The sequence below is a fragment of the Apibacter sp. ESL0432 genome (assembly GCF_019469225.1).
Taxonomy (GTDB): Bacteria; Bacteroidota; Bacteroidia; order Flavobacteriales; family Weeksellaceae; genus Apibacter.
Genome location: NZ_CP048266.1, coordinates 346,029 through 403,699, shown reverse-complemented (window position 1 = coordinate 403,699; position 57,671 = coordinate 346,029). Strand labels below are relative to the sequence as shown.

Here is a 57,671-nt window from a genome sequence, read left to right as displayed (position 1 = left end):
ATGTAAGGAATGTATATTTACATATAAGATGTCATTATTTTTATATACCAGTTTGATGGTTTCTTGTAACTTATCATCATTTTTAATTTTCACCAATCCCATAAATTTACCGATCCCGTGATCAATATGGGTTACATAATCTCCCACTTTCAAGTCTGTTAACTCTTTAAGTGTTAGAGATTCCGACTTAGAAAATGAATTTCGTAAATTATATCGGTGATATCTTTCGAAAATTTGATGATCCGTATAGATAAGAAATTTAGAATTATGATCTATAAATCCTTTACTTACATTAGCATGAAAACCTATAAAAGGCACTTCTTTTTCAATTTCTGAAAAAATATCTTGTAATCTGCTTTCCTGTTTTTCGGATTGAAACGCAATGTAATTCTTATAATGTGATTTTTCTTTTTCAAGCAAATCTTGCCCTAACAAGTCAAATTGTTTATGAAAACTCGGTTGCTCTGTTTGATCCAGCCGTACTGTTTTAAATTCATTAAAATAAGGGATTGAGGAGAATTCAATAAATGAATTCTGAACTATTTTAGAAATCAGCTCATGGGATTGTATATAAAGCTCTTTAGGCTCACTGCGTTTTATACTTTGCGATAAGGTAGCATAAACCTCTTCTGCCTTTGAAAATTTTTTTTCAATATTAGCTAAAGTCAAAGAAAAATCTTTACTTATAAATATAGTGTCCGAAGGCAGGTAATCTAAAAATGAAACTTTCATAGTTTCTCTGTGCGAATGATCTATATTGGGAACAATCATAAATTCATCAACCTTTTCTTCGGAAAGTTGAGTGTCAATATTAAATTTACGTATAGTTTCCACTTCGTTACCAAAAAAACCTATACGGTAGGGTTTTTCATCAGAATAAGAGAAAACATCTACAATCCCTCCTCTTACAGAAAATTCACCGGGTTGAGTTACAAAATCGGTTCGTTTAAAATGAAAACTGAAAAGCGTTTCATTAAGGAAATCTGCATCAATTTTTTCACCTGTTTTTATTTTAAAACTAATCGAATGTAATTCAGATTTAGTAATAATTTTTTCAGATAAAGCATCAGCATATGTAATAATAATTTTGGGATTTTGCATTTGCGTGATGCTGTTAATCACTTCCGTTCGTAAAACCACATTTGCGTTTTGGACTTCCTCAATCTGATAAGGAGTTAAATGTGAGGTAGGATAAAACAAAACTGTATCTTTCCCGAACATATCCTCGATTTCATTCAAAGCATACGCTGCTTCTTCTTTATCGGAAAAGAGTAACAATACCGTTTTTTTCAAAGAATTATATAAATAACTGCTGTAAATGTTAAGGTACGATCCTGCCGCACCTAATACAGATAGTTTTATGATACTTTTTTCTTCTAAAAAAATGGATACTTCCGAATCTAAAATACTCTTTTTTAAAAGCGGAAAAATTGAGTGTATAATGGAATTTGTTTTCAAAACAAAGTAAAGGTACGAATTTTGTTAATAATTTATTTAATCACTTATTTAACCAATCAACATATAATTTTTATATTTTATTTTTTATATTTAATTAATTAAAAATTTAATATGAATGAAAGATAAAAAAATAGTAATATTAATCCATGCTCATAAAAATATTGAATGTTTAAATAAATTGATAAAATCACTAGTTTATGATAATTTTGTTATCTATGTCAACTTAGATAAAAAATCCGACATTAATCCACAACAAATTGATTCTAGCGCTATTTTAGTAAAAAAAAGAGTAAATGTAATTTGGGGAGAATATTCCATAGTCAATCAAACGTTACATTCACTTCAACAAATTGTGGATGAACAAGAAGATTTTTCTCATGTTCTACTAATTTCCGGTCAAGATTATCCAATAAAAAGCAATCAATATATTGATGATTTTTTTAAAAAATATAAGGAGATTAGTTTTATTGAGTGCTTGTTAATTACTGAAAACAATAAATATAAACCTTATATATGGAGATATGATCGAAGGCATTATCCCGCGAATCGAATTTTAGAAAGAAAAATCCATACGGCATATAAATTAGCTTATAAATTTATTACGGGAAAAGAATATAAAATCAAAATGATTCACAATCTTACCCCCTATTGGGGTAGTCAATGGTGGAATCTATCCAAAGAAGCAGTATATTATTCACTTGAATTTGCAAAAAACAAAAAAATAACTACTTTTTTTACTACAACCTGGTGTTCAGACGAGGTTTTCTTTCAAGTTTTATTGATGAATTCAAATTTGAAAGATAAAATTATAAATAAGAATTTCAGGTATATAGATTGGACTAATTGCATTAATAGTCCGAGAGTATTAAGTGTAGATGATTTTAATAAAATTATTGACTCCGATAATTTATTTTGCAGAAAAATTGATAAAGATATATCCGATTCTTTAGTTGAAAAATTAGAAAATAGAAGATAATAAATGGTTATATATTTTCCCTATATATTTTATGGTGATTTTCAAGGAATTACTATATTCCCGTTTATTTTTATACGCTATAAACATTTAAAAAAGAATAAAATATTAATCAATCACGAAAGAATACACCTAAGACAGCAACTTGAAATGCTTTGGGTCTTTTTCTTTATTTTTTATATCGCTGAATTTATAGTAAATCTGGTAAAATATAAAAATGCGTCTATCGCTTACAGTGAAATCAGTTTTGAAAAGGAGGCATATGCCAATGAATTTAACTTAGAATACTTAAAAAAAAGGAAGTTTTGGGCTTTTATCAATTATATAAATTAACAAATATAAATACGTAAAAAGCAGATTCAATTAAATTGAATCTGCCTTTTTTTACAATTAATTTAAAAAAACTATTTATAAAGAGCAGTATAAAAGGTCGCTTTATTTAAATAGGGAACTAAAGCGATAATGTGATCTCCTTCAGTAGAAATGAAGGTTACATTACCTCCAAATTTTTTCTGTTGTACAGAGAAATCATAAGCATTTTGATAATATACAGATACATCAGAAACTCCATGCGTCATAATAAATCTACATTTATTTACCCAAGGGGTTACGCTGTTTTCATGAAGAATATCATTCATATAAGCTAAAGAAGGGTCTGTATCAAGATCTTTGATAAATTTTTCTGTATACATTTCTTTAGGATATTGTGAAAAATATGCATTTACTTCTATATCCCAATGAGTTCCGTCGAAATAAGACAAAGAGGTTGAAGCATACGGTTCTTTAAGAAAATCTCTAATATTTATATTAGGATACGCATTTTGTTTATACCCCCACAAACCATATGTTAAAAAATAAGTATGTTGAGTTTTTTCTGAATTTCTAACAATATCCGCAATTTGTTTTAAATTACATGGAGTACCTCCGGTTAACAATAAATTTACAGAAAGTCCTAGTGAAGGGGTAGTTTCAATTTTGCGCCCTATGGATGCCGCAACGAATCCTCCTAAAGAATAACCGGTAACGATTAAATCTGTTTTATATCTATATCCTTCTCCCGAAAGTGTAAGTTTAGCCGCATTCAATAAATCTAATGTTGAATTAACCATTGATTTTGAATCTAAATAGGGATGCTGACATTGTCTGTAAGATTCACCGAATCCAGGATAATCAGGCACAAATACTATAAATCCGTTACTTGCATGAAGAGTCCAATAAGCTAAGAAATCATTATCAGGTAAATTCACATCTTTAAATAAATTGGATGGAGCTGTTTTATTATTGGTATAAGTAGGTGGAGTAGCCACTATAATACGATATTTGGTTAAATCCGAAATAACAGTTCTTGGAGGAAGTAATAAAACCCCTGAAACATCTATTAAGCCTCCTAAACGATTCGGATGCGCTGTTTTAGTTGTAACTTTTATAACTTTTACACTAGGAACAATTTTAGATGTCGGTTCATTTGATGCTTTTAATTTTTCTAATTGAAAACTTGAAACATCTACCCCATATTTTTGTAATTTATTTTTTAAATTTAATAAAGCACTCGAATCAAAAGTAGCTATTACTTCTGATTTTACAGGAACATCAGCTGAAGAAGCTTTAGACAAGTTCTCTACTGAACTTGAAGAAGTATCAATGAAACTATCTTCATTATTACATGATTGGATTGTAAAAGTCACTCCCAATATGAAAGCGATTAAAATCCTTGAAAAAATTTTTTTCATGATTTATGTATATTTTATTTTTTTATAAACAAAAATAATAAATTTTATCTTATAAATTATATCATTAGTTATAATTTTTTCCCTAAAATATATACATATTTTTTTTATATATCTAATTACTATTAAAACAAAACATTTATTTACAATTAGAAAATTTTTAAAATACCAATATCATTCCTTATATAATCTGAAAAATGCAAAGCAATTATCGTTAATAGTTAACCTATCCATTTTATATAGCCCTATATGACTGTTCAAAAAAAGTTTATTTTATTCTTAATTTTCAAAAAGATTTTCTATTAAGTTACATTTAATAATTAACTACAATTGGAAACTAGGGGAGCATTATAAAAAAAGCTCTATAAAAAAAACAGGCCTCGTTTAAGGCCTGTTTTTTTATATTAATATATAAATGCTATTTGTATAGCAAGGTATAAAATGTAGCTTTGGTATAATAAGGAATCATACCAATAATATGATCACCTACAGTAGATATAAAGGTAACATTTCCCCCCGATTGATTCTGTTGTTTTGAAAAATCATATGCATTTTGATAATAGACAGAAATGTCTGAAGTTCCGTGAGTCATAATAAATCTACATTTATTTTTCCACGGCTTAACACTGTTTTCATAAAGAATATCATTCATATATGAAATACTCGGATCTGTATCTAGATTTTTAATAAATTTTTCGGTATATATATCCTTTGGTCTGTTTGAAAAATATAGATTTACAATTAATTCATAATGAGTTCCATCAAACCAAGAAAGAGATTTGGAAGCATACGGCTCTTTTAAAAAATCATTGATATTTATATACGGATATGCATTTTTTTTGTATCCCCATACACCATATGTTAGAAAAAAATGATGCTGAGTTTTTTCAGCACTTCTAACTAAATTCGTAATTTGCTTTAAGTTGCAAGGGGTTCCTCCTGTAAATAATAAACTAACGGATTGTCCATGTGAAGGGTTTGTTTCTATCTCCCGAGCTAAAGATGAAGCGACGAAACCACCTAAAGAATATCCGCTGATTATTAAATCCTTTTTATATTTATATCCTTTTTTAGTTAAAGTTCTTTGCGCTGATTTTAGAAGATCTAATGTTGAATTAACCATAGCTTTAGAATCTAAATAAGGATGTTGGCATTGTTTATATGAATCTCCAAATCCGGGATAATCCGGGAAGAAAACAATAAATCCATTCAAAGCTTGTAAGGTCCAAAATGCCAAATAATTAAAATGCAAATCGTTATCCATCCACTTAAATCCTTGAAAAACATTAGATGGCGCCATTTTATTGTAAGTATAAGTGGGTGGCGGAGCAACAATTATGCGGTGTTTAAAAATGGAATTAAAAATGGTTTTTGCCGGTAATAACAATACTCCTGACACATCAATAGTTCCTCCTAATCGATTGGGATGTGCGGTTTTTGCTTTTACTTTTAATATTTGAACTTCAAGTGGTGATTTTTGTGTTTTAGAAGGTTCATTTATCTTTAAATCAGAAACATGGATCCCTGATTTAATTAAATTTTCCCTTATTTCTAATAAGGTATTGGAATCTAAAGTACCTAAATCTTCATATTCGCCAGATCCCCAAGATAAAGATTTAGATAATGCTTGATCTGAGTCTACAGCGCTCGAAGATACTTCATCAAGGCTATCCTCATTTGAACACGATTGTAGGGTTAATAGTAAACCCAATAGAGAATAAATAATAAGTCTAAAGGTAAATTTTTTCATGATTTTAATCTATTAAATTTATTTTATTAAACAAATTTAATAGATTAAATTATATAATATACTCATAAAATAATGAATATTTAAAATAGTAAAATGAATTATTTAGACTGATACCACATTATATAACATAATAATAAATTTATCATAAAAGAATAAAAGTTAAAAGAAATCAAAAATTAAATTTATTGGGAAATACATATTTTAAACTCTTTTTAAATATTGAATTCAATTGTTGCTACTTAAATTTATAGATTTTATAGAATTCAATATTTTTATTAATATAAGGTATTAAGGAAATAAGATAAATTATTTAAGTCTTATAAAGGAGTAAATCACAATAACTATCAATATATGGGATATATCAAATAATATATTTTATATATTTAGGCATATTCTTAAAAAAGAATAAAAAGAAGCTATCAAAATTTTAGCCATAAGCTAATACATAAATATTGCGTAGAATTTAAAACGAATCGAATATGTAAAAGAAAAGTATAGAAAAATGCTTTAAAAATCTTATTGATAAATATTTTGTGTAAAAAAAAACTTTTAATATTAATACTAGTTCACAGCCAGATATTGATAAATTTATTTAAAATTTCACTTTTAATTGCCTAAACATTTCAATTAGACTAATATATTCAACACCAAAATGTTTACATGGTTCAGGAATCTTTATTCTCCTTTTTGTTAGAGGATCACTTTTTTCATATGTAACAATAATAACATCATTTTCTTTTGCATAAGCAATTAACCAAGGATCAGCTAAATCAATTTTTAAAAACTCTTCTATTGCATTTGAAGTGTAATGTGATGACTTTGAATAAGCCCAACTAATTATATCAAAATATCTATTAATATAAATAGATGTATCAACAAAAAAATCATCATTAAGATTAGTTGTACACCAATCACTTAATTCATCTTCATGAGAAGATTTATCACAAATTTCCTTTTTAACTTTATCTATACTTAAAATATTTCCATTCTTTGCTAATTCAATTATTTTTCCCCAGAAACTAGGAACTACATCTAAAGGGTAACTTTCACGATGTGCTTGTATGAAAATGTTAGTATCTAGCAAATATTGTTTCATACTAATACAAATGTTTAGATATAAATTTACTATAAGTATTACCTTTAAGATTAGTCAGTCTATATGCATCCCGATAAAGTAATTTATTTTCATTAACGGCATTATTTACAAAAGAAGCAAAACGTAAACTTACTCGTTTTTTTGCTGTGACATAAAAATTACCTCCACCTCCACTACTTTGAGTTTTTTTATTATTTATTTGATGAATATAGTTATTATAGAAACTAAAAAAAACTTTTTTTGTTATTAGATTCAAATCTAAAGCTCTTCTTCCAATAACTATTTGGCTCACTTTAAAAAATCTACTTAATTCTCTATAATCATTTGTGGTTTCCCATTTTTTCTTGAAAGGTAATTCAGGGACTAAAAATTCTGCGGCAACTTTATCACATAAAACTTCAATAGGATCATTTGATGGTATCATATTTTGATTATTAAAACCAGCACTTTCTCCCAGCCAAACATGAGCTAATTCATGTATTAAAGTAAACATTTGTGCGGCTTTTGCATCACTTGCATTTATAAATAAAAATGGAGCTTTTTTATTCACTAAAACAAATCCTCTACATTCAGAGACATCAATTTTTCGGGTTGTATTGTTTCCTACTATACCATTAAATGTTACAATTACTCCAGCATCTTCAATTTGATTAATTAATACGTTTAATGCTTCTTCCCAATCTTTCTGTTTGCTAGCCCAATTATCTTTTAAATTAAGTGTTAATCTTATATCATTTACTATTTCAAGATAGTCACTTTTAACATTAAATTTTCCTACAAATTTTAAATCTGGAAAATCATTTTCATTTAAATAGCCTGTTAGCCATTCTTGTCTATCTTGAATTATTTGTATTGTATGATATACATTTAAAGAAACTTTAGTTGCTTTATTTTTACCAGTCCTAAAAAAAGGCATGGGTAAATTTTCATTAGGGGGAAAATCTAAAAATAAATAACCAAAAGGCACATTTACTTTATGCGTGAAATTTTCTAATTGTTTTAAAGTAGGAAGTTTTTGACCTTTTATCCATTCTTTTACCTTAGGAAATTTTAAATAAAAATCTTCAGTACTATATCCACTTCGTTTTATAGCCCACTCAATCATATTTTTATTTATATTGTCTATTTTTTTTCCCACCTAGCAAATTTAATAAAATAATCAATTCTAATTATACAAACGAGTTAGTATCAATATTATTATAATTTTAAAAATTTATACACCACAATACTAATTTATAATTATTATTAAGTTTAACCTTACTAATATTGTGGCGCGAACTTTATTAGTTTGATTTTGACAAACCGTCAAGTTTAAATAATAAAATCCTAAAATATTGATTATCCACATTTAATATCTTAGTAAAATCTATGTGGTCTTTAATAGTCTGTTCCTAGGACCTGTTTATTAATCGATCTAACTTAAAATCAAGTTAAATATGAATTCAATTTGACATGATACTTTTATATAATAACTTTGTTAAAGAACTATATATCCTATATTCCTAATTTATATAAGTTAATTACAAATGTATTTACTTTTAATAAAATTTTATTTTAAAGATAATTAAAATAGATTTAGTATATAAATTAATATATTAAAAGTTTATTGAAACTCTCAACTACTTATATTAATCAATAGTTAAATTATTATTGTATTTATCTAAACTTAAAGTGGATTAGAGTAAACACTAACCAAACAAAAAAAATTCAACATTAAATGCATTTACGGTTTTGTATATATAACTATAGTTTGAATAATTTTTTTTGTTTTTTTTTAATGTAACTACCTAAAGAACGTTAAAAAGAATAAAGCCCTAAAGAATTCTTAGGGCTTTAATAAATATAGATACTGTTAATCTATCAATCGTAAATTATTCAAAATTTAGTATCAAGGTTTTTTTATAATTTTAAAAGATTGTTCACCTTTTTTAGTTATTAACTTAATATAGTAGATTCCCACTTGATTAGGAATTGGTATTTGAGTATCATCAAAATTTACAATATAATTTATCAAATTTCCTGAAATGTTATAAATATATATTGCTTTAATATCTCGTCCTTTAACATATACAAAATTTTCAGAAGTAACGGTTGGGTAAACCTTGTATTCTTCAGATTTAATTACTTCATCCATTAACAAATACCCCCAAGTATTTAAGGCTCTGGGCCCACCCCATATAAGAGTGGCAATATATGGATTATCAATAAATGGATTTCTATTTCCTTGAATGTTGTAAATAACTTCATTTCTAAGTTTTTCAAAAAGGGTCGGATCTTTTTCAGCATTCCATTTCAAATATAAATCGGGCATTTCAACGCTGTAAGTATACGTGCTTTCTGCTGTATTTTTTGCTTCGCATTGACCGGGATATCTAACATGCATATACATTATAATTCTTGCTACAGATCCCTTCCATTCATCCCCCGGATAAAATCCTGTGGATGAAACATTACCGGAATTACCGGTGCCTTCTGCAAAATTGCGATTACTTCGACGGATATTATATTGTTGATCTACGGCTCGTAAGTTATGTGCATCGGTACCGGGACCTCTAGACGAGGTAACCAATTTGGGATTAGCCAATGATTTGGCAAAAACATGCTCTCGAGTCCAAAGTCCTTTACAAGAAGATTTGTGACAAGAGGAATCAACACTTCTTATTCGATTATGCATTACATCTTGCGGATCGTCATTATAGCCATAAATTAATAAAACAGTATTTTGATCCGAATTTTCAGGATCAATATCCGACAATTTTAAGGTCTTCCAAACATCCGGATTTTTAGTGCTGCTGTAATACAACCAGGTAGTATGAGTAGAAGTAACTAAAGATGAGATATCTGATTTTAATTCCTCTCCGTCTTTTGAAAAATCAATAGAATCGTAATAATTAGGAATTTGAGCAACTAGCATTACATGGGCTATTGCCCATAATAAAAGGATAAAATTTTTCTTCATAAAAGTATACTTAGTGAGACTGGTATAAAAATAAAAATATTGGTTGAGATAAAAAAATAAATATGTCGTTCTTATTCAACTTTACTTGTTACATTCAATCTGACTACGTTTTTTTATGAAGATCATTGTCCACAAGACCTGGTAAACCACAATATTTCAAATAAATAAATGTAATTAAAAAATTTTGCCGGCATTTAAAATACCTTGCTTATTAAAATTTAATAGTTAAAAATATTTTTTAAAGAATAATCAAATAAGACAGCTGATTGTACCTTATAATATATCTCAAAAAATGAAATTAAATTATCGCTTATTAATCTTAATTTCACCTGATGGAGAGAAAACAAAATGATTATTAGGAAAGTCTGTATAGGTTAAATATTTAATATAATTATACGCTTTGTGATTAGTATCGATTTCAGGTCCTTTTTTTGATCCTTTACTTTGAATGACGGATATAACACGACAAGAAATAAAATTACCTTTAGTATCTGTTTTAATTTTCAAAATAGGAGCATTGCCATTGGGTCCGGTTAACGTAATCTTTCCATACGTGGCAAAATTACCTAAACTGTAAGCAATAAATTTATTATTATAAAGCTCAACGGCCCGGGCAACATGGGGTCCGCTTCCTAAAATAAGATCTGCTCCTGCATCAATGCAAACATGGGCAAATTCTACGACATTGCCTCGATTTTCCCCGGCATAAAATTCATTTTTAAAAGGTATATGCTGATAAGAAGCCCCCTCTCCTCCTCCATGAAACATAACAATAACTATATCAGCTTTAGGTCGTACTTCTTTAATGACTCTTTTAATATCTTCGTAATGAACCGAACTTATTAAACCCGGACTGTGTCCGGCTCCTATAAAAGCATATCGTATTCCATTTTTTTCTTTTATAGCATATTCACAATGATTCAATACACCGGCATATTGAATACCTAAATTCTTTAAATTTTTTTCGGTTGCATTTCTTCCAAAAGTACCAAAATCATTACTGTGATTATTTGCTATGCTTAAAAAATCAAACCCGGCTTCCTTTAAATAGTTTCCATACGCAAACGGAGATCTGAACACAAAGCAAAAATTCGGATTGGAACATTTTTTTGGTTTTCCTCCAGAATCAAATAAAGTACCTTCTAAGTTACCGACAATCAAATCTGTTTTTTCTTTAAGTACAGGAACTATTCCTTCTAATATATTGACACCCGGCAAGAAAGAGGCTGAAGGATAGTTACTTCCTAACATAATATCTCCCACTGCTGTAATGGTAACAGTATCGGAATTAGCGGATAGGAAATCTTTGGATTTAGTGACAGGATAAGATTTTTTTTCTGATTCTTTTACCTTATTTTTCTTACAGGCAACCGTAATCACCAAAAAGGTCAAGATAATTGAAAAAAATCTCATAAGAGCGTCTAAATGGATATGATACTAGTTTTTAAAGACAAAAATTATAAATGATCTCCATCATATTTATGATCTTTCTGTGTAAAACCAATAATTCTTTTACACCAATACAAAAGAAATAAACAAAGAATAGCCACATACAACCAATCAACAAAATGTCCAATGACAGGTAAAATTTTGTAAGACCATGTAAATAATTTGCCGATACCTAGTATTAATTCTGTCATGATTTAATAGGTTTTTATTTATATTTTTGTAACAAATATATAAAAAAATGTACTCGAACTCTCCTTCTATCAAATATTTTTTTCCCGTTTTTGGCCTGTGGATCATTTTTTTAGGAGTCTTTATTTATTATCTTAATTTACACGTTACATCTATTATAAAATTGTGGGAGATAGTTGTTGTTAGTTCATTATCATATATTTTGAATACCCTTACGATTTTATATTCAAAATTTAAGAAAAAAAGGAAAATTTGGGCGTTGGCCATTTATAATCTTTTATTTATTCCTTCTTGTGAAGAATTTATAAATTTACCTATAGGTCTTTCTTACTTACTGCTTTCTATGGCGCTTTTATTATTATTAGATATTTTCAGCAAATCTTCTCAATTGAAATATTTTAATATTGGAATGTTCGCTTCTATAGCAAGCTTATTATATTTTCCCACTATTTCTATAGTTTTTTTATTTTTATTCATGACTATTGTATACTATAAGGAAAAAATAAACATATCCCAGTATATCGCAGGTGTATTGGTAACCGTTATACTTACTCTTGAAATAACATTTATTACCGATTCTTTTTCATATATTACTAATTGGATAAATCAATTAACCATTCCAACATTTCATTTTGAATATCAAATCCCTATTTTATTAATACTTCTTGTAGTATTAATTTTAGGATGGATCAGTCAATATTCAAATAAAAATATTTCCGAAGATTTAAAGATTTCTTCGCAGCATACTATTTTAGTTTTTTATCTTTTGTTCTGGATTTTAATTTATGCTTTCTTCATGGGAGATAATTATGCCTTGTTGATATTCGTTAGCCTTCCGGTGAGCCTGATCACATCCAGATGTATTTAATATCAATTCCATTTTAATAAAATCTACGGAACGTATCAATAAATTTAAGAAGCATTAGCCTTTACGTTAATTTAGTCAAAAAAATTGAGAGTTAATTTGTTTTTTTTAGTCATTAGTTTATTTAAAAAATAATAAAGCTGCCCATGAACCAATCGAAGAAAAGGCTAAAAAATATATTGTTTTTATACAAGCTCTATAATTAAAAACTTAACTACTTAAATAACTTTCTTAATTTTATATTTTAATACATTTTTATGAAATTTTAGGATTGGATTTACAATTTAACAATTGAAAAGAGTAGATCCTAACAAAAAAATGAAATACGTAAACCCATTGAGCATTTTTAAAAACCATTAATAAGTACTAATTTAGCAAATTCATGTAAATTAATACCTACTATAACCTTCGAAAGCAATGGGTAAGACAAAAGAAACTCCTTTGATGAAGCAATACAACAGTATAAAAGCCCGATATCCGGATGCTATGTTGCTGTTTCGAGTTGGAGATTTTTATGAAACATTTGGTGAAGATGCGGTTAAAGCTTCCAAAATTTTAGGAATTGTACTTACAAAAAGAGCAAACGGACAAGCAAGTCATATTGAGTTGGCCGGTTTTCCTCATCATTCAATAGATGTTTATCTGCCCAAATTAGTACGTTCGGGTCTTAGAGTTGCTATTTGTGATCAATTAGAAGATCCTTCCATGGCAAAAGGTATTGTAAAACGTGGAGTTACGGAATTGGTTACCCCGGGAGTAACTTTTAATGATAAGGTCTTAGAAGCAAAAAGTAATAACTTTTTATTATCCGTTCATCAGGAAAAAAATTTATACGGTATGGCTTTATTGGACATTTCCACCGGAGAATTCCTGATTTCTGAAGGAGATGAGCACAAACTTAGACATCTTATCGATAATTTTAAGCCGACCGAAATAATCCATCAACGAAGACATCCTTTACCCTTTGATCATCAAGCCTATTCATTTCAATTAGAAGATTGGGCATTTCAATATGATTATTCGTACGATAAACTAACTTCACATTTTAAAACCAATTCTTTAAAAGGTTTTGGTATAGAATCAATGAAACTGGCGATCACTGCAGCAGGTGCGGTTTTTGCTTATTTAGTTGAAGATACTCATCATAAATTATTGGACCATATAACCAATATTCAGCGATTATCACAAGACACTTTTGTATGGATGGACGATTTTACCATCAAAAATTTAGAATTAATCCATACAACTGAATCCCAATCGGTTTCCCTGTTAAAAATATTAGATAAAACCCATACTAATATGGGAGGAAGAATGTTACGTCGATGGATTCTCACTCCTTTAAAAGAAATATCCGTAATTCAAAGGAGGTTGGAAGTAGTTAAGTTCTTCTTAGAATTTTCTGAAATAGCTTATGAGATCCGAGAATTGCTTAAAGGGATATCCGATGTAGAAAGACTTCTAGGCAAATTAGCCGGTGAACGTATATCACCTAAAGAATTAGGATATTTAAAGGATTCTTTGATTAATTACTTAAAAATCGAAAAAATCTTAAAAGAAAAAAATCATCCGACCTTTACTAATTTTGGAGAATTTAAAAATTTAGAAGAAGTTGTATCCTTATTGCAAAAGCAATTAAATGATGAGTTACCGGTTATTTTGTCAAAAGGAAACGTAATAAAAGAAGGAATTTCCGAAGAATTGGATGTATTGCGTAATTTAAAAAATCATGGCAAAGAATATTTAGACAATTTATGTATAAGAGAATCTGAAAAAACCGGTATTCCCAGCCTAAAAATTGATTTTAATAATGTGTTCGGGTATTATTTGGAAGTTAGAAACACCCATAAAGATAAAGTTCCTACCGATTGGATCAGAAAACAAACATTGGTTAATGCCGAAAGATATATTACAGAAGAATTAAAAGAATACGAAAGCCAAATTTTAGGCGCTGAAGAAAAAATAGGAATATTGGAATCTGAACTTTTCAAAAGTCTTTGTTTACAAATCAAAAACAGTCTTACGGATATCCAGCATAATACTTCCAAAATTGCTGCCATCGATACTTTGCTTTCTTTTGCGGAAACAGCGCAAGAAAACTCTTATACACATCCTAAATTAACAGATTCCAAAGTCATCGACATTAAAGACGGAAGACACCCCGTCATTGAAAAACAATTGCCTTTAGGAGCGTCCTATGTAGCGAATTCGGTTTATATGGATGACGAAAAGCAGCAAATACTCATGATTACAGGTCCTAACATGGCAGGAAAATCCGCATTGCTCAGACAAACGGCATTGATTGTTCTCATGGCTCAAATTGGAAGTTATGTTCCTGCCAAGGAGGCTACGTTGGGTATTGTGGATAAAATTTTTACTCGCGTAGGAGCTTCTGATAATTTATCAAAAGGGGAATCAACCTTCATGGTTGAAATGAATGAAACGGCGAGTATTCTAAATAATATTTCAGATCGCAGCTTAATATTGCTTGACGAAATAGGCCGAGGAACCAGTACATACGATGGGGTTTCCATAGCCTGGGCAATTGCAGAATATCTTCATGAACATCCCACACATCCTAAAACGCTTTTTGCTACACATTATCACGAACTAAACGAAATGACGGAGTCATTTCCAAGAATTAAAAATTTCAATGTAAGCATCAAAGAGGTTAATGGAACGATAGTATTTCTTAGAAAATTAATTCCGGGAGGAAGTGAGCACAGTTTCGGTATACATGTAGCTAAACTGGCAGGAATGCCCGAAATAGTAACTCAACGTGCCGAGCAAATTTTAAAAACTTTGGAAAATAACAGTTCTAAAAAAGAGCGGAAAGAAAATGCAAATACATCTACCGATGAAAATATGCAATTAAGCTTTTTTCAACTGGACGATCCAATTTTAGAAAATATTCGTGAAGAAATAGTAAAAACTGATATCAATGCGTTGACTCCTTTAGAAGCTTTAATGAAATTAAACCATATAAAGAAAATGATTGGCGGCTGATTGTTCATTTTTTAAAAATATATTAAGATTTTCAACCTATTTTTTTCTATATTTTTTACTGTATAAAATCATAGCTATGGGTCATAATTTTAAAAAATTCTTTTGTTAGAACGAATTGCTTTCGATTTGCATTTTAAACTATTGAATGTTATAAAAAAAGTTTCGTTTAACTCTTGCTTACTTTCGATTTAGTAAATATATTTGTTTGATTGACTTTCAATTAAACTAAAACCACAAAAAAAATTATAAACTATGGACACAAAAAAAGCAAAAGACGGTCCTTTAGTAATTGCCATTGACTCCTCAACCACTTCCTCCAAAGCAATTATTGTTGATGAAAACGGACACGTTTGGCAAACTGCAAAAAGAAATATACAACTTCATACTCCTGCCATGGATTTTTATGAACATAATCCGATTCGATGGTGGGAAACAACCAAAGAATGTGTAGGAGAAGTACTGTCAAAACTATCTTCTAAAGACAGAGAACGAATTTCGGCTATTGGAATAACTCATCAACGAGAAAGCTTTGCTCCTTTTGATGAAAACGGAATGCCTCTACGTAACGGAATTCTTTGGCTGGACGGTCGCGCAACGAAACAAATTAGAGCCTATGGCTCTCAACATATCCATGATCTCTCAGGTAAGCCGCCCGGCGTAACTCCCGGTATCTATAAAATTGCATGGTTAAAAGAAAATGAAACCGAAGTGCTGAAAAAAGCGTTTAAAGTTGTTGAAGTACACGGTTATATCACTTGGAACCTTACCGGTAAATGGATATCTTCAGTAGCCGCAACAGATTCTTTAGGATTATTGGACATCCGTAAATTTGATTACAGCGATGAACTTTTACAAATAGCCGGAGTAACCCGCAAACAAATGGCCGATTTAGTTCCTCCCGGAGAAATTATGGAAGAATTAAAACCGGAATTGGCTGCAGAATGGAAATTATCTAAGCCAATACCTGTAATTGCAGGTTTGGGAGATGGTCAGGCAGCAGGAATAGGTGCAGCAGCCGTATCTCCTGATATTGCCTTTCTAAATTTAGGAACAGCTGTAAATGCGGGAGTTGAAAGCTCTGATTACAGGTGCGATCCCGTATTCAGGACTCATGTTTCAGGAATTAAAGGAAATTTTGTTTTCGAAATTTTACAATCGTCGGGTTCTTATTTGGCGGGATGGTTCCGACAATCCTTAGGAGATCCTAAATTATTGGGAGAACCGGATCCTAAGTTGGATCACGAAGCTTCTCATATTCCCCCGGGATGTGAAGGACTCGTAACCTTGCCTTACTGGAATGCCGTACAAAGTCCCTATTGGGATTCGGTAGCAAGAGGCGCGGTAGTAGGCTGGAGAGGAACTCATTCCAAAGCGCATATGTATCGATCAATTTTAGAATCCATCGGCTTTGAGATGAAATTTAATTTAGAATCCATTGAAAAAGGAACCGGTGTTAAATTAAAATCGGTTCGAGCCATGGGAGGGGGAACTCGTTCTCAGTTATGGCGTCAAATAATGGCCGATTCTCTTGGATTACCCATTACCATTTGTTCAGAAGATGAAATTTCCGCCTTAGGAGCCTCCGTTGTTGCCATGGCAGGAATAGGCGCACATGGATCCAACAACGTAGCTCATGCTGCTAAACACATGGCACATTTTGGAGAAACTATTGAACCGGATGTAACGCAATCAGAAAGATATAGAGAAGTCGCCGAGATACAGCATAAACTATATCCGCAACTAAAAAATATTTTTGAACAACTTTATGAGTTGTCGGAAAAATACCCTTCAACAAAACCGGAATCACCAAAATCAGAATTATAAAAACTAAAATCACAAATCGTAAAATAAATAAAAATGGGAATAATCACCATATTAGGCGCCGGAGCCATGGGCTCCGGTTTATGTACACCGGTAAGTAAAGCCGGTTGGGTAGTTAGGTTATGGGGTACCTGGCTCGACGATCATTTATTGGATGCCTGTGAAGCAGGTAAACCTCATCCAAGAACTCAAATACCTTTAGCAAAAGGAGTTAAACTCTTTCGTTCCAATGATTTACAAAACGCTTTAGAAGGAGCAGATGTCGTGGTGATGTCGGTTGCCTCAGTAGGTGTTCCTAAAGTTACCGAAATGGCATTAGAAGGAATTTCCAAAGCAAAAGCACTTTGGTTGACCTCTAAAGGATTTTGTCCCGATGAAAAAGGAAAAATCCAACTTCTTCCCGAAGCTATTCGCACCCTAGCTAAACAAAAAGGAATACAAATCCCTCCTATCGTTGCAATTGCCGGACCGGTAAAAGCCAACGAGTGTGCAGACGGTAAACCCACGGCTACCATTTTCGGATGCAAGGATATTGAAGTCTCACGAAAATATGCCGGAGAAGCAAGAACAGAGGTTTACTGTATTGAAGCGACCGATGATGAAATTGGAGTAGAAATCTGTGCACCCATGAAAAATGTGTACGCCATAGCTCTGGGAATTGCTGACGGACTGGAAAAAGGCACCGGATTTCCTCATCATAATTTAAAAGCTGCTACTTTCAGTCGTGCTATAAAAGAGATGTCTTTGTTGGGTCAGGCTTTGGGTGCTCGTATGGAAACAGCCTTTGGACTTCCCGGAGTGGGTGACTTGGAAGTTACCGGATTATCAGGAAGAAATAAAGTATATGGGGTACGTATAGGAAGAGGAGAAAACGCAAAAGATGCTCTGAAAGAAATGGATCGTTTGGAGCAAACGGTGGAAGGAGTACCGGCAGCGGGTCTTGCGGCTAAATTAGTTGAGCAATCAGCACCTCAACTTAAAGAAGAACTGACTTTGCTGAAAGCTGTTAATGAGATTTTAGCCGGAACTACTCGACCTGTAGTCAATGTGCTATCAGAAGCAGTACTTCCTAAAAAGCCTTAAAGTTAATCTTTGAAAATTTCAATATACTTGTACTATTTAGTCAAAAAAGTTCCTGGTAATTCAGGAACTTTCTGTTTGCTATTCGTTTTGATTTTTAGTTATAGTTTTTAAGTTATATTAATTGTATAGGCTTATTAATTCATCAATTCTTTTTTATAAATTTAAAAATGATCGTTGATTTCTCGCTGAATTTTTTTCCATTCTGATACTGTGAAATTTTATATCGATTTTTTCTGAATAGGTAATTTTTTTATCCTCCGTGTAGATATTTATTGAGGCCGTTTTGGAAAGTAATTTACCGCTGTCTTTTTCCCAATGGGAAGTCACTTTGCATTCGGATTTTATGTTTTCCTTAGTTATATAGTCTCGGGTATATTTTTTTATGTCTAATAAATGATTAATATTTTCGATAAATTTATCCTCTAGTTGTTTCGGAAATCCATCATAACTACTAAAAATTTCATTTCCTTTTATTTCATTATGGACCGCTCCCAAAAAATACACAGTTCCTATCTTATGCAGACTCCAACGTAAGCTTTTCTCATTTTGATTTTCTGATACACCAAAAAAATACAGTCTCCAAAAAGCTTCTTCTTGTATTTTTTGTTTGAGTTTCTCTTCTGTTTCTATTGCTTGTTTATATTGGTCTCTTAGCTGTCTTGTTACCCCTTCTTGATAGTTAGTATTTAGTAAAGCACCTGATTTTTTTAGCCACTTTTCTTTCCAAAGATTATAAGATACTATTTGTACATAATTTTCATATTTATTTACCTCAACTGTTAATGGATACATTGCCAATTCTAAATTACATACCATATCAGTATTGGGATCATGGGAAGGTTTAGAACTTATTTTAAGATTTTCTTTAGTAAACATTCTTTGAAGTCTCTTTCCATTGGTAATATAACTTATAGCCATATCATAATTGATCTTGCTTTGCTTGTGTTGAGATCGTTCTTTTATATCCAATGTATGTTTTACTTTATATAGGCGCGTGTTTTTCGGATTATTTATCTGCATTTGTAGTTAGTTTTTCAATGCATTAAAATACAATTTTATTTTATCTTTTTGTTTGATTCATTCTAAATTATTACTGAATAATTCTTTTATAGCTCTTCTTATTATTTTTACTTGTTAATCATTAATCGGAATAAGAAACATAAAGAAAAGCCGGATATTCCTTAAATTAATGCATAATTAAAACCATAGGGATAAAAATATGAACAACTATAATATAATTGAGATTATAACAGGTTCAAAGTTTTCATTTAACGAATCTATAGTTAAAACTCAATAAAAGTAAACCGGTTGCAAACTCTTTTATTCCTTTTCCATTTAAATCATCCCAGTCTGCTCCGTACCAATCACCTATATACATTTTAGTTTTCACTAAAAATCTCCTCGGTTTATCTTCTTCAATTTCCAAGTCTACCTTAACCGTTTGTGTTCCTTCTACCAAAACCTTATAGTCATAATTTATAATATCTCCACTTCAAACCATGCTCCTTTATCGTGGTATTTTAATTTCATTTTTTCCTGATTATCTTTGTTGTATAAAATATAAGTATAATTTTCTGTTTCTTTTTTACTTTCGTCCTTTTCTGCATAGTCTAAAAAATTCTGCACCGTATTAACCGTTAATGTTTCAAAATCTGAACTTAAAAATGTTTGGTTAATTTCCTTATGTTTTTGAAAAATAATTTTTTCAGCTTTCAGAAAATTAACTCTTATATATGTATTTTCTAAATTATCATTAAGTCTTCTACTAAATGTAAACCTTTGTTTTGTTGTATCGATTTTACTTAATACATTATCATCAAATTCAAATGTATCTTTATCGGTAAGAACTTCTATTTTACCAGGATGATTTTTTATAAAATCAAATAGATATTTTATACATTTTTCATTATTTTGAAAATTATTAAACAGGTAATATTTTGCATAATCTGGGCTATACAGGTAATTTATTGAGGGATAATCCTTTTTTGATTTTGCATTATTACTTTTATGATCATTACAGCAAGTAAAACTAATACTAAATAATAAAATTAATAGGATATAGATGTGTTTTTTCATAATTGTATATAATTAGTATCTTGATAAATAATTTCGGTTTCGTATGGATAGCAACTATAATAATGTTGTAACCAGAAAAAGGCATTTAGACTAGGTACATTTCCTTTAAGTCTCATGTGTTTTTTTCCTGCCGTCTGAATGCGTTTTATCAAATCTGAAGGATTGCTTAAGTCTTTTATTGAATAAATTTTTTTTTCTTTAAAAAACTCAGATAAATTACCTCCATTAATATCTCCCCAATCAGCTCCATACCAATCGCCTATATACATTTTGGTTTTTACCTTATATTTATTTTTTCGATTTTACTGATTTATAGATTTCATTGTTTAGAATTTAATTCAAGATTAAATTCAGAAAATATACTAAATTTTATAATTATATTTTTATTTAAGGTATTCCTATAAATAATGAAATTATAAATATTATAGAATAGAATGCTATGTACCCTAAGGGAATAATTAATACTGAGTATAAAAATCTCAACTTAATTTTATACTTCATGGCTTTTCCTATAAAACTCAAAAAAAGTTCAAATAAAAGCCAGGTTAGTAATGAAGGAAGTATAAAAAACATGATTATATGAAAACAATTATCTAGAGAAAAAGAACTAAATATTATATAATTTATAAATTGAATATATATTAAGATTATTATTAGTTCTAATAAGCTTTTTTTACTAATTAATAAAGACATATACCTCATTCTTTTAAAATTTGCTTGTAAATGATATTTTGGTTATAAAAGGTTTATAACCTCTAAAATGTTGTAAAATAAACCAAGCAATAAAAATATTATAATCATATTTTTCAATGTCCGGATAATCTAAACATAATGATCAAACATTTCAAATATTAATTATTCATGAGGTTTCATACTAATTATTACCTATATAATTTCAACCTCAAACCATTCTCCTTTGTCATGATAAGTAATCACTACTTTTTTTTCTTTATCTTTATTATACAATTCATATATATAAGTGTCTATTTCTTTTTTTTCTTTATCCTGTTCTGCGAAATCAAACAGATTTTGCAAAATATTTAAGTTTAGAGTTCCAAAATTATAATATAAGGAAAGAGTTTTAGAATTAATTTTACTTGCTTCTTCTTCATAATCAGTTGCAGATACTTTTATTACAGGAGGCTCATATGGTTTTACTTCTTTTCCTTGTTCATTTTGAAATTGGATTGGAATATTTTTAAGAAAATTAACAATTATATACTCATTTTGAAATCCATTATCTTTTCTTGAAAAACTAAACCTTTGCTTAGTTGTATCTTTTATAAATTCAATTCCATCCTCAAATTCAAAAATATTTTTATTCGTTAATATTTGAAGATATCCATTATTCTTTTTTGAAAATGAAAAAACATATTTTATACATTGCTCATTATCTTTAAAATGTTCAATTACATAATATTTTGCTAAATAAGTATTTTGCAAATGATAAATTTTTGGCGGTTGATTGGAGCAGTTATTTAAATATAATAAACAAAGTAAGTAAAATAAGAAAAATTTTATTTTTTTCATAATGTTAAATAATCTAACGATTGGTAAATAATTTCAGTTTCAAAAGGCTGATAACCGTAATGGTGTTGTTACCAAAAAAATGCTGTAAGGCTATGAACGCTCCCTTTTATGACTCCATTAACGTCATCCCAATCTGCTCCGTAACAATCACCTATATAATTTCAACCTCAAACCATTCTCCTTTGTCATGATATGTAATCACTACTTTTTTTTCTTTATCTTTATTATACAATTCATATATATAAGTGTCTATTTCTTTTTTTCCTTTATCCTGTTCTGCGAAATCTAACAGATTTTGTAAAATATTTAAGTTTAGAGTTTCAAAATTATAATATAAGGAAAGAGTTTTAGAATTAATTTTACTTGCTTCTTCTTCATAATCAGTTGCAGATACTTTTATTACAGGAGGATCAAATGGTTTTACTTCTTTTCCTTGTTCATTTTGAAATTGAATAGGTACTCTTTTTTTTAATATGTTTATAATTATTGAATAATATTTATTCTTATCCTTGTGAAAGAAAAATCTATTTTTATTTTTTTTTCTTAAAAATTCTACTCCATCTTCAAAATCATAAATATTTTTATCAGTTAATATTTCAAAATAACCAAATTGTTTTTCAGCAAAAGAGAATATATATTTTATACATTGTTCATTATCATTAAAATTTTCAATTACAAAATATTTAGCAAAATAAGTATCTTGTAAATGGTATATCTTAAGTGAATTATTTGAACATTGTACAATAAATAAAAGATAAAATATAAGAAGTTTTAGAGAGTTTAATTTTTTCATATTATTATATAATCTAATGATTGGTAAATAATTTCAGTTTCAAAAGGCTGACAACCGTATTGGTGCTGTAACCAAAAAAATGCTGTAAGGCTATGAACGCTTCCTTTTACAACCCTATTTATGTCATCCCAGTCTGCCCCATACCAATCTCCTATATACATATTAGTTTTCACTAAAAATATCCCCGGTTTATCTTCTTCAATTTCCAAGTCTACCTTTATGGTTTGAGTTCCTCCCATCAACCCATAATAATCGTAATCTATAATATGCCAGGGCTGATTAAAATTTGGCAAAGACTTTGTTTCATATTTTCTAAATATTTCCACTATTTCTTTTCCATTTTTTGTTTGTATAGTACGTTCTTTAATCAAAAATTTAATTACTTCTAAATATTTATCAAAATATTCCCTAAAGGGTCCGTATTCTTTTAAGTCTTTGGAAATTTTAGAGTTTTCATCAAAGCTTAGTTTTTTTCCTTTGCCATTATAAAAGTTATTAATTACCTTATCCGCTACCTCTTTCGATAGAACCCTGCGGGTTCCTAATAATAAATTTTCATAACTTTCTTTTATACTTTTCAGAGACTTATTCCTTACACTATTTATATTCACCCAACCCAATCTATTTGCATGTTTTTTAATCTGTTCTTCTGTTATTTTTCCATACTCTGTAGCAAATCCGGATTGCAATTTACCCCAATTCTTTATTCCTTTATAATAAAATTTCTCTATTCCAATTTTTAGAGATGATTGTTCCAATCCCACATGACCTATATTATAGTAAGCATAAACTATTATGTATGAAGATTTAATATTTCGATCAACATTAATTATAATTTCTTCCTTTCCGTTGACTTGCGGATAATTCCAAAATATTGACTGATTTTCATACTGTGTTGCCCAACGGATTTGATGCCGTTCTATCGAAGTTGGAGAACGATTGTATTTTACTATTTTAAATTTATAATAAATTCCTTTTTTAATGCAAGAAACTTTTTGTCCCTTTTCATCAAACGGTCCGTCCAGTTTTACCACGCGTAAAGGTGGTGGAGGGGTATAATCATTTAGATATTCAACTCCGCCCTGCTCTCCTATCATTTCTACTTTTTTGGCGGAATATAAAGTCAAATTATCATGTGTTGCCTCTAATATAAGAGATTTTTTTGCCCTTTTTATACTCTCTCCCCCTATTTTGCGTACGATATTTCCTCCTTGCATAACTCTTTAGTATTAATGAATTAGAAGTATTTTAACTATAATGAATATAACTTTTATTTTCAGGTAAAATTTATTTTAACTCTAGCTATCTCTTACACTGATGAAATTTGTATGCATAAACGCATATTATTTTTTCTTTGTTTTTTTATATAAAATGAAAAATATACCGATACAAATAAGATCTCCAATTAAGTAAATTATACCTAACCCAAATAAAGCACCTACCATAGCTGAATCATCTCCCGGGATAGTTTTTTCCGGATGAAAATAATCATACCAATTAAAGCCAATTAATATAATAGATGCTAAACTTGTATATAAGATTGCAATAATTAAAATTATTTTAGCTATCTGTATAACTATTTTTTTATTCATGTAAAACTTCTTTTGGTTATAAAAGGTTTATAACCTCTAAAATGTTGTAAAATAAACCAAGCAATAAAAATATCATAATCATATTTTTCAATGTCCGGATAATCTAAGCCAAAATGATCAAACATTTCAAATATTAATTATTCATGAGGTTTCATACTAATTATTACCTATATAATTTCAACCTCAAACCATTCTCCTTTGTCATGATAAGTAATCACTACTTTTTTTTCTTTATCTTTATTATATAATTCATATATATAAGTGTCTATTTCTTTTTTTTCTTTATCCTGTTCTGCGAAATCTAACAGATTTTGCAAAATATTTAAGTTTAGAGTTTCAAAATTATAATATAAGGAAAGAGTTTTAGAATTAATTTTACTTGCTTCTTCTTCATAATCAGTTGCAGATACTTTTATTACAGGAGGCTCATATGGTTTTACTTCTTTTCCTTGTTCATTTTGAAGTTTTATGGGTATCTTTTTAAGATAATTAATAGTAATAGATGTATTTTTTAAATTTTCACCCATTCTAAAAAATAAAAATTGTTGTTTTGAATTATCTTCAAGAGAGTTAAATCCATCTTCAAATCTATATGTATTTTTATCTGTAACTATTACAAGCCGCCCTAATTGCTTTCGACTAAAATTAATAAGATATTTTATACTTTCTTCATTATCCTTAAAATTATTAATTATATAAAATTTCGCAAAATAATCTTCATTTAAAAAATCTATTTTAGGTGGATGATTTGAACAGCTTATTAGTAGTAAAATAAAAGTCGAAAGATGAAATAGAAATTTTATTTTTTTCATAATGTTAAATAATCTAACGATTGGTAAATAATTTCAGTTTCAAAAGGCTGATAACCGTAATGGTGTTGTAACCAAAAAAATGCTGATAGGCTATGCACGCTCCCTTTTATGACTCCATTAACGTCATCCCAATCTGCTCCATACCAATCACCTATATACATTTTAGTTTTTACTAAAAATTTCCTCGGCTTATCTTCTTCAATTTCCAAGTCTACCTTAACCGTTTGTGTTCTTTCTACCAAACCCTTATAGTCATAATTTATAATATCTCCACTTCAAACCATGATCCTTTATCGTGGTATTTTAATTTCATTTTTTTCTGATTATCTTTATTGTATAAAATATAAGTATAATTTTCTGTTTCTTTTTTACTTTCGTCCTTTTCTGCATAGTCTAAAAAATTCTGCACCGTATTTACTGTTAATGTTTTAAAATCTGCTGTTATATATGTTTGATAATTAATTACTTTGATGCTAAAATGAATAGGAGTATTTTCTAAAAAATTTAACCTAACACTTTTATAGTAATTTCCTACTCTTTTTTTATCAAAAATAAATTTTTGATATCTTTTTTTAAACCAATATACACCATCCTCAAAATAAACTTCTTTTTTATTAGTTAAAACAAAGAAATACCCTATATTTCTTTCTGAAAAATCAAATATATACTTAATACTTTCATAATCATCTCTATAACCATCAAATATATAAAATTGAGCATCATAAGTATCTTGTAAATGATATATTTTTTTATCCTGTGTGCTGCAAGAAAATAATTGTAGTGTGATTATAAATAAAAATGCAATTTTTATTAATTTCATAGTCCTATATAATCAATTGATTTATAAAATATTTCAGTTTCAAATGGTTGACATCCATAGTAATGCTGTAACATAAAGAAAGCCTTCAAACTGGGCGCAAATTCTTTTACTCCCTTTCCATTTAAATCGTCCCAGTCTGCTCCGTACCAATCACCTATATACATTTCAGTTTTTATCTTATACTTATTGCTTTCAATTTCAGTTATTTCCAAATCTACTTTTATAGTTTGCGTACCTCCCATGAGCCCATAAAAATCGTATTTGAGTATATCCACTATTTTACTAAAATTAGGTCGTGAATCAAAATCTTTATCGTTAAATATTTTTATTAATTCCTCTCCATCTTTATCCTGTATAGACTTTTCTTTGAGCATATATTTGATTACTTCCAAATAATTTTTAAAGTATTGTCTAAAATATGGATATTCTTCCAAATCAGATTGAAATTGTGGCCAATCCTTAAAACTTAATTTCTTTCCTCTTCCATAATAAAAATTATGGACTACCTTATCTGCAACATTATCGGACAACACTTTGCGTGTACCTGTAATACTACTTTCATAATAAAATTTTGCCATCTTTAAACCTGTTTCTTCCCCCCATTCTACAAACCTTTTATAAGCTTTTTTACCTTGACTATTAGCATTTGCTTCAATATCCTTATTTGTAATTCTATCAAATTTAGCAGAAAAATCTAGTTCTTCATCGGTTTTATACTTTTGAAGTTTACCCCATTGCTTAGTTCCTTTATAATAAAATTTATCATCCAGTCTACTTAGTATACTAACATCCTTACTAGGCTTTTCCAAGTAGGCATATACACTGAATTTAGAATTTTTAACATCTTTGGATACTAAAAATTTTGCTTCTTGTTTTCCGTTATTTTGAGGATATTTAGATATAATCTCTCCTTCATCAAGTTGAGTTGCCCACTTAATTCTTATTAGTTCATGTGGTTTAGGCTGCCTATTGAAATTTACTATTTTGTATTGGTATGATATACCTTTTTTAATACAAGAAACTTTCTGCCCCTTATCATCAAAAGGTCCGTCCAGTTTTACCACGCGCAATGGCGGTGGAGGGGTATAATCATTTAAATATTGAACACCGCCATTTCTTCCTACCATAGTAACCTTTTTTCTGGCATTAAAGGTTAAATTTCCACCATTGGCTGTAAGAGTTATGGATTCTTTTGCTCGTTTTATACTCTCTCCTCCTATTTTGCGTACTATATTTCCTCCTTCTATTCCCATAATTTCTAGTGTAATGTGGTATCTTCTGCACTATTGGATGTAACAGCTTTAACACTCTCAAATTTAATATTTTCATCTTCTGAACTATATTTGCCATCTTTAGAAGATGTTTCAGTAATATTCTTGGCATCTGAAGTTCTACTTTGTCCTGCAGCTTCATAAATATTAGCGGCGGTCAAACTATAATCTTCTCCCACCATCAGGGATACATTTTCTCCTGCATTCATGGTTATATTTTGAGAAGCATTTACCGATATATTCCCGGCATCCATATACAAGGTTTCAGGGGCATATACTTTGATATTCCCTTTTCCATCCAAAAAAATTCTATTTCCGCTTGGATCTTCCATTAGTATCGTTCCCTCGGAATCATTAAATATTATCTTAGTGCCGCTTCGGGTCTGTATCACTTTAATATCATTTCCTTCACTATAATAGGCGGCTATTTCTCCTCCATTATAAGCCGTTCCTAATACTACGGGTGCTTCGGCATTTCCTCCTTGAAAGGCACACAAAACGGTCTCTCCTTTCTCCGGATTCATATAGGTACCTTTTCCTCCTCCCGCATGAGGCTGTATTACCTGTATCCACGGGGTTTGACTGTTGCTTTCTTTCTGCCAACTAAACTGCACGCGCACTCTACCCATTTTCAACGGATCTTGATTATCTGTAACCGTAGCATGTTGTATTGAAGCTTTCGGATAGGCTCTTCCGTTGTAAAACGGTGGAACGGTCATGTCCTTAGGTATGCCTGTAAAGGTATTTTCATAGCCCTCTCCGTCTGCAAAGCGGTGTTCAATTTCGATGATCTTATATGATTCAATCGGTATTCGACCGTCTTTAAATATTTCATGTTCAGGCATCCACACCATCATCTTGGCTACATCTCCGATCCGCAATTGGGGATTGTTACTCACCCCTTCTACATAAACTAAATTTTGTCTTTTCTTTTTTTCAACCTCCATTGAATCTTCCATTTCCTTTGAACCGTTTGGTAATAAGCTTTGTTCATAATGGAATTGAGGTACTGTGTGATACAGGTTTTTTGAATAGGCTAAGGCATGTTGTTGAAAGGGATTGGTTGAACCGGGATGAGATTGAGGGTTAGCGGTTAAAATATGCTCTGTTTTTTGTTGGGCATCATAGGCCGTAAATTTAAAATTCTGAGGTCCGATTCCCAGTTTTAACTCATATTCAAATACGTCTTCTCCTTCCATTAATTCTATGACCCTTCCCCCCCATGAACTATAGCAATATTCTTCACCATTGTAATAAAAATATTCACCATAGCGTTCGCTAAGTTGTTGGATAAAGGCTAAATCCGAACAATTGTACTGTACGGTATAAGGTAATCGTTCTTTTTTATTGGGATTGAATTGAAAGTTTATTAAGTTTCGGGAATAGGGTTTTATTATTTCTTTTATAATTTCTTCCTGGGTTTGGTTTTCAAAACTTCTGCATTGTAATCCGCTTTCCATCAATACCTCGGGAGAGGTACCCCGAAATACCAGCTGACGTATGCCTTGTTTTTTGGGTAGAGATATTTGTGTAATCACACCCGTAAAAAGAGAGGCTGTTTTTCCATACTGGCGAAATTCAAAGGTTATTTTTTTTCCTAAGTATTCTTTGGTATTTTGGTAGATATACGTCTTTTTATTTTCTCCGAATTCGTCCGGATCACAATAGAGTGTAAAAGTGTGTAACTGATTGAGTTTTTGCTTTAGCTCTAATTTTATACTGGTTTTGGTAAAATATTCAATTTCGTTGATACGTATTTTCACGGATACTAAATGAGTTTTTCCATAGACCTCTTCTTTAGTTCCTCCGTATTTTGCATAATATCTAACCTCTTTTTGAGGCGGGTTTAATTGAAAGGAAGGCTCCGTACCTTCTTCATAATTTGGAGTGGTTTTCATATAATAAGTAGTTTGTTTTGTTATTAAACAATAATAAACAAAGATACTAAATATTTAGTTATTGAAATAAATATATTTGAAAAATAGAAATAAGTAGTGGTAAAAATGCCAATTATATGGTTTATGAGATAGCAATAAGATCATTTTATATGTATGTGTTTTTTAATCAAACAATCTAAAAAGTATAAAATTTAAGTATAGGATAGGATCAATATTAGTTATTCTTTAAACAAAAAGTGAATTTCAAATCTTACTTCTTTCGGAATTATAAAAAAGAACTTGATGAATATGAAAAAATCGTGAGTCTCATTGAATCTATTTAAAAATGTAAAAAATAATCAAGAATAATAGTATTCCCGAAGATGAAAAACTTACCTAAAAAACCATATAAAACGAAAAAACCCGCTATATAAGCGAGTTTAAAAAGTGGAGATGGAGGGATTCGAACCCTCGTCCAAACAAGCAATACGTAAGCTTTCTACATGCTTAGTGAATTATTAATTTTCGGCTGATTGCTGAGAATTCACACCCCACAAGCAGCTTATCATCTAAATTTTCGAACAGAACCCGATGCGTGTCCTGTTCTATCTCCGCATTCCCGTGCCTCTTAACCAAACGCCGCAGAGAAGGGCTTTTGAGAGACATTTAGCTTCCTTACCTGGTAAGGAGATCGCTTGGACTTACTGTAATTCGGTCGTATTAAGCAGCTAAAGCGTATTCTTCGTTGCCAGTTATAAGTTTGTAACGGAAGTTTAACGAGATTACCTTACGTGACTCGACATGCTTACTTACCCATTGATCTTGCTGTCAAAACCGGTCATCCCCAATGGATAATTCTTTAATTTAATTGGCAAATATAATCATTTTAACTTAATTATAAGTCAAAATGGACCCCGTATTCCTTTAAGCACTATATATATTCAATTATTATTTTTAAATAAAATCAAAGATTTGAAAACAAAATAAGATATAAAACCATACATCTAAGCTTTTACTAAATCAATTAAAAACAAGGAGATCGATTTAAAATTTCATCATAACAATATTGACAGTAAAAAATAATTTTCTAAATATTTTTAAAAATAGAAATTATCTTTTTATTATAATTATAAAAATTTAAATCCCTAAAAATAAAACAATATATCATAAAGAATTTATAATTTATATATATTTTAAAATAGATAATATGATTTTTTCAATAAAAAATAAAAAAAAAGAGTTTGATTTAGAATGAAAAAAACTAATTTTGTAACTATTAAGAAAAAATTCATATATGAAATTCATAGTTTCAAGCGGAGAATTATTAAAAGCATTACAATTAATAAGTGGAGTTACCGGAGGAAACTCATCTTTACCTGTATTGGAAAATTTTTTATTCGATCTGGATTCTGATAAATTAACCATCTATGGATCTGATGGTGAAACAACCATGAAAACCAGTATTGAAGTTCAAAGTACAGATAAAGGAAAAATTGCAGTTCCTTCAAAACTGCTTACCGATACAGTAAAAACTTTTTCCGAACAGCCGCTTTCCTTTTCACAAGAAGGAAATCAACTCGAAATTGTGGATGAAAAAGACAACTACTTCATAGCTTTGGATGATGTAGACCAGTATCCTACCCTACCCGAATTAGACACAGACAGGTCTATAACCATGAAAGCCTCCGTTTTAGGAGAAGCGGTCGCCAATACTATATTTTCAACCGGTAATGACGCCATGCGTCCCGTGATGACCGGGGTATTATTCCAATTTACCAATTCGGAATGTCGATTTGTAGCAACCGATGCTCATCGCTTGGTAAAATATACTCGTAAAGATGTATCGGCCAATGAAGATATAGAATTCATCATGCCTAAAAAACCGCTTACTCTATTGAAAAATGCCTTGATTGCATATGAAGATGAGGTTATTATTGAATTTAATGAAACCAATGCTCGGTTCACTCACAATGAAACTCAATGGGTTTGTAGGCTAATAGATGGTAAATATCCAAACTACGATGCCGTAATCCCTAAAGAGAATCCGAACGTATTGACTATAAACAGGCAATTATTTTTAAGCTCTCTAAAAAGAGCCGCCCTTTTCTCTAATAAATCAACTTCGCAAGTACGTTTAGCTTTAAATGGAAATTTACTTAAGCTAAGCGCTGAAGATGTTGATTTTTCAAATAAAGCGGATATGAGCCTTCCTTGTGATTACAATGGGGAAGAATTGAAAATAGGATTTAATTCCAAATTCTTAAATGAAATGCTTAACAACATTTCTTCGGAAGACATTACTCTTGAAATGTCTACGCCCAATCGTGCGGGAATTATTAAACCTGCAGACGGATTGGATGAGAACGAAGACATATTAATGTTGGTAATGCCTGTTATGCTTAATAACTAAATAAATTTTAAAATATAAACCACTTTTCTCGCTCTTATGTAAATAAATTATTTACATAAGATTTTTTTAATATAAATAGTTAAAATCAATGAAAATTTCTTATAATTGGTTATGTAAATATATTAAGACTGATTTATCTGTTGAAAAAATAGCTTCCATACTTACAGACACAGGTTTGGAAGTGGAAGATGTTGAAGAAATTGAATCTGTCAAAGGCAGTCTAAAAGGTGTAGTAGTCGGTGAAGTCATTGAATGTGAAAAGCACCCGAATGCAGACAAGCTGAAACTAACTAAAGTGAACTTAGGGGATCAAACCGTACAAATTGTTTGTGGGGCACCTAATGTTGAAAAAGGCCAAAAAGTACCTGTAGCCACTATTGGTACTTCTTTATATTCCGAAGACGGAAGCGAATTTAAAATCAAGAAAAGTAAAATACGAGGGGAAGAATCTTTCGGAATGATTTGTGCCGAAGATGAATTGGGCTTAGGCAAAAGTCATGAGGGCATACTCGTACTTGATACTAATTTAAAAGTGGGTACTCCTCTCAATGAGGTGATCCCTGTTTCTAAGGATTATTGTATTGAAATAGGGCTTACTCCCAACCGTACGGATGCTATGTCTCATTATGGAGTAGCTCGTGATTTATATGCGGCGCTTAAAAGCAGAAAAATCAAGGCTGAATTACAACCAATCACTTTCGAAAATTTCAAATTGGATGAAGCCAAAGGGAATCCAATTAGTGTTGAGGTAGAAAATGAACAACTTTGTCCAAGATATTCAGGTATATATTTAAAAAATATTGAAATTAAACCTTCACCGGATTGGTTACAAAACCAGTTAAGAATCATAGGATTATCTCCTATAAATAATGCAGTAGATATAACTAATTATATATTACATTCCTACGGACTTCCTCTTCATGCATTTGATGCCGATAAAATTGGCGGTCAAAAAATAAAAGTGGGAACAGTACCGGAAGGAACTACGTTTACTACATTAGACGGAGTAAAAAGAAATCTATCCGATTCCGAATTACTTATAAAAGACGCTCAGGATACTCCTTTATGCTTGGCCGGTGTGTATGGCGGATTAGAATCCGGAGTTTCCAATGAAACTAAAAATATTTTTTTAGAAGCTGCTTACTTTGATCCGGTTTCTATAAGGAAAACCTCTAAAAAAGAAGGGTTAAATACCGATTCTTCTTTCCGTTTTGAAAGAGGTGTAGACTCTAATTATACCCTGATTGCTTTGAAAAAAGCCTGTGAGCTTTTTAAAGAGTTAACCCATGCAACCGTTGTTGGAGAAATGATAGATATATATCCCAATCCAATAAAAAACGTAAATACTATTTTAAGGTATCATAAAATCGATCGAATATTAGGAAAGAAAATCCATAGAGAACAGATCAAAGAAATCTTAAAATCATTAGAGTTTACTATCATCAGCGATACAAACGAAGTTTTGGATCTTATAGTACCGGCTTATCGTGTAGATGTGACGAGGGAAATAGATGTTATTGAAGAAATTGCACGAATCTATGGGTACAATCAAATTGATATTCCTGAAAAGTTTTCGTTTGCTTATGAAAATAAAAATGTCTTTGATGAAGAATTTCTTGAAAACACGATTGCTAACCAATTAAAATATAATGGTTTTAACGAAATCATCAACAATTCGTTAACGTCTCGCAGAGATGAAAACAATCAATACGTGGAACTGGTTAATCCTTTAAGCACAGATTTGTGTGTAATGAGGCAATCCCTGGTATATGGAGTATTACAAAGTATATCATTTAACAGCAATCGTAATCAGAAAGAAATTAAGTTTTATGAATTCGGAAAAACTTATTTTAAAAATTCCGCGGGAACTTATATTGAAAATAAAAAACTTTCGGTAGCTTTATTCGGGAATTTCCAGGAAAATAATTGGATTATTCCTCAAAATACCTCTACTTTTTTTCATTTAAAAGGAATTGTAAGCCAATTATTTACCGGTTTTAACATATCCATTGATGAAAAACCATTAGAGTCTTCTTCTCTGTATAAAGACGGCATCGAACTTTTTGTAAACGGATATTCTTTAGGTAAATTAGGAAGTATCAATCCTAAGCTTTTAAAAGAATTCGGATTAAAAGGTAATGTATTTTATGCAGAATTGGAATGGGAAAAATGGGTGGATCTTGCCTCTAAGAAAAAACCTTATAAATTAGCTGAAATTCCTAAATTTCCGGGCTCAACCCGAGATTTAGCCCTTTTACTGGATAAAGATATAAAATATTTTGACTTATATAAAGCTGCCTTTGAAACAGAAAAAAAATTGCTTCAATCCGTAAATCTTTTTGATGTTTATGAGGGCAAAAATCTACCTGAAGGCAAAAAATCATATGCATTGAATTTCTTCCTTCAAGATGAAAATAAAACCCTTACGGATCAAGACATTGATAAGGTTATGAAAAAGTTGTTAGATCGTTTTTCAACCCAGTTTCATGCCGAATTAAGAAATAATTAATGATGAAAATATGCATAAAAATGTTGTAATTCTAGGGGCCGGAAATGTTGCTTATCATTTAACCAGAGCCTTACTTGAAAATACGGTGAATGTCGTACAGGTTTTCAACAGAACTCTGGATAAAGCACAAAATTTTGCAGAAGATTATAATATTAATTATACAGATAAAATTTCAGAAATTGTTAAGGCAGACATCTATATTATCTGCACTTCAGATAAGGCCATTTCCGAAATATCTTATTATGTACCATTTGAAGATTGTTTAGTTGTCCATACTTCCGGATCGATCCCCTTATCTGCGCTTAAGGGTAAATACAGAAAAGGAGTCTTTTACCCTTTGCAAACCTTTTCAAAAAAAAGAGCGTTGGAATACGATAAAATTCCTTTTTTTATTGAAACAGAAAATAAAGACGATGAAACTATTCTTTTAAATTTGGCTAAAAGAATTTCTGATGAAGCCTATGTTGTTGATTCAGAAAAGCGATTGAAAATACATATGTCGGGTGTATGGGCCAACAATTTTACCAATCACCTACTTTACATAGCCAATGAAATTTGCCGTAAACAAGATATACCTTTTGAGATTTTAAAACCTTTGATAAAGGAAACTTTTGAAAAAATAAATGATGACATTTCTCCGTATGACGCTCAAACAGGACCGGCAAAAAGAAATGACCAAGTTGTTATCCAAAAACATTTATCTATCTTAGAATCTGATTCGAATTTATACCAAATCTATTCTTTACTAACTAATTCCATTTTAGAAACTTACCATGATAAATTATAAAGAAAAGCTCAATCATATTAGCGCATTCGTTTTTGATGTAGACGGAGTTATGACCGACGGATCCATTATTCTCATTAATAACGAAATGATAAGAAATATGAATACTAAAGATGGGTTTGCCTTACAGTTTGCTGTAAAGAAAGGTTATAAAATTGCCGTAATTACCGGAGGAAAGGATGCCTCTGTAGTGAGCCGACTTAACTATTTAGGTATAACCGACGTCTATCTTGATTCTAAAGATAAATGGGATGATTTGGAAGATTTTCTTTACAAATACGGGTTGAAACCTCATGAAGTTTTATATATGGGAGACGATCTGCCCGATTATGAGGTGATGAACCAAGTGGGAATTGGAGCAGCTCCCAAAGATGCTTGTCCCGAAATTCTTTCTATTGCAGACTATATTTCACCTACTAAAGGCGGAAAAGGTTGTGTGAGAGATGTGATCGAACAAGTTTTAAGAGTAAAGGGCGATTGGGATTATCTTGAAACAAAAGATACTACCGCTTCTATATAAACAACTTATTTACATAAGTTTTAGGATGTAAAATTTATTTAGATCCCTAAATAAAATAACCAATCTTGTTAATCTATTTGTTAGCAATGGATAAAATCATACGCTTTCAATCATGCTATTCGAATTTAATTTCCATCCTATCTCCAAAATTTTTACACCACCTACCATCTCCATCAACTATATTGTTTTAATATAATTATTTGCACAATATATACGATTTCTTATAAAGAAATTAGTTTTTATCAAACATACAATCTATAAACTGCAAAATTTGAATTATAAATGTTAAAAATTATTAAATAATTATATTAATTAAATTTATAAGAAAATTTTTGTTTCAAAAATATGGATAAATTTATTGCATGGTTTAAATCTTTAAACTTTGAATATCTTTCAATACTAGGGGCTGTTCTTTATATACTTGTTATTATTTATACCATCTTTAAAATAATCAAAAATACGGAAAATCCATCCAAAGCAATCGGGTATTTACTTATAGTTATAATCCTTCCCATTATAGGGGTAATATTATATTTTTCGATTGGAATGAACTACCGATTGGAAAAATTGTATAAAAGAAAATATACACACGATCGAAACTTCTATCAGATACTCAGAAATCAAATAAATGAACATACCGAAAAGAGAATCAACAAATACAATAAATTACTGGAGGGTAAAACTCATTCAATAAGAATGTTACTAAAAGACACTTCTTCTGCCCTTTATGTAGCCGACAATACCAAGTTGCTTATCAATGGTGAAAATAAATTTAAAGAGGTTATTGAAGAATTAAAAAAAGCAACGAAACATATCCATATTGAATATTATATTTTTGCTGATGACCGTATTGGAAACGAAATTAAAGATATTTTAATACAAAAAGCCAAAGAAGGCGTAACCGTACGATTTATTTATGACGATTTTGGAAGCCATTCGTTGAACAAAAGAATGATAAAAGAACTGCGTGAAGGCGGAGTACAAGCCGCTGCTTTTTACAAAATTAAACTTTATGCTTTTGCCAACCGAATGAATTACCGCAATCACCGTAAAATAATAATCATTGATTCTAAAGTTGGTTTTATTGGCGGAATTAATGTTGACGACCGATATATCAATACCCCGAACAGCAAACTATTTTGGCGCGATACCCATTTTATGGTGAAAGGAGAAGCAGTAAACGGACTTCAATATAATTTCATAACCGATTGGAATTTTTGTTCCGGAAATGACGTCGATCCTTTTGACAAAGCCTACTTTCATGCGTCTAAAGATATCACCACTAAAGACGAAAACCCCGAACTTCTTCAGATTGCTGCCAGTGGTCCGGATAGCGATCGAGCAACTATAATGCTTGTATACAACGGAATTATAATGTCCAGCCGAAAGAGGCTTTATTTAACGACGCCATACTTGATCCCTAATGAAACTATTGTTAATGCTTTAAAATACGCAGCTTTAAGCGGAGTGGACGTTCGGATTTTGGTTCCGTTTAAATCGGACAGTATCATTGTGAATGCAGCTTCGTGCGCCTATTATAAAGAGTTATTAGCCTCGGGGGTTCGAATTTACAGGTATACGAAAGGATTTGTACATGCTAAAACCATAATTTCCGACACCAATCTTTCCGTTATAGGATCAGCCAATTTGGATATGCGGAGCTTTGATTTAAATTTTGAAATAAGCGCCTTAGTGTACAGCGAAACCATTAACCGGGAACTTTATGATGCTTTTATGGAAGACATTGAAAACAGTACGGAAGTTTCCTATAAGGAATGGTTAAAACGAAACCGATGGGTAGATTTAGGTAATTCCATAGCCAAACTTATATCACCCCTTTTATAAAAAAATGATTAGTTAATTCTTCAAGGTTAACGAATATTTTAGGGTATAACATTCCCTATATACGGTAATTTAATTGATCTGTATTTTTTAAAAATACGATTTTTTTAAAAGTTATAAATCGCTGATTGTAATACAATAAATTAGTTTTACTATACAATTAAAGTCCATTTAAGATAGACTTTTTTTTCGTATATTCGCAAATCAATTTTTTTCGCATTTGTTTTAAAAGAAAATGAGCAATAAATTTCAAGAATATAAAGAATTAAATCTAAATAAATTTGCAGACGAAATTTTAGAATTTTGGAAAAAAAATAATATTTTCCAAGAGAGTATAAAATCTCGTGAGGGCAATCCCCAATTCGTATTTTTTGAAGGACCTCCTTCAGCTAACGGAATGCCGGGCATTCACCATGTAATGGCTCGTACCATTAAAGATATTTTCTGCCGATACCAAACTTTAAAAGGAAAACAGGTCAATAGAAAAGCAGGTTGGGATACCCACGGTTTGCCCGTTGAACTTGGAGTTGAAAAGGAATTAGGTATTACCAAAGAAGATATTGGTAAAAAAATAACTGTGGAAGAATACAACAAGGCTTGTAAAGAAGCAGTTATGCGATATACCGGTGCTTGGAACGAATTAACTCAAAAAATAGGTTATTGGGTAGATTTAAATCATCCTTATATTACTTACGATCCCAAATATATGGAAAGTGTTTGGTGGTTGTTGAAACAAATTTACGATAAAAATTTACTTTATAAGGGTTATACCATTCAACCCTATTCTCCTAAAGCTGGAACAGGGCTTTCCAGTCATGAGTTGAGTTTACCCGGTGCATATAAAGATATTACAGACACTACCATTGTTGCTCAATTTAAAGCAATTAAGGAAAGCACCACTTTATTTAAGGATATTCAGGGCGATGTATACTTCTTGGCTTGGACTACCACACCGTGGACCTTACCTTCCAATACGGCGTTGACTGTAGGAGGATCTATTGATTATGTATTGGTAAAAACATTTAATCAATATACTTTTGAACCCATCAACGTTATACTCGCTAAAGAATTAGTAGGAAGTCAGTTTTCAGGTAAATTCGTGCCTGCTGAGTCTGATGCCGATTTTCAAGAGTATACATCTGAAAATAAAAAAATACCTTATCGAATTCTTGCCGAATACAAGGGAAAAGATTTAGTTGGAATAAAATACGAACAACTTCTTTCTTGGACATTACCGTATGAAGATGCGGACCGGGCATTTGTAGTGATTGATGGAGACCATGTGACTACTGAAGACGGTACAGGTATTGTTCATACTGCTCCTACTTTTGGTGCAGACGATGCGAAAGTTGCAAAAGAACACGGGGTACCCGGTATGTTGGTTCTTGATGAAAATCAAAATCCTGTTCCTTTAGTGGATTTACAAGGTAAATTTATTTCAAGTTTACCTGAACCTTTTGCAGGAAAATATGTTCGCATTGAATATTATACCGATAACGAAGCTCCGGAACGTTCAACCGACGTTGAAATAGCCATACTTTTAAAGACCGAAAATAAGGCTTTTAAAGTAGAAAAATACAATCACAACTATCCTCATTGTTGGAGAACAGATAAACCTATTCTTTACTATCCTTTGGATTCTTGGTTTATAAAAATTACGGAAGTTCGTGATCGAATGACCGAATTAAATCAAAGTATCAATTGGAAACCTAAATCAACGGGAGAAGGTCGTTTCGGTAATTGGCTGGAAAATGCTAACGATTGGAATCTTTCCAGATCAAGATATTGGGGTACTCCCCTTCCTATTTGGAGAACTGAAGATGCTAAAGAAGAAATCATCATTGGTTCTATTCAGGAGTTGATTGATGAAATGGAAAAATCCGTAAAAGCCGGATTTATGTCTAAAAATATTTTTGAAGATTTTATTGTAGATGATTTTTCCGAGGAAAATTACAGTAAAATAGATCTTCATAAAAATATTGTAGATCAAATAGTTCTTGTTTCAGAGAGTGGAAAGCCCATGAAGCGAGAAAGTGATTTGATTGATGTATGGTTTGATTCAGGAGCTATGCCATACGCTCAATGGCACTATCCTTTTGAAAATAAGGAATTAATAGACGAACGAAAATACTATCCGGCAGATTTTATTGCTGAAGGAGTAGACCAAACTCGCGGTTGGTTCTATACTTTACATGCAATCGGAACCATGATTTTTGACAGCGTAACTTATAAAAATGTTGTTTCCAATGGGTTGGTTTTGGATAAAAAAGGAAATAAAATGTCCAAAAGTAAAGGAAATGCTGTTGAGCCTTTTGAAACCTTGGCTATGTATGGGCCGGATGCTACTCGATGGTATATGATTTCCAATGCCCAACCTTGGGATAATTTGAAATTTGATTTGGAGGGCATTGACGAAGTACGCCGTAAAATATTCGGAACTCTATATAATACTTATTCATTCTTTGCTTTATATGCCAACGTGGATGGATTCAGTTATAAAGAGGATGATATACCATTTAAAGAAAGAAACGAATTAGATCAATGGATCCTATCCGAACTTAATCTTTTAATAGATGAAGTGGATTCTTTCTATACCGATTATGAGCCAACCAAAGCTTTACGAGCAATTAATACTTTTGTAATAGATAATTTAAGCAATTGGTATGTGCGCTTATCAAGAAGACGTTTTTGGAAAGGAGAATATTCCAATGATAAGATTTCTGCTTACCAAACTCTTTATAAATGTTTGGATACTATTGCTAAATTAATGTCTCCGGCAGCTCCTTTCTATTCCGATAAATTGTATCAGGATTTAAATGCTATTACGGGAAAAGAACCTTATGCATCGGTTCATTTAGCTTATTTTCCTGTTAAACAGGAAAATGAAATCGATTATTTATTATTGGAAAGAACTCATTTAGCACAAAAAGTTACCACTATGGTATTTTCTTTGCGTAAAAAAGAAAATATAAAAGTTCGCCAACCGTTGCAAAAAATTATGATTCCTGTTTTAAGTAAAAATGACAGGGAAAATCTCGAATCCATAATACCTATAATAAAACAAGAGGTCAATGTAAAAGAAGTTCAATTATTGAACCCTGAAGAAGCTTCTGATATTATTGTAAAAGCCGTAAAACCTAATTTTAAAACGTTAGGACCTAAATTAGGTAAAGACCTTAAAGCCGTTAGCCAACAGCTCCAACAATTATCTTCTTCTCAAATTGAAGAGTTGGAAAAGAACGGAACTATAACTCTGTCCGGCTACGAACTAAACTTGGATGATGTTGAAATTCGCACACAAGATATCACGGGATGGTTGGTTGCCAATGACGGCAAATTAACCGTTGCACTCGATATCACTATCACACCTGAATTAAAATCTGAAGGAATTGCTCGAGAATTGGTAAATAAAATTCAAAATCTCAGAAAAGAAAATGGATTGGAAGTTACCGATAAAATATCTTTAGAAATTCAGGCGAATGAGGAAATTGAAAAATCCGTTAACGAAAATATGGAATATATATGTTCTGAAACATTAACACAGAAATTAACTTTTGTAAGTAACACTACCGATGGGACGGAATTAGACATTAATGAAATAAAAATTAAAATCGTACTAAAAAAAGTGTAATTATGACTGAAGACAGACTTAGATATTCTGACGAAGAACTTGAAGAATTCAAGATACTTATTCTTGATAAAATTGAAAAAGCGGAAAATGATTTAACTATGCTGAAAGAAGCGTTTGTTAATGATTTAAATAACGGAACGGATGATACCTCTCCTACTTTTAAAGCTTTTGAAGAAGGTTCGGAAACCATGAGTAAAGAAAGTAACTCCCATTTGGCGGCTCGTCAAGAAAAATTTATCCGTGATTTGCGAAATGCTTTAATACGAATTGAGAACAAAACATACGGAATTTGCAGGATTTCCGGAAAATTAATAGGTAAAGAAAGATTGAAAGCGGTTCCTCATGCTACCTTAAGTATTGAGGCTAAAAACAATCAATAGTAAGAATGAAGAAAGTCTTATGGATAACATTTTTTATCCTTTTATTAGATCAAGTATCAAAAATTTACATTAAAACGCATTTTCATCTTCATGAGGAAATAAAAGTTTTTGATTGGTTTTATCTTACGTATGTTGAAAATCCAGGTATGGCTTATGGAGTGCAACTTGGTGGATTCATAGGTAAAATAGGCCTGAGCTTATTGCGTTTGGTATTAATAGGCTTAATGGCTTATTATATCAACAAGTGGTCTAAAAAGGCTAATACATGGTATTTTATCATTCCGGCAGGATTAATTTTTGCGGGTGCAATCGGGAATTTGATTGACAGTACTTTTTATGGAGTCCTTTTCGATTCGGGTACAACGTATAACTCGGTTGTGAAGGATTGGTATGGATATTCGGGAATTTCCAAGCTTAATTTTAAAGGATATGCTCCTCTATTCGGAGGATGTGTCGTGGATATGTTTCGTTTTCCTCTTATAGACACTTATTTGCCTGAATGGTTTCCTATATGGGGAGGTGAAAGGATTCAATTTTTTAATTATATATTCAATGTTGCCGATTCTTCCATCACTCTTGGTGCGATATTTCTCATAGGTGTTTATTTCTTCAAACCCGGTATGTTTCCTAAAGAATGGATGAAATAGTCCTGTGTAAAAAATTACTCCATTTTGTATTCTCATGCGGGGTCTAATCTTTATATGGTATAATAAAAATGCATAAGTTTTTGAACTTTATATTTTAAATGTAAATTTGCATTTTATCATATAAAATACACACATGAGAGTTTTAACAGGCATACAAAGTACGGGTACTCCACATTTAGGCAATATATTAGGAGCCATTGCACCGGCTATTAAGTTAAGCAAGGATCCTTCTAATGAATCTTTTTTCTTTATTGCCAATTTGCATTCCATGACGCAAATTAAAGATGCTGAAATCCTTAAACAAAATACGTATGAAATAGCGGCAACCTGGCTCGCATGTGGTTTGGATATTTCCAAAACTTATTTTTACAGACAATCAGACATCCCCGAAGTAACAGAACTTATGTGGTATTTGCTTTGTTATTTCCCCTATAGCCGTTTGGCTCTGGCACATGGATTTAAAGATAAGGCCGATCGTTTGGAAGATGTAAATTCCGGGCTTTTTACTTATCCTATGCTTATGGCTGCGGACATTCTTTTATACGATGCACAAATCGTTCCGGTAGGTAAAGATCAATTGCAGCATTTGGAGATGACCAGAGATGTCGCTCAAAAATTTAATCACGTACACGGCGATGTTTTGGTAGTCCCTGAAGCCAAAATTCAGGAAAATACAATGTATGTACCCGGAACTGATGGAAATAAAATGAGTAAATCCAGAGGAAATACCATTCAAATTTTTGCCCCTGAAAAAGAGTTAAAAAAACAAATTATGTCTATTGTAACCGATTCTACTCCACTGGAAGAACCTAAAAATCCGGATACTTGTAATGCGTTTTCTATATTTAAATTGGTAGCCACTCCTGAAGAAGTGGAAAATATGAGAGAAAACTACTTAGCCGGTGGTTACGGATACGGACATGCTAAAAATGAATTATTTAAAGTTCTTCTACGTGAATTTGGTGAGGCCAGGGAAAAATATAATTACTATATGAATCATATTGAGGAACTTGAGAATATTCTTAAAGAGGGAGCTGAAAAAACTAAAAGAATAGCATCTGAAACACTCAAAAGAGTTAGAAAGTCTTTACAATTTTAAAACTTTTCAAAAAAAAATTGCAGCAAAAAGATCTTTTGCTACAATTTAAACTAAACTAATTAAACTAATATTTAAATTCTTGTGTAAAAGGATACAATTTTAGTTTAATTATTTTTTTCCTGCAATTCTTTACAATAGATTTTATCTATAGCTGTATTCAATATTTTTATATAAGCTATATTTAGTATATATTCACATATCCGCCCTCAATATCTTTTTTAACTACTTCCGCTCCTCCATAGACATTAATATCTCCGCCATCTTTTATTTTGGTTTCAACTAATCCATTAGAATAAACAGATGCTGTTCCTCCGGAAGTAACTGCTACTGCAATTTTGTTTGAGCCCACTTCTTTTGCATCGTAGGTGCCCCCGGATGTAATTTTAATATTTTGATGGTTTGCCAATCCTGAAATTTTGATTTCTCCTCCGGATTTTAGCTTGGCATGTATTTTGTTTACTCCAACAAGAACGGTAATCTTCGAACCTTCAGTAGCTCCGATATTTAATAGATTTTCTTCTAATTTATCATGACCGGTTATGGTTGATCCTTCGTAAGCATGTATATTATTTAACTTTTTATAATACACCTTTACGTTTACCTCATCGTCGTTCTCTAATTTCAACGTATCCATTCTAACAATTAATTCTCCGCCTTTTTTAACGATTTTTACGTCATCTTTTTTTACTCCGCTGATCTCTACTTTTTCTTCCTGTGAGGAAAGTAACGTCACAGGAATTTTATCATAAACACGCAAAACGGTAAAACTTCTTAAATTTTTAACTATTGCCTGAGCAGAAACAATCTGTATAAAAATTATCGCAAATAAAACAAATAAAAATTTCTTCATATACTTTTTTGAGATAGAATTCAATAATTAAGCCATAACTTCATTATGATTACTATATTATCAATAAGTATATTCTTATAAGGGGTATTGATGATTAGTTTAGCCTAGTAATGCTTTTTTCCATTCTTCTTCTTTAAATCCTACTAAAATAAGAGAATCACTTATCACTAAGGGGCGTTTTACCAACATTCCGTCGGTAGATAGAAGTGATAAGAGTTCGTCTTCGCTGCTTGTTTTTACTTTTTCCTTAAGGTTTAATTCTTTATACAGTTTGCCTGATGTATTAAAAAATTTGTTTAGCGGCAATCCTGATTTTTGATACCATTCTTTTAATTCTTCTTTCGTTGGATGTTCTTTTGCTATATTTCTTTCTTTAAATTCTATGATATTATCTTGCAACCATTTGATTGCTTTTTTACATGTGCTGCATGTGGGATAGCATAAGATTGTTATTTCCATTTCTTATATTTTTATGAGTCAAATTTACTTTTTTTATGTGTCTAAAGTCTATTAGTAATAGTTTAAAAATTAACAAAGGGGTAATTATTTAAATTTAACCAGATCATTAGCTTTCAATTAAACCGGCTTTAAGTATTGCTGGATTGATCAAATGAAGTAAATCTTATTAAAATTTTATAATCAATATACAAAACCGCTTTTTTATAATGTCAACAATAATGATTCACGTTTTGATTCTAAAGTAAAATAGTTTTTTTTAAATGGACTTTAAAAAAATTGAATGCCGGAACTTTCTTTTCAAATGTAAAATTCAATAACTAACCTTTTTCTTATCATCTATTTTCTTTTGAAAATGTGGCTCTATTTACATCAGATAATTTATCAATATTTCCTTTATTTTACCCAACCACTCATATATTCATTGTCGTAGAATTTCAACTTATTTATTAATTTAATCTAATTCAACTACTTTCATTGATTTTACCCTTATACTTCCTTCATATAATTCTATTTTATATAAAAGATATTTAGGTTTTTCCATAAAAGATTCATAAATAACAGGAATTACTATATTTGCTTTATTTAGTAAAACATTAGCTTTATAAATTTTCATCCAACTGTCTAAAGGTTCTTATATTTTGATAACATCAAAACATTATCACATATATCCTTTTGTAAATTTCTTTTGGCATATAAACTCTACATTCTCTGCAATTGAGAAACAAGTTCATACCCTTGAATTGTATTTGAGAATTTATCTTCAATGAAATAAACCCTATAGTTTTTAGATAATGAATTTCTCAAGTTTAATATTGATACACTATCCTTCTCTTTTTTTATATTAAAGAAAACTATTTGACTATTTAAACCCATATTATGAGAAGTTGGTTGTACTATAACTATATGACATTATTCATCACTTTGTAATTCTTCAGAGAAAAGTATTGATCTATAAATCTCTTCTTTAGCCTTATTTACATAAGATAATTTAAGTGTATCTATTTGCCCATATAAAAATATATTTATTAAAATAGTACTAAGAAAAATTGTAAATTTCATCTCTCCCATTATATTTTAGCTTTATAACGTAATTCATTTGAACTAATTTTAAGTAATTGTTTTCATCAATGATTCCTATACCTTGATTTTTTGGATATTTTTTAGGTGGGCTGGGATAATTAGTAATTCGATTATCTATATCAGATTTATATAATTCTTCACTTCCATTTAAAAAACCAAATTTCATTTCAACATTTACCGCCTGACTAGCATTTACGGCACAACCAACATATGATTTTTTATCAGGAATTCCTATTTCTCTTCTTATTACATTACACAATTTAGCTTATGTTGGTACTGGACCTAAAGTATTTTTTCTTTCTGTGTTAACATATCATATTGATCAGTTAACTTTAATAATATATGTTCAATAAATTAATAATACTGGTAAAGCCGAAGTTATAGTATTTAGAAAATTTAACTTTCTTAATAAATCATTACATCAATCTAAAACTTAATTAATCAAGGCTTTTATATTATTCGTATTTTAAAATTTATCCTACTACCTTTTCTTTTATTAAAATATATTACAGAAAAAATTAGTAAATACCACAAAAATTTCTTTACCTTAAAGAACTTGAATATAAAAATGAATTATAAATACAACAACTTTCATTATAAAAGTAATTGTGTAAAGCTTAAACTTTAAAACGATATATTTAAATTTGATAAATAATGCATAGAATATGGGGTTTATTATTCCAAATCGCTCAAGTCAAGTTCTGGATAATGTTCTTTTGCATATCTAACAAACTCATCAAGCGACCCTTGAAATCTTATAACAAACTCAATAAGTTCATCTTTCGGTTTTCTATATGCTTTGTAAATTTTCTTTACAATAGCTTTTTTAGTACCATCTTTCATCTGTGATATAAATTTAGCATCGGAAGGAAGTGGATTCTTATTATTCAGTATTTCAATTGAAAGATAATTTTTCGCTATAAACCAATTATATAAATTTGAATATGCACGTCCACCACTTATGATAAATTTAGGTAATAAAATAATGTATTTACCTTTGTAAAAAGGTAGATTAACACTTTTAACTTCCCATTTTTTAGTTATGGCATTATAGAATTCAATAGAAACAGAACTTACTGATATTTTATATTTTTTGCATATTTCAGAAGTGAAACTGGTAAAAATATCTCTACAAACATTTGCTATAATATCAGACATTATATCTTGTCCAATACCTTTTACTTAGAGTAGTACAAAATGAGCATCATTCGTAACGTGAACATTTTGTTTGGCAAATCGGTTATTTCTTAATGCATCAAAAATAGTGACTGCCCTTGTATTTGAAACTGCTTTTCCTTTGTTTGTTCCCGAATATCCTAAATGATATTCATTAGGCTCGTGTAAATGAGATAAGAACCCCTTACCCTCAATTGATTTATTTGGCTTTATAAAATCGCTATTTAGCTTGGATAAAAACTGGTGCATTTTCTCATAAATATCTAATGCTAATTTATTTCCTAACTTATTGTTTTCAATTAAGAAGGGACAAATAAATGCTGTTAAATCCTCATCTATTGGAATATTTACAAAATCAATATCTTGTTTCTTCAATTTTGTAAAATGACTGTTAAAAGTATTTTTCATATTAGTAATTGATTAAATTTAATTTTTATTAAAAAGGGGCGTTTCACACCAATCGTTTTTTTATTTGTTCTTGATGATACTAATAATCCGATAAATAACAACATTACAAAATCTTTGATTGCTAATAATTTTGCATTTACAACTATCAAATAAATGTAACTATATTCATATCAAAAAATTACATCATCTTTAATTTATAAAAATTTCTGTATAAACAATAATTTTTAAATTTATCAATATGCTTTTCACTTCTGGTTGAAAAACTTAACCAAACACTTTCTAAGTTGTATCACTACTTTTCTTTACGGACACCATTGAATGGTTTGTTGTTAGAAGTTTTAACATCCATAAATCTACCCGTGTTTGTGTCACGTTTTACCCAAGAATTAGTTTTTGGGTTGTAGGTTTGTGAACGTTCTCTAACAGCTCCTTTTCTTGAATTGTCCCTTGGTGGATTTGTCGCCATCGTTTACATTCTTTTTGTTAGACAATCTCCATTCAGAGTCGTGGAGTTTCACTCATGATTTCTAATATATGATATTAAGTTATCTAAATAATTTTTATCAGTTTTATTTCTGTCTTTTTTCAAATATTCAGTTATACCCTCTTTAACATAATATACATTTGCTCCTCGTTGCCATTTAGGATTCCTCCCATAAAATGGTTTTTATAGAATATCCTATTTTTAATAAATAAATCACTTCTTCTTCAGTTCCTACGCTACCCGACGAAACTGTTTCTCCATAAACAATATGAGGTAAAACTTTCATTACATTTCCATTTGAATCTCTATTTACGTGAGATATTAAATAATCAGCCCATATAGCCATAACAAATTCTTTTTTATTATGTTACATATTGTAATGCTATTTAATTTTCATAAATTGCCATATTATTGGAAATATTTAAAGAACTTTTAGCATTATATTGTAAATGGGTATAAATAACCGAGAAATAGCTACTTCTAAAGAAATATGCGCTGCCATTGAGAAAGCTATGACAAAAGAGTTTTATGAGTTACTAGTAAAGTATTCTCTAAAAAGATTAAGTACTTTTTTCAACATTAAATATAATTTTGAAAAAGGAATAAGAGGAATTATGATTCAAGATATGATTCAAGAAACTTTAGAAAGATTAATAAAGGAAGGAGGGAGAAATTGGTATAAAGATAGATTTAAAGATATTAAACGGCAAATCATTAGTTCACTTGACAGTGTTATATATAATACTGTTTCTACACATTTAAAGAAAGATAATGAAACATTTGAAATTCTTGAAAACAGTGAAATTGAGATAACCGATAATGAAGAATATAACAATCTTCTTGAAATTTGTCATAATGAACTTAAACGATTAGATTTAACAGACCATGAAATATTACTATTTGAACCTTACATAATTCAAGGAATGAAAAGACAAGACCTATCAGATTTGTTTGGGATTTCTTTAAATGAACTTACAAATATTAAAAAAAGGTTAAATGGAAAATTACCATTACTTAAAACAAAATTAAAGGAATTGGGATATGAAAAATAATTTCATAAAAAAGATAGACAAAGTAATTATCAATCAAACTTTAGAAAATGATTTTACAGCTTTAGATGCTGAATTAGAGTCATTGGGATATAATATTGATGAGATAAATAATTTTTCCGAAAAGATGTACAAAAGACAATCATTTTTATTGAAAGGAATGATTAACAAGCAAAAAGATATAAATCTTTTAGAAAAGGCTTCTCTAATGCTTCAACAAGCAATAGAAGAAAATATTAATAAACCTGTGAGTTATTTAAAAAATTTAATTCAAAATAATCAATTTCAAGTTCAATATAGGAACCTTGAAAGTTTAACTATTGATGAAATTAAGGAAATCATAAAAGACCAAAACTTATTAGAACTTTTAGAGAAATTAGAAAATGAAGACTAATAAAAGAGGAACTCTAAAAGCAAGAGAGTTACTTGAAGAAATTGGATGTGATGATATTTCTGATTTATCAATGGATATGCTGGTTTCGGGTCTTGGTGCAACTTTAATTATGGAACCACTAAAAAATTCTGATGGAAAAATAATAAAAGGGAATAGTAAAACTTTAATCAAAATTAATTCTGAAATCCCTTACGAAGAAAAGATTCGGTTTACTATAGCCCACGAAGTAGGTCATTTTTTACTTCATGACAAATTAGATTTAGAGGTTCACAACGATAACAATAATACATTAAACTGGTTCAAATCAACTGAACAACAAGCAAAAAAAGGAATACAGGAATGGGAAGCAAATGATTTTGCATCAGAACTATTAATGCCCGAAAAAATGTTTAGGAAATTTGTGGAAAATAAAAAATTTTCGCCATACTTAGTAAAAGAAATAGCTTCACATTTCAAGACAAGCCTTACTTCTGTTGTTTATAGATTAGTTTCTTTAAACATTTATCCGTTATTTATCGTTTCAACTCATAATGGGAAAGTGTCTTATTGGAATAAATCTGAAAATTTCTGGATTAAGGTTAAAGATATTACAAAATTAGTACCTCCTAAAGATTCGGTTACACAAGAATATATTGAAGCTGATTATGATTTTATTTACAAGGAAACTGAAAAAGCACAACTCATTTCAAAATCTGTATGGTTTGAATTAAAATCTTTTGAAGAGGATTCTAATTTTTATGAATATTGCATTCCTACAAAACAATACAAATCAATTATTAGTATAGTTTGGGAAGATTGATTATTTTACAGGTTTAATTTAGAATTTATCTTCTTCTCCTTCTATCTTAATTTCATTAGTACTGTTAACTAGTTCTGATAAAACTATAAATTCATATCTTTTTATGTATTTACCTAAAGTTGAATATTTCACCTTTAAATTCTCTTTTTTTAATCTTAATGTCCCATCATTTTTTATTTTCTTCTCTATCTCATCTAATTTATATCCATATTCAGACTTATCAACATAATATATTGAACAATAAACATCATTTTTTATCCCTATTCCTTGTGTGGTAGTTTCTCCTAAACCAAAACCAACTATATATTTATTTGTTACATCTACTTTATAATCTTCACATAATTCATATATCGCATTAATATTAGAATGCCCATCTAGTTGAATCACTCCTGTTAAATCACCATACTTTGTATTAACATATTTTTTTATTAAATCTAATTTATTAGAATCCATAATTTTACAATATTTAATTTTTAATAATTTACTATTAACAAGGTAAAAATATTATCTTATTTGAGCAAATTTTTTTTTATACTATAATATTTTATAAATTATAATTCATTCAGATTAGATGCTATCATTTTTCCTTCATAATTTTTGCCTGAATCATCGGAATAAACCATTTTTACCATAACAACAAGACTATTTCAAAAAATCACAAATTATTTCACCTTCCGATAACCTTAGAATTCTATTTATTAATTTACAAAAGAACAAACTAAGAAAAAGTAAAGCTTTCTTATTGTACATCATTTTAATCCACAACTTTTACTGATTTAATCTTTCCTTTTTTTGAAAATGCGCCTTTATTAAGCATATATTTTTTTTATTTCTTTATTATTTATTATTCGAGTATATAATCATAAGGCTCACCTTCAACAACTATTGTAAAAAAAATAAAAATGTTTAATTAAAATTTAATTTTTTTTACAATTAGTATAAATTATAATTTCTAATGAAAACACTTTTTAATTTATTATATCTCTTTCCTCTTTTCCACCACTTATTATTTCTTTGAATATTTCTAATTTACCTTTATCGTTATATCCTATCTTAATTTTGAATAAATAATATTTTTCTTTTTCAAGAAACATATGCCCTTTTGATAACGATTCATATTTTACAGGAATTACAACCTGATAATTTTCATATTTATCATTGAGTTCGATAGGATGTTTACTATAATATTTCTGATAAATCTTCATCCATTTATCTATGGGTTCGTATATTTTTATTATATCAAAACTACTTTCACATAAATCCGTTATAAAATCAATTTTCTGAGGAATATATAAACTATCTGTATTTAGAAATTCAGAAATGTATTCTCGATCAAATTCAACTCCCAAAAATTTTCTTAAATCCTCAAATATCCAGTATTTTTTTGGCAAATCTTTTCTTAATTCTTTCACTGATACACTATCTTTAGTCATATCCAGATTTGTATAATAAAAACCTAGAGAACCGCCTGTAGAATAGCCTTTAGGATAATAATCCATATTTAAAGAAACCGAATTAATTCCTACTACATGGCATTGCTTATTGCTTTTAAACTCTTTGGAAAGTATAATTGATTTATATACCTCAATTTTTAAATGATCAATTGGACTAACATCTACATTATTTATTTCTCGACTGCTTATTTGTCCTTGCAATACATAGATAAAAGAAAAATTAATTAAAATCAAAAGTTTCTTCATATACATGATAATTTATAGTTGTTAGAAATCTTAAAATAAATAAGTTATCAATATTTCCTTTATTTTGCCCAACTGCTCCTACATTCATTATCGTGGAATTTCAACTTATTTATTAAATTAATCTAATTCAACTACTTTCATTGATTTTACCCTTGTACTTCCTTCGTACAATTCTATTTTATATAAAAGATATTTAGGTTTTTCTATAAGAGATTCATAAATTACAGGAATTACTACATTTGCTTTATTTAGTAAAACATTAGCTTTATAAATTTTCATCCAACTGTCTAAAGGTTCTTGTATTTTGATAACATCAAAACTACTATCACATATATCCTTTTGTAAATTTCTTTTGGCATATAAACTATCCATTCTCTGCAATTGAGAAACAAGTTCATTGCCTTGTACTGTATTTGATAATTTATCTTCAATGGAATAAACCCTATAGTTTTCAGATAATGAATTTCTCAAGTTTAATATCGATACACTATCCTTCTCTTTTTTTATATTATGAAAACCTATTTGACTGTTAAAATCCATACTGAGAGAAATGGGTTGTACAATAACTATATGACATTTTTCATCACTTTGTAATTCTTCAGAGAAAAGAATTGATTTATAAATCTCTTCTTTAACCTTATTTACATAAGATAATTTAAGCGTATCTATTTGTCCTTGCAATACATAGATAAAGAAAAAATTAATTAAAATCAAAAGTTTCTTCATATACATGATAATTTATAGTTGTTAGAAATTTTAAAATAAATAAGTTATCAATATTTCCTTTATTTTGCCCAACTGCTCCTACATTCATTATCGTGGAATTTCAACTTATTTATTAAATTAATCTAATTCAACTACTTTCATTGATTTTACCTTTGTACTTCCTTCATATAATTCTATTTTATATAAAAGATATTTAGGCTTTTCCATAAAAGATTCATAAATAACAGGAATTACTACATTTGCTTTATTTAGTAAAATATTAGCTTTATAAATTTTCATCCAACTGTCTAAAGGTTCTTGTATCTTTATTATATCTAAGTTATTATTACATATTTCATCATAAAAATAATCTAAGGTGTATAAATCATTTTTTCCCTCTAATATATCTAAATAGTACATATATTCTTTAATATCCAAAGAATTAGAAAGTTTATTATTAATCGAATAAAACCTATATGTTTCAGGATAAGAATTTATCAAGTTATTAACAGAAATTGTGTCCTCAATTTCTTTTATATCATAAAACATTGCTTCATATCCAGGCGAATATTTCATATTCAATGAAATTGGACTAACTCCTACTATATGACATTTTTTATTATTTTGAAGTTCTTTAGAATTAAGAATTGATTTATAAATATTTAATTTAACTGTATCTATCTCAGAATAACAAATTCTATACATAGAGCAACTATCCTTAATCTGCCCGCTAAATAGATTTAATTTACAAAAGAATAAACTAAGAAAAAGTAAAGCTTTCATGTTGTGAAACATATTTAATTTTAATAATATTTTTTATCATAACTAATTTTTTAACATCTAGTGCATCAATTATTGCTATTCCTTGGTGTCTAGGATATTTTCTAGGTGGACTAGAATAATTAGTATCTCGACTATTTATATTGGAACTATAATATTCATTTGATCCAGTTAGATACCCAAACTCTATTTCACTTCGTCCTGCCCTTAATGGATCTATAGCAATTCCTCCATATGAAATTCGATCTGGTATTTCAATTTCTCTTCTAATTATATTACATAATTTAGCCTCTACTTGTGTTGGTCCTTCTTTAGTATATTCTTTAGAAAATAAATCATATTTGTCATCAGTTAACTTTAATAAAACATGCCCTATAAATTCATGTTCCAATACTCTAGTTAAGCCAATATGTCTAGGAGTTAATTCTGGCAATGGTATTTTAAACTCTTTAAATTGACTCTCGCTTGAACTTGGTAATTTATAATAAGTAAACTTAACCATTAAATTATCCTCAAAATCACCTAAATCTATACATGCAATATTCCCTATAAATGTATCTTTTATAAATCCTTCACTTCCATCTTCATATTTTTTATAAACCTTCTTTCTAAATCCAGGAACAATTCCTTTATTAACTGGTAGTTTAGCATATACGTCCTCAATTAAAACATTATCTTTATCGTAAGTAGTATCTATATTATCTGAATAAACTTCATACCCAAAATTATATCCAAATAACAACTTACCCTTAGATATTTGATCTCTGCTTAATTCTCTTTTCCAATGTGCAATTGCAGTTGGAGATATTTTTTCATAGGCTGGAGCACATTCGCCCTTATAGTATAGCATTTCGTTTTCTTTGTCATAGGCAATCTTGATACCGTATTCTTCATTAAATGCTTTTTGCAATTTCTTAGGTATGTCGTATATCTGTTGCCCTTGTTCATCATAAAATCGGGTATGTATTCCTCCTTGTTTGGTACTTACATTTACTTCACATTTCCCTTCTTTTTTCCAATTGGAAATATAAGCATATATAGTAATTTTATCCAAAGAATCAGTTTCTGATATATCTAATGTTACTTCTTGTTTCCCTAAAGTTTTAGCCGATAATTGTACTGCATCTTCATTGAGCTGTAACGACCATTTAATTTTCATGAGTTCTGCCGGCGATTTCACTTCCCTATTAAATTGAGTAATTTTAATTTTATAGGATTTTCCTTTTTCCACTGTTGAAACCTTTTCTCCTTCTTCATTTAAAGGACCCTCTATATGAATTACTTGCAAAGGCTCAGGCGGTTTATAATCATTCAAATATTCTACCCCACCTTGCTCCCCTGACATAACCACTTGCTTGGCGGAATAAAAGATCAAGTTATCATGGGTTGACTCTAATATAAGAGATTTTTTTGCTCTTTTAATACTTTCTCCACCTATTCTACGAACAATGTTACCGCCTTCCATTTTTCACTCTTTTTTTTAATTTATTATATAGCTTTTGTGTCTTAGTTATGAATTTTTGTGTCGAAATACTATCAACTGATTTTAAAATCTGATCTATTTAATCAGCTTTTCAAACGGATGTTTACTTCGGGTTTGCTTGTTGTATAGGTAGTAAAAAAAGATCTTTATAAACTTAATATAAAGAGTTTGAGGATTTAAAAATTTAAGTAAGTAATCTAAATTTTCTGCTGTTGTAGAAGGAATTTTTTCTCCATAGACAGCCTGAAAGGTATATTTCATAGTATTCTGATTTAATAAATAGGCTCAACAAATATACTAGTATTTTTTATTTTATTTTATATTTTTCTGATATATATTTTGCCTGTTTTACTATAAATACAGTTTTTGTACGATTAATATAACAATATTTTAAGTTTTTGAATGGATGATTATTTATAACGTTCTCAAATTGGAAATAATAAGATATCTTCTGAAGTTAACTATTAATTATAAATATTAAAAACTATTATGAAGTTGTGTATTTTTTTGAATTTGATATCAAATTAAAATTAATTTTAATCATTGCCAATAAGTCAATAATTCAAACCCCTTAGTTATGACTTGATATATTACTTTTTTATTTTATTGATTTAAATAATTTAAGATAAAAAGTTAAAAATTAATTATTAAGAATTTGGGTAGATATAGTATAGGGAATAATCAGAAAGTAAAATATTCCCGTAATCCTTATGTTGAAAGGGATTTATTTGCTGATTTTTCTATTTAAATCTTTTTATGCTTCAGTTTAACTCCCAATACAGAAATCAACTTTATACATCAATAATGGATAAATTTATAAGTAGTAAGACATTTCGTAAAATTGAAGTATTTATTATAATTCTTCTTTATAATAAATTTTATAGTATTTCCTACCATCTGATTCAATTCCTCTTTGAATTAATTTAGAATCTCCATGTACATAAATATCAAAATTCTTATCTAATTTAATTTTAGATTTAAAAAATTGAGATTGTTTTTTTACGGCTTCTGTTGCTATTTTAAAATCATTATTCAATTTAAAATGATGATTTTTTTCATAATTTTTCTTGTACTCATTAAATTCTTCTATAATATTAGAATCTTTCATCACTTCTTCTTCAAACTCTTTAATATCAAACGATTCCTTATTTTTAAAAAAATCGTATGATTTATTTAATAATGCAGATTTCTCAACTTTTGAAATATTTGGTTCTGAATATTTTTTATTTATAAAAGATTTTGTCAAACTTAAAAATTGGTCTGTATTATTAATTGAATCATTTTTTGAAATAACATTTAAAAATTCATTTTTCCAATAATCCGTTTCTTTACTACCATTATCTATTATTGAAATAGTATATGGTTTTTTATTAAAAATTATTAAACAGGCTTTATCTAATAATCTTTCTCCTATACCTTTTCTAAAATTTAGCTTTCCTTTGCCTCTATTATCCTGTATTATTTCTATATAACTTTCTTTATTTTCTATTTTATAAATCCCCAATGCTTCATAGTAGATATTATCTAATTTCACATCATTATATTTGATAATAAATAAGTCGCCATCCTTTATATTTGGATGTTTAGATACATTCTTCAAATGTGTAAATATTTCTTTAGATTTATCAATAAAATTTTCATCTTCATAAATGAACTTTGATAATTGAAATAATGGATTTAAACTTATATCTATATCATGCTTAAACTCGAAGGTTGTAAAATTAGAAGTAAATGGCTTTATAAAAATTTTTCTTAAAATATTCTCCTCCTCTTCATTCTGATACTCATATAAGTTATTATTTTCTATACAATTATTTTCATCCATACTAAATCTATGAAATATCAAATCACTTATGGTTGTTTCATTAAAATTAATCATTTATCTTCTTATTAGTTATAAAATTAACCATACTACTAATAGCGTATAAAGTATTATACATAATATTTAGTGTCCAATACAACACTAAAAATCTATATAAAACAATTATTCCTACTATAAAAAAATTAATAATTAAATCAATTCTTAAATTATTAATACAAAATTTATAATCAAAAATATTAAACTTCAAAAATTCGTAAAACAATGAATTTAAAAGAAGTAAGAGAAGAACATATATACACAGAACAATATTATATCCTATTATATAAACAAATTGAATGAAATAATTATATGTCTGAACTTCTTTTAATTTTTCACTTGAAGTTTGTTGACTTTTATTATCAATAGAAATTAAATTTTCTTTTATTTCATTATTATTTTTTATTATTATTTCATATTCTTCTCTTTTTTTATCTGAAAAAATATATAATTTATCAAATACAAATATTATAGATGTTGTAAATAATCCAATTAAAATTGATAAAATTGTTGATACTAAAGAAATAAAATCTTTATTAAACCCATAATCTAAATTATATACGATTACAATAGATATAAAAGTAATTAAAATACATCTAAAATTTTTCTTTAGAATATTTTTTTCTCTTTTTCCATTTATATCAACTTCTTCAAAATAATTTTTATTTTGCTTTAACTCCTTTAGATATTTATTAAGATTTAGTGACATACAAATCAGGTCTTATTTCTGGCATAATTTCATCTTTAAAGATTTCATAACAAAACTTTTCTAAATCTTCAAAATCAAATGTACCATCACTATTTGTTTTTTTTAATCTTCCATTTAAATAAACCACAGGGATAAAAGTATTGTCCATTTTACTCCATTCAAAAGTTCTTTTAGAATTATTAACTGGATTTTTTAATGTAACACTACTTTTTTCAAAGTTATTTAATTTTACAGAATTTTCCTTATTTCCAAAAAAATTTGTTTGAAGCCATGTTCTTAAATCATTCATTATCGACGCTGGAAGATTAGTATCTTTAGGGATTGCTTCAATCTTAATATCATAATTAGAAATAAACTCACTAATAGGGGTATTAGAATGAATATTATCAATATAAGTATGTTTAAATGATAACTTATCTAACACAGCGCCTTCTTTAAATTCTTTTTGAAATGATATAGGGCAAAAATGTTCTACATTTACTTTATTATAATTATTACCTTTAAAAAGTCGAGAAATATACCGTCTAAACATGACTGTCACAGACTCTTCTTTACTATTTGAATTTATCATAAAGAATCCTACATTATGATCTAATGGTAGATATAATAAAAAATAATAGTATTGTAAAACTGATTTATTTTTTTCTAAAGAACGACTTTCTTCTTTATTATATATATCAGCAATAATTCTTTCTCTTCCATAAGCTCCCCCATTTATAACTCCTGAGATAATATTATCATTAAAAAGTATTTTAGGTTTATGTTCCAAAT

56 protein-coding genes and 1 other RNA gene (2 of these 57 cut by a window edge) are annotated in these 57,671 nt (G+C 29.4%); 18 read left to right on the top strand and 39 right to left on the bottom strand.

What is annotated here, in order from left to right:
• A protein-coding gene (gene mfd / locus GYM73_RS01685; RefSeq protein ID WP_220233952.1) for a transcription-repair coupling factor crosses the window boundary here: on the bottom strand, nt 1-1,458 show its start. The gene continues 1,908 nt to the left of window position 1, outside the view; the window shows 1,458 of its 3,366 coding nt (coding positions 1-1,458); it begins with the start codon at nt 1,456-1,458; the stop codon falls past the left edge of the window.
• Nucleotides 1,459-1,573: 115 nt separating this feature from the next.
• Here mfd and GYM73_RS01680 point away from each other — a divergent pair, with 115 nt between their 5' ends.
• Together GYM73_RS01680 and GYM73_RS01675 are read left to right on the top strand one after the other, a co-directional pair.
• Nucleotides 1,574-2,434: a beta-1,6-N-acetylglucosaminyltransferase gene (locus GYM73_RS01680; RefSeq protein ID WP_220233951.1), complete on the top strand. Its 861-nt coding sequence runs from the start codon at nt 1,574-1,576 to the stop codon at nt 2,432-2,434.
• A gap of 3 nt (nt 2,435-2,437) precedes the next feature.
• Entirely contained in the window at nt 2,438-2,764 is a 327-nt protein-coding gene (locus tag GYM73_RS01675; RefSeq protein WP_220233950.1) for a hypothetical protein, read from the top strand.
• 71 nt (nt 2,765-2,835) lie between these two features.
• Here GYM73_RS01675 and GYM73_RS01670 read toward each other — a convergent pair whose 3' ends face one another.
• The 7 genes from GYM73_RS01670 to GYM73_RS01640 all read right to left on the bottom strand — a co-directional run bounded on the left by GYM73_RS01670 (nt 2,836) and on the right by GYM73_RS01640 (nt 11,603).
• A complete protein-coding gene (locus tag GYM73_RS01670; RefSeq protein WP_160542690.1) occupies nt 2,836-4,161 on the bottom strand; it encodes a S9 family peptidase in 1,326 nt (441 codons plus the stop codon).
• Nucleotides 4,162-4,576: 415 nt separating this feature from the next.
• Nucleotides 4,577-5,908 (bottom strand): S9 family peptidase, encoded by a 1,332-nt coding sequence (locus GYM73_RS01665; protein WP_220233949.1) that lies wholly within the window; start codon nt 5,906-5,908, stop codon nt 4,577-4,579.
• A gap of 592 nt (nt 5,909-6,500) precedes the next feature.
• Nucleotides 6,501-7,004 (bottom strand): DUF4411 family protein, encoded by a 504-nt coding sequence (locus GYM73_RS01660; RefSeq protein WP_220233948.1) that lies wholly within the window; start codon nt 7,002-7,004, stop codon nt 6,501-6,503.
• Between the two features lies 1 nt (nt 7,005).
• The gene (locus GYM73_RS01655; RefSeq protein WP_220233947.1) at nt 7,006-8,142 is read right to left on the bottom strand and encodes an ImmA/IrrE family metallo-endopeptidase; all 1,137 of its coding nucleotides are present in this window, start codon (nt 8,140-8,142) and stop codon (nt 7,006-7,008) included.
• 750 nt (nt 8,143-8,892) lie between these two features.
• Nucleotides 8,893-9,963 (bottom strand): endonuclease, encoded by a 1,071-nt coding sequence (locus GYM73_RS01650; RefSeq protein WP_220233946.1) that lies wholly within the window; start codon nt 9,961-9,963, stop codon nt 8,893-8,895.
• A gap of 303 nt (nt 9,964-10,266) precedes the next feature.
• On the bottom strand, nt 10,267-11,376 hold the full coding sequence (locus GYM73_RS01645; RefSeq protein WP_220233945.1) for a CapA family protein: 1,110 nt from the start codon (nt 11,374-11,376) through the stop codon (nt 10,267-10,269).
• Nucleotides 11,377-11,420: 44 nt separating this feature from the next.
• Complete coding sequence (locus tag GYM73_RS01640) at nt 11,421-11,603, bottom strand: hypothetical protein (protein ID WP_160557414.1); 183 nt, start codon at nt 11,601-11,603, stop codon at nt 11,421-11,423.
• Between the two features lie 47 nt (nt 11,604-11,650).
• Here GYM73_RS01640 and GYM73_RS01635 point away from each other — a divergent pair, with 47 nt between their 5' ends.
• The 4 genes from GYM73_RS01635 to GYM73_RS01620 all read left to right on the top strand — a co-directional run bounded on the left by GYM73_RS01635 (nt 11,651) and on the right by GYM73_RS01620 (nt 18,373).
• Nucleotides 11,651-12,469: a DUF6427 family protein gene (locus GYM73_RS01635; protein ID WP_220233944.1), complete on the top strand. Its 819-nt coding sequence runs from the start codon at nt 11,651-11,653 to the stop codon at nt 12,467-12,469.
• Between the two features lie 414 nt (nt 12,470-12,883).
• The gene (gene mutS / locus GYM73_RS01630; protein WP_220233943.1) at nt 12,884-15,469 is read left to right on the top strand and encodes a DNA mismatch repair protein MutS; all 2,586 of its coding nucleotides are present in this window, start codon (nt 12,884-12,886) and stop codon (nt 15,467-15,469) included.
• Between the two features lie 252 nt (nt 15,470-15,721).
• Nucleotides 15,722-17,293, top strand: a complete 1,572-nt coding sequence (locus GYM73_RS01625; RefSeq protein WP_220233942.1) for an FGGY-family carbohydrate kinase — start codon at nt 15,722-15,724, stop codon at nt 17,291-17,293.
• Between the two features lie 33 nt (nt 17,294-17,326).
• Nucleotides 17,327-18,373 (top strand): hypothetical protein, encoded by a 1,047-nt coding sequence (locus tag GYM73_RS01620; RefSeq protein WP_220233941.1) that lies wholly within the window; start codon nt 17,327-17,329, stop codon nt 18,371-18,373.
• 153 nt (nt 18,374-18,526) lie between these two features.
• Here the strand turns inward: GYM73_RS01620 and GYM73_RS01615 are convergent, their stop codons facing one another.
• From GYM73_RS01615 to ssrA, 15 genes are all read right to left on the bottom strand, one after another.
• Nucleotides 18,527-19,393, bottom strand: coding sequence for a hypothetical protein (locus tag GYM73_RS01615; RefSeq protein WP_220233940.1), 867 nt, complete (start codon nt 19,391-19,393; stop codon nt 18,527-18,529).
• Nucleotides 19,394-19,637: 244 nt separating this feature from the next.
• The gene (locus GYM73_RS01610; RefSeq protein ID WP_220233939.1) at nt 19,638-19,832 is read right to left on the bottom strand and encodes a hypothetical protein; all 195 of its coding nucleotides are present in this window, start codon (nt 19,830-19,832) and stop codon (nt 19,638-19,640) included.
• Nucleotides 19,833-19,849: 17 nt separating this feature from the next.
• Nucleotides 19,850-20,449 carry a hypothetical protein gene (locus GYM73_RS01605; RefSeq protein ID WP_220233938.1) on the bottom strand — a complete coding sequence of 200 codons (600 nt, stop codon included), beginning with the start codon at nt 20,447-20,449 and terminating at the stop codon, nt 19,850-19,852.
• The gene (locus GYM73_RS01600; protein ID WP_220233937.1) at nt 20,446-20,718 is read right to left on the bottom strand and encodes a hypothetical protein; all 273 of its coding nucleotides are present in this window, start codon (nt 20,716-20,718) and stop codon (nt 20,446-20,448) included. Before GYM73_RS01600 ends, GYM73_RS01605 begins: the two co-directional genes overlap by 4 nt.
• Nucleotides 20,719-21,334: 616 nt before the next feature.
• Nucleotides 21,335-21,979 (bottom strand): hypothetical protein, encoded by a 645-nt coding sequence (locus GYM73_RS01595; RefSeq protein ID WP_220233936.1) that lies wholly within the window; start codon nt 21,977-21,979, stop codon nt 21,335-21,337.
• 151 nt (nt 21,980-22,130) lie between these two features.
• The gene (locus GYM73_RS01590) at nt 22,131-22,772 is read right to left on the bottom strand and encodes a hypothetical protein (RefSeq protein WP_220233935.1); all 642 of its coding nucleotides are present in this window, start codon (nt 22,770-22,772) and stop codon (nt 22,131-22,133) included.
• Complete coding sequence (locus tag GYM73_RS01585) at nt 22,769-23,989, bottom strand: hypothetical protein (protein WP_220233934.1); 1,221 nt, start codon at nt 23,987-23,989, stop codon at nt 22,769-22,771. Before GYM73_RS01585 ends, GYM73_RS01590 begins: the two co-directional genes overlap by 4 nt.
• Before the next feature lie 126 nt (nt 23,990-24,115).
• On the bottom strand, nt 24,116-24,364 hold the full coding sequence (locus tag GYM73_RS01580) for a hypothetical protein (RefSeq protein WP_160566718.1): 249 nt from the start codon (nt 24,362-24,364) through the stop codon (nt 24,116-24,118).
• Nucleotides 24,361-24,489 (bottom strand): DUF3289 family protein, encoded by a 129-nt coding sequence (locus tag GYM73_RS01575; RefSeq protein ID WP_220233933.1) that lies wholly within the window; start codon nt 24,487-24,489, stop codon nt 24,361-24,363. Before GYM73_RS01575 ends, GYM73_RS01580 begins: the two co-directional genes overlap by 4 nt.
• A 42-nt stretch (nt 24,490-24,531) precedes the next feature.
• Nucleotides 24,532-25,176, bottom strand: a complete 645-nt coding sequence (locus tag GYM73_RS01570) for a hypothetical protein (protein ID WP_220233932.1) — start codon at nt 25,174-25,176, stop codon at nt 24,532-24,534.
• Nucleotides 25,173-25,418, bottom strand: a complete 246-nt coding sequence (locus GYM73_RS01565; protein ID WP_220233931.1) for a hypothetical protein — start codon at nt 25,416-25,418, stop codon at nt 25,173-25,175. The genes GYM73_RS01570 and GYM73_RS01565 overlap by 4 nt, the downstream gene beginning before the upstream one ends.
• 17 nt (nt 25,419-25,435) lie before the next feature.
• Complete coding sequence (locus GYM73_RS01560) at nt 25,436-25,996, bottom strand: hypothetical protein (RefSeq protein ID WP_220233930.1); 561 nt, start codon at nt 25,994-25,996, stop codon at nt 25,436-25,438.
• Nucleotides 25,993-27,249, bottom strand: a complete 1,257-nt coding sequence (locus tag GYM73_RS01555; protein ID WP_220233929.1) for a hypothetical protein — start codon at nt 27,247-27,249, stop codon at nt 25,993-25,995. Before GYM73_RS01555 ends, GYM73_RS01560 begins: the two co-directional genes overlap by 4 nt.
• Before the next feature lie 5 nt (nt 27,250-27,254).
• Entirely contained in the window at nt 27,255-29,165 is a 1,911-nt protein-coding gene (locus GYM73_RS01550) for a type VI secretion system Vgr family protein (RefSeq protein ID WP_220233928.1), read from the bottom strand.
• Nucleotides 29,166-29,589: 424 nt separating this feature from the next.
• Nucleotides 29,590-29,990, bottom strand: a transfer-messenger RNA (tmRNA) gene (gene ssrA / locus GYM73_RS01545).
• 448 nt (nt 29,991-30,438) lie between these two features.
• Here ssrA and dnaN point away from each other — a divergent pair.
• The 9 genes from dnaN (at nt 30,439) to trpS (ending at nt 42,966) form a co-directional block, all read left to right on the top strand.
• Nucleotides 30,439-31,554, top strand: a complete 1,116-nt coding sequence (gene dnaN / locus GYM73_RS01540; protein WP_220233927.1) for a DNA polymerase III subunit beta — start codon at nt 30,439-30,441, stop codon at nt 31,552-31,554.
• 88 nt (nt 31,555-31,642) lie between these two features.
• The gene (gene pheT, locus GYM73_RS01535; protein ID WP_220233926.1) at nt 31,643-34,063 is read left to right on the top strand and encodes a phenylalanine--tRNA ligase subunit beta; all 2,421 of its coding nucleotides are present in this window, start codon (nt 31,643-31,645) and stop codon (nt 34,061-34,063) included.
• A gap of 10 nt (nt 34,064-34,073) precedes the next feature.
• Nucleotides 34,074-34,850, top strand: coding sequence for a Rossmann-like and DUF2520 domain-containing protein (locus GYM73_RS01530; protein WP_220233925.1), 777 nt, complete (start codon nt 34,074-34,076; stop codon nt 34,848-34,850).
• Nucleotides 34,840-35,367: an HAD family hydrolase gene (locus tag GYM73_RS01525; protein WP_166005722.1), complete on the top strand. Its 528-nt coding sequence runs from the start codon at nt 34,840-34,842 to the stop codon at nt 35,365-35,367. The genes GYM73_RS01530 and GYM73_RS01525 overlap by 11 nt, the downstream gene beginning before the upstream one ends.
• Before the next feature lie 345 nt (nt 35,368-35,712).
• A complete protein-coding gene (gene cls / locus GYM73_RS01520; RefSeq protein ID WP_220233924.1) occupies nt 35,713-37,212 on the top strand; it encodes a cardiolipin synthase in 1,500 nt (499 codons plus the stop codon).
• Between the two features lie 232 nt (nt 37,213-37,444).
• The gene (gene ileS / locus GYM73_RS01515; RefSeq protein WP_220233923.1) at nt 37,445-40,840 is read left to right on the top strand and encodes an isoleucine--tRNA ligase; all 3,396 of its coding nucleotides are present in this window, start codon (nt 37,445-37,447) and stop codon (nt 40,838-40,840) included.
• A gap of 2 nt (nt 40,841-40,842) precedes the next feature.
• Nucleotides 40,843-41,220: a TraR/DksA C4-type zinc finger protein gene (locus GYM73_RS01510; RefSeq protein WP_105297303.1), complete on the top strand. Its 378-nt coding sequence runs from the start codon at nt 40,843-40,845 to the stop codon at nt 41,218-41,220.
• A 5-nt stretch (nt 41,221-41,225) separates the two neighbouring features.
• Nucleotides 41,226-41,867: a lipoprotein signal peptidase gene (locus GYM73_RS01505; protein ID WP_160557437.1), complete on the top strand. Its 642-nt coding sequence runs from the start codon at nt 41,226-41,228 to the stop codon at nt 41,865-41,867.
• A 133-nt stretch (nt 41,868-42,000) separates the two neighbouring features.
• A complete protein-coding gene (gene trpS, locus GYM73_RS01500) occupies nt 42,001-42,966 on the top strand; it encodes a tryptophan--tRNA ligase (RefSeq protein ID WP_220233922.1) in 966 nt (321 codons plus the stop codon).
• Nucleotides 42,967-43,147: 181 nt separating this feature from the next.
• Here trpS and GYM73_RS01495 read toward each other — a convergent pair whose 3' ends face one another.
• The 8 genes from GYM73_RS01495 to GYM73_RS01465 all read right to left on the bottom strand — a co-directional run bounded on the left by GYM73_RS01495 (nt 43,148) and on the right by GYM73_RS01465 (nt 47,769).
• The gene (locus tag GYM73_RS01495) at nt 43,148-43,816 is read right to left on the bottom strand and encodes a GIN domain-containing protein (protein WP_220233921.1); all 669 of its coding nucleotides are present in this window, start codon (nt 43,814-43,816) and stop codon (nt 43,148-43,150) included.
• A gap of 99 nt (nt 43,817-43,915) precedes the next feature.
• On the bottom strand, nt 43,916-44,275 hold the full coding sequence (locus GYM73_RS01490; RefSeq protein ID WP_220233920.1) for an arsenate reductase family protein: 360 nt from the start codon (nt 44,273-44,275) through the stop codon (nt 43,916-43,918).
• Between the two features lie 451 nt (nt 44,276-44,726).
• Nucleotides 44,727-44,888 (bottom strand): hypothetical protein, encoded by a 162-nt coding sequence (locus GYM73_RS01485; protein WP_160567057.1) that lies wholly within the window; start codon nt 44,886-44,888, stop codon nt 44,727-44,729.
• Nucleotides 44,889-45,311: 423 nt separating this feature from the next.
• On the bottom strand, nt 45,312-45,614 hold the full coding sequence (locus GYM73_RS01480) for a hypothetical protein (RefSeq protein WP_220233919.1): 303 nt from the start codon (nt 45,612-45,614) through the stop codon (nt 45,312-45,314).
• Between the two features lie 416 nt (nt 45,615-46,030).
• Entirely contained in the window at nt 46,031-46,513 is a 483-nt protein-coding gene (locus tag GYM73_RS09940; RefSeq protein WP_255570998.1) for a hypothetical protein, read from the bottom strand.
• Between the two features lie 24 nt (nt 46,514-46,537).
• Nucleotides 46,538-46,906 (bottom strand): hypothetical protein, encoded by a 369-nt coding sequence (locus GYM73_RS09935; RefSeq protein WP_255570997.1) that lies wholly within the window; start codon nt 46,904-46,906, stop codon nt 46,538-46,540.
• A gap of 325 nt (nt 46,907-47,231) precedes the next feature.
• Complete coding sequence (locus GYM73_RS01470) at nt 47,232-47,405, bottom strand: hypothetical protein (RefSeq protein WP_185150349.1); 174 nt, start codon at nt 47,403-47,405, stop codon at nt 47,232-47,234.
• Nucleotides 47,406-47,580: 175 nt separating this feature from the next.
• Nucleotides 47,581-47,769: a hypothetical protein gene (locus GYM73_RS01465; protein WP_160567068.1), complete on the bottom strand. Its 189-nt coding sequence runs from the start codon at nt 47,767-47,769 to the stop codon at nt 47,581-47,583.
• A gap of 103 nt (nt 47,770-47,872) precedes the next feature.
• On the opposite strand from GYM73_RS01465, the gene GYM73_RS01460 reads away from it, so the two are divergent.
• Genes GYM73_RS01460 through GYM73_RS01450 form a run of 3 tightly spaced genes read left to right on the top strand, consistent with a single transcriptional unit; the run spans nt 47,873 to nt 49,665 of the window.
• Nucleotides 47,873-48,475, top strand: coding sequence for a hypothetical protein (locus tag GYM73_RS01460; RefSeq protein ID WP_220233918.1), 603 nt, complete (start codon nt 47,873-47,875; stop codon nt 48,473-48,475).
• Nucleotides 48,465-48,866 carry a hypothetical protein gene (locus GYM73_RS01455; protein ID WP_220233917.1) on the top strand — a complete coding sequence of 134 codons (402 nt, stop codon included), beginning with the start codon at nt 48,465-48,467 and terminating at the stop codon, nt 48,864-48,866. Before GYM73_RS01460 ends, GYM73_RS01455 begins: the two co-directional genes overlap by 11 nt.
• A complete protein-coding gene (locus GYM73_RS01450; RefSeq protein ID WP_220233916.1) occupies nt 48,856-49,665 on the top strand; it encodes an ImmA/IrrE family metallo-endopeptidase in 810 nt (269 codons plus the stop codon). The genes GYM73_RS01455 and GYM73_RS01450 overlap by 11 nt, the downstream gene beginning before the upstream one ends.
• Nucleotides 49,666-49,683: 18 nt before the next feature.
• On the opposite strand, the gene GYM73_RS01445 is transcribed toward GYM73_RS01450, so the two are convergent.
• The 8 genes from GYM73_RS01445 to GYM73_RS01410 form a co-directional block, all read right to left on the bottom strand.
• The gene (locus GYM73_RS01445; RefSeq protein WP_160568442.1) at nt 49,684-50,118 is read right to left on the bottom strand and encodes a hypothetical protein; all 435 of its coding nucleotides are present in this window, start codon (nt 50,116-50,118) and stop codon (nt 49,684-49,686) included.
• A gap of 515 nt (nt 50,119-50,633) precedes the next feature.
• Complete coding sequence (locus GYM73_RS01440; RefSeq protein WP_220233915.1) at nt 50,634-51,365, bottom strand: hypothetical protein; 732 nt, start codon at nt 51,363-51,365, stop codon at nt 50,634-50,636.
• 117 nt (nt 51,366-51,482) lie between these two features.
• Nucleotides 51,483-52,091, bottom strand: a complete 609-nt coding sequence (locus tag GYM73_RS01435; protein ID WP_220233914.1) for a hypothetical protein — start codon at nt 52,089-52,091, stop codon at nt 51,483-51,485.
• 117 nt (nt 52,092-52,208) lie between these two features.
• Entirely contained in the window at nt 52,209-52,775 is a 567-nt protein-coding gene (locus GYM73_RS01430; RefSeq protein WP_220233913.1) for a hypothetical protein, read from the bottom strand.
• 55 nt (nt 52,776-52,830) lie between these two features.
• Entirely contained in the window at nt 52,831-54,315 is a 1,485-nt protein-coding gene (locus GYM73_RS01425) for a hypothetical protein (protein WP_220233912.1), read from the bottom strand.
• A gap of 93 nt (nt 54,316-54,408) precedes the next feature.
• On the bottom strand, nt 54,409-54,594 hold the full coding sequence (locus GYM73_RS01420) for a hypothetical protein (protein ID WP_220233911.1): 186 nt from the start codon (nt 54,592-54,594) through the stop codon (nt 54,409-54,411).
• Between the two features lie 592 nt (nt 54,595-55,186).
• Nucleotides 55,187-56,212, bottom strand: a complete 1,026-nt coding sequence (locus GYM73_RS01415) for a nucleoid-associated protein (protein ID WP_220233910.1) — start codon at nt 56,210-56,212, stop codon at nt 55,187-55,189.
• A gap of 671 nt (nt 56,213-56,883) precedes the next feature.
• Nucleotides 56,884-57,671, bottom strand: the 3' portion of a protein-coding gene (locus GYM73_RS01410) for a hypothetical protein (protein ID WP_220233909.1). It continues 235 nt past the right edge of the window; 788 of the gene's 1,023 nt are visible here — the last part of the coding sequence; the start codon falls outside the window, past its right edge; it ends in the stop codon at nt 56,884-56,886.

What these genes read in the sequence shown, in the direction of transcription:
- GYM73_RS01435 (WP_220233914.1), bottom strand. Translation starts at nt 52,091, where the DNA reads ATGAAGAAACTTTTGATTTTAATTAATTTTTTCTTTATCTATGTATTG.
- GYM73_RS01440 (WP_220233915.1), bottom strand. Translation starts at nt 51,365, where the DNA reads ATGAAGAAACTTTTGATTTTAATTAATTTTTCTTTTATCTATGTATTG.
- GYM73_RS01595 (WP_220233936.1), bottom strand. Translation starts at nt 21,979, where the DNA reads ATGAAAAAAATAAAATTTTTCTTATTTTACTTACTTTGTTTATTATAT.
- GYM73_RS01675 (WP_220233950.1), top strand. Translation starts at nt 2,438, where the DNA reads ATGGTTATATATTTTCCCTATATATTTTATGGTGATTTTCAAGGAATT.
- GYM73_RS01590 (WP_220233935.1), bottom strand. Translation starts at nt 22,772, where the DNA reads ATGAAAAAATTAAACTCTCTAAAACTTCTTATATTTTATCTTTTATTT.
- ileS (WP_220233923.1), top strand. Translation starts at nt 37,445, where the DNA reads ATGAGCAATAAATTTCAAGAATATAAAGAATTAAATCTAAATAAATTT.
- cls (WP_220233924.1), top strand. Translation starts at nt 35,713, where the DNA reads ATGGATAAATTTATTGCATGGTTTAAATCTTTAAACTTTGAATATCTT.
- GYM73_RS01575 (WP_220233933.1), bottom strand. Translation starts at nt 24,489, where the DNA reads ATGTTTGATCATTTTGGCTTAGATTATCCGGACATTGAAAAATATGAT.
- GYM73_RS01430 (WP_220233913.1), bottom strand. Translation starts at nt 52,775, where the DNA reads ATGTATAGAATTTGTTATTCTGAGATAGATACAGTTAAATTAAATATT.
- dnaN (WP_220233927.1), top strand. Translation starts at nt 30,439, where the DNA reads ATGAAATTCATAGTTTCAAGCGGAGAATTATTAAAAGCATTACAATTA.
- GYM73_RS01470 (WP_185150349.1), bottom strand. Translation starts at nt 47,405, where the DNA reads ATGGCGACAAATCCACCAAGGGACAATTCAAGAAAAGGAGCTGTTAGA.
- GYM73_RS01465 (WP_160567068.1), bottom strand. Translation starts at nt 47,769, where the DNA reads ATGGCTATATGGGCTGATTATTTAATATCTCACGTAAATAGAGATTCA.
- GYM73_RS01455 (WP_220233917.1), top strand. Translation starts at nt 48,465, where the DNA reads ATGAAAAATAATTTCATAAAAAAGATAGACAAAGTAATTATCAATCAA.
- GYM73_RS01415 (WP_220233910.1), bottom strand. Translation starts at nt 56,212, where the DNA reads ATGATTAATTTTAATGAAACAACCATAAGTGATTTGATATTTCATAGA.
- GYM73_RS01625 (WP_220233942.1), top strand. Translation starts at nt 15,722, where the DNA reads ATGGACACAAAAAAAGCAAAAGACGGTCCTTTAGTAATTGCCATTGAC.
- GYM73_RS01585 (WP_220233934.1), bottom strand. Translation starts at nt 23,989, where the DNA reads ATGCAAGGAGGAAATATCGTACGCAAAATAGGGGGAGAGAGTATAAAA.
- GYM73_RS01665 (WP_220233949.1), bottom strand. Translation starts at nt 5,908, where the DNA reads ATGAAAAAATTTACCTTTAGACTTATTATTTATTCTCTATTGGGTTTA.
- GYM73_RS01445 (WP_160568442.1), bottom strand. Translation starts at nt 50,118, where the DNA reads ATGGATTCTAATAAATTAGATTTAATAAAAAAATATGTTAATACAAAG.
- GYM73_RS01510 (WP_105297303.1), top strand. Translation starts at nt 40,843, where the DNA reads ATGACTGAAGACAGACTTAGATATTCTGACGAAGAACTTGAAGAATTC.
- GYM73_RS01490 (WP_220233920.1), bottom strand. Translation starts at nt 44,275, where the DNA reads ATGGAAATAACAATCTTATGCTATCCCACATGCAGCACATGTAAAAAA.
- GYM73_RS01485 (WP_160567057.1), bottom strand. Translation starts at nt 44,888, where the DNA reads ATGAAAATTTATAAAGCTAATGTTTTACTAAATAAAGCAAATATAGTA.
- GYM73_RS01600 (WP_220233937.1), bottom strand. Translation starts at nt 20,718, where the DNA reads ATGTATATAGGCGATTGGTATGGAGCTGATTGGGGAGATATTAATGGA.
- pheT (WP_220233926.1), top strand. Translation starts at nt 31,643, where the DNA reads ATGAAAATTTCTTATAATTGGTTATGTAAATATATTAAGACTGATTTA.
- GYM73_RS01530 (WP_220233925.1), top strand. Translation starts at nt 34,074, where the DNA reads ATGCATAAAAATGTTGTAATTCTAGGGGCCGGAAATGTTGCTTATCAT.
- GYM73_RS01660 (WP_220233948.1), bottom strand. Translation starts at nt 7,004, where the DNA reads ATGAAACAATATTTGCTAGATACTAACATTTTCATACAAGCACATCGT.
- GYM73_RS01605 (WP_220233938.1), bottom strand. Translation starts at nt 20,449, where the DNA reads ATGAAAAAACACATCTATATCCTATTAATTTTATTATTTAGTATTAGT.
- GYM73_RS01570 (WP_220233932.1), bottom strand. Translation starts at nt 25,176, where the DNA reads ATGAAAAAAATAAAATTTCTATTTCATCTTTCGACTTTTATTTTACTA.
- trpS (WP_220233922.1), top strand. Translation starts at nt 42,001, where the DNA reads ATGAGAGTTTTAACAGGCATACAAAGTACGGGTACTCCACATTTAGGC.
- GYM73_RS01450 (WP_220233916.1), top strand. Translation starts at nt 48,856, where the DNA reads ATGAAGACTAATAAAAGAGGAACTCTAAAAGCAAGAGAGTTACTTGAA.
- GYM73_RS01555 (WP_220233929.1), bottom strand. Translation starts at nt 27,249, where the DNA reads ATGGGAATAGAAGGAGGAAATATAGTACGCAAAATAGGAGGAGAGAGT.
- GYM73_RS01615 (WP_220233940.1), bottom strand. Translation starts at nt 19,393, where the DNA reads ATGCAGATAAATAATCCGAAAAACACGCGCCTATATAAAGTAAAACAT.
- GYM73_RS01505 (WP_160557437.1), top strand. Translation starts at nt 41,226, where the DNA reads ATGAAGAAAGTCTTATGGATAACATTTTTTATCCTTTTATTAGATCAA.
- GYM73_RS01425 (WP_220233912.1), bottom strand. Translation starts at nt 54,315, where the DNA reads ATGGAAGGCGGTAACATTGTTCGTAGAATAGGTGGAGAAAGTATTAAA.
- GYM73_RS01550 (WP_220233928.1), bottom strand. Translation starts at nt 29,165, where the DNA reads ATGAAAACCACTCCAAATTATGAAGAAGGTACGGAGCCTTCCTTTCAA.
- GYM73_RS01635 (WP_220233944.1), top strand. Translation starts at nt 11,651, where the DNA reads ATGTACTCGAACTCTCCTTCTATCAAATATTTTTTTCCCGTTTTTGGC.
- GYM73_RS01580 (WP_160566718.1), bottom strand. Translation starts at nt 24,364, where the DNA reads ATGAATAAAAAAATAGTTATACAGATAGCTAAAATAATTTTAATTATT.
- GYM73_RS01460 (WP_220233918.1), top strand. Translation starts at nt 47,873, where the DNA reads ATGGGTATAAATAACCGAGAAATAGCTACTTCTAAAGAAATATGCGCT.
- GYM73_RS01560 (WP_220233930.1), bottom strand. Translation starts at nt 25,996, where the DNA reads ATGAAATTAATAAAAATTGCATTTTTATTTATAATCACACTACAATTA.
- GYM73_RS01620 (WP_220233941.1), top strand. Translation starts at nt 17,327, where the DNA reads ATGGGAATAATCACCATATTAGGCGCCGGAGCCATGGGCTCCGGTTTA.
- GYM73_RS09940 (WP_255570998.1), bottom strand. Translation starts at nt 46,513, where the DNA reads ATGTCTGATATTATAGCAAATGTTTGTAGAGATATTTTTACCAGTTTC.
- GYM73_RS01640 (WP_160557414.1), bottom strand. Translation starts at nt 11,603, where the DNA reads ATGACAGAATTAATACTAGGTATCGGCAAATTATTTACATGGTCTTAC.
- GYM73_RS01670 (WP_160542690.1), bottom strand. Translation starts at nt 4,161, where the DNA reads ATGAAAAAAATTTTTTCAAGGATTTTAATCGCTTTCATATTGGGAGTG.
- GYM73_RS01645 (WP_220233945.1), bottom strand. Translation starts at nt 11,376, where the DNA reads ATGAGATTTTTTTCAATTATCTTGACCTTTTTGGTGATTACGGTTGCC.
- GYM73_RS01650 (WP_220233946.1), bottom strand. Translation starts at nt 9,963, where the DNA reads ATGAAGAAAAATTTTATCCTTTTATTATGGGCAATAGCCCATGTAATG.
- mutS (WP_220233943.1), top strand. Translation starts at nt 12,884, where the DNA reads ATGGGTAAGACAAAAGAAACTCCTTTGATGAAGCAATACAACAGTATA.
- GYM73_RS01495 (WP_220233921.1), bottom strand. Translation starts at nt 43,816, where the DNA reads ATGAAGAAATTTTTATTTGTTTTATTTGCGATAATTTTTATACAGATT.
- GYM73_RS01680 (WP_220233951.1), top strand. Translation starts at nt 1,574, where the DNA reads ATGAAAGATAAAAAAATAGTAATATTAATCCATGCTCATAAAAATATT.
- GYM73_RS01420 (WP_220233911.1), bottom strand. Translation starts at nt 54,594, where the DNA reads ATGAAATATACCTTTCAGGCTGTCTATGGAGAAAAAATTCCTTCTACA.